Annotated in this window: 56 protein-coding genes and 1 pseudogene (1 of these 57 only partly in view); 28 read left to right on the top strand and 29 right to left on the bottom strand. The window is 62.3% G+C overall.

Annotation, left to right across the window (positions count from 1 at the left end; all coding sequences use genetic code 11):
• Positions 1-1,346: ParB/RepB/Spo0J family partition protein (locus Q9R30_RS15325; RefSeq protein ID WP_311218119.1), on the top strand; the 1,346-nt coding region annotated here is incomplete at its 5' end.
• A 412-nt stretch (positions 1,347-1,758) separates the two neighbouring features.
• Here the strand turns inward: Q9R30_RS15325 and Q9R30_RS15330 are convergent.
• Positions 1,759-2,067: a hypothetical protein gene (locus tag Q9R30_RS15330; RefSeq protein ID WP_311218120.1), complete on the bottom strand. Its 309-nt coding sequence runs from the start codon at positions 2,065-2,067 to the stop codon at positions 1,759-1,761.
• A gap of 9 nt (positions 2,068-2,076) precedes the next feature.
• A complete protein-coding gene (locus tag Q9R30_RS15335; RefSeq protein WP_311218121.1) occupies positions 2,077-2,337 on the bottom strand; it encodes a hypothetical protein in 261 nt (86 codons plus the stop codon).
• Positions 2,338-2,758: 421 nt separating this feature from the next.
• On the opposite strand from Q9R30_RS15335, the gene mobC reads away from it, so the two are divergent.
• The 3 genes from mobC to Q9R30_RS15350 are packed head-to-tail and all read left to right on the top strand — an operon-like array spanning position 2,759 to position 5,672.
• Positions 2,759-3,151 (top strand): plasmid mobilization relaxosome protein MobC, encoded by a 393-nt coding sequence (mobC, locus tag Q9R30_RS15340; RefSeq protein WP_311218122.1) that lies wholly within the window; start codon positions 2,759-2,761, stop codon positions 3,149-3,151.
• Entirely contained in the window at positions 3,151-4,710 is a 1,560-nt protein-coding gene (locus Q9R30_RS15345; RefSeq protein WP_311218123.1) for a relaxase/mobilization nuclease domain-containing protein, read from the top strand. Before mobC ends, Q9R30_RS15345 begins: the two co-directional genes overlap by 1 nt.
• A 17-nt stretch (positions 4,711-4,727) precedes the next feature.
• The gene (locus tag Q9R30_RS15350; protein ID WP_311218124.1) at positions 4,728-5,672 is read left to right on the top strand and encodes a hypothetical protein; all 945 of its coding nucleotides are present in this window, start codon (positions 4,728-4,730) and stop codon (positions 5,670-5,672) included.
• A gap of 97 nt (positions 5,673-5,769) precedes the next feature.
• Here the strand turns inward: Q9R30_RS15350 and Q9R30_RS15355 are convergent, their stop codons facing one another.
• The gene (locus tag Q9R30_RS15355; protein ID WP_311218125.1) at positions 5,770-6,441 is read right to left on the bottom strand and encodes a helicase associated domain-containing protein; all 672 of its coding nucleotides are present in this window, start codon (positions 6,439-6,441) and stop codon (positions 5,770-5,772) included.
• Positions 6,442-6,806: 365 nt separating this feature from the next.
• Here Q9R30_RS15355 and Q9R30_RS15360 point away from each other — a divergent pair, with 365 nt between their 5' ends.
• Entirely contained in the window at positions 6,807-7,403 is a 597-nt protein-coding gene (locus Q9R30_RS15360) for a DNA-binding protein (RefSeq protein ID WP_311218126.1), read from the top strand.
• A 97-nt stretch (positions 7,404-7,500) separates the two neighbouring features.
• On the opposite strand, the gene Q9R30_RS15365 is transcribed toward Q9R30_RS15360, so the two are convergent.
• The 10 genes and pseudogenes from Q9R30_RS15365 to Q9R30_RS15410 all read right to left on the bottom strand — a co-directional run bounded on the left by Q9R30_RS15365 (position 7,501) and on the right by Q9R30_RS15410 (position 18,060).
• Entirely contained in the window at positions 7,501-8,310 is an 810-nt protein-coding gene (locus Q9R30_RS15365; RefSeq protein WP_311218127.1) for a hypothetical protein, read from the bottom strand.
• Positions 8,307-8,687 (bottom strand): hypothetical protein, encoded by a 381-nt coding sequence (locus tag Q9R30_RS15370; RefSeq protein ID WP_311218128.1) that lies wholly within the window; start codon positions 8,685-8,687, stop codon positions 8,307-8,309. The genes Q9R30_RS15365 and Q9R30_RS15370 overlap by 4 nt, the downstream gene beginning before the upstream one ends.
• Positions 8,688-9,092: 405 nt before the next feature.
• Entirely contained in the window at positions 9,093-10,109 is a 1,017-nt protein-coding gene (locus Q9R30_RS15375) for a tagatose 1,6-diphosphate aldolase (RefSeq protein WP_311218129.1), read from the bottom strand.
• Between the two features lie 33 nt (positions 10,110-10,142).
• Entirely contained in the window at positions 10,143-11,381 is a 1,239-nt protein-coding gene (locus tag Q9R30_RS15380) for an ADP-dependent glucokinase/phosphofructokinase (RefSeq protein WP_311218130.1), read from the bottom strand.
• A 4-nt stretch (positions 11,382-11,385) separates the two neighbouring features.
• A complete protein-coding gene (locus Q9R30_RS15385; protein ID WP_311218131.1) occupies positions 11,386-12,288 on the bottom strand; it encodes a carbohydrate ABC transporter permease in 903 nt (300 codons plus the stop codon).
• Positions 12,285-13,232, bottom strand: a complete 948-nt coding sequence (locus Q9R30_RS15390; protein WP_311218132.1) for a sugar ABC transporter permease — start codon at positions 13,230-13,232, stop codon at positions 12,285-12,287. The genes Q9R30_RS15385 and Q9R30_RS15390 overlap by 4 nt, the downstream gene beginning before the upstream one ends.
• Complete coding sequence (locus Q9R30_RS15395; protein ID WP_311218133.1) at positions 13,229-14,551, bottom strand: ABC transporter substrate-binding protein; 1,323 nt, start codon at positions 14,549-14,551, stop codon at positions 13,229-13,231. Before Q9R30_RS15395 ends, Q9R30_RS15390 begins: the two co-directional genes overlap by 4 nt.
• A gap of 541 nt (positions 14,552-15,092) precedes the next feature.
• Positions 15,093-16,269 (bottom strand): annotated as a pseudogene (locus tag Q9R30_RS15400) (mandelate racemase/muconate lactonizing enzyme family protein).
• Between the two features lie 47 nt (positions 16,270-16,316).
• Positions 16,317-17,180 (bottom strand): fumarylacetoacetate hydrolase family protein, encoded by an 864-nt coding sequence (locus Q9R30_RS15405; protein WP_311218134.1) that lies wholly within the window; start codon positions 17,178-17,180, stop codon positions 16,317-16,319.
• Position 17,181: 1 nt separating this feature from the next.
• A complete protein-coding gene (locus Q9R30_RS15410; protein ID WP_311218135.1) occupies positions 17,182-18,060 on the bottom strand; it encodes an IclR family transcriptional regulator in 879 nt (292 codons plus the stop codon).
• A 132-nt stretch (positions 18,061-18,192) separates the two neighbouring features.
• Here Q9R30_RS15410 and Q9R30_RS15415 point away from each other — a divergent pair, with 132 nt between their 5' ends.
• The 11 genes from Q9R30_RS15415 to Q9R30_RS15465 all read left to right on the top strand — a co-directional run bounded on the left by Q9R30_RS15415 (position 18,193) and on the right by Q9R30_RS15465 (position 28,517).
• On the top strand, positions 18,193-18,921 hold the full coding sequence (locus tag Q9R30_RS15415) for a ribonuclease activity regulator RraA (RefSeq protein ID WP_311218136.1): 729 nt from the start codon (positions 18,193-18,195) through the stop codon (positions 18,919-18,921).
• Positions 18,918-19,412: a nuclear transport factor 2 family protein gene (locus Q9R30_RS15420; RefSeq protein ID WP_311218137.1), complete on the top strand. Its 495-nt coding sequence runs from the start codon at positions 18,918-18,920 to the stop codon at positions 19,410-19,412. The genes Q9R30_RS15415 and Q9R30_RS15420 overlap by 4 nt, the downstream gene beginning before the upstream one ends.
• 49 nt (positions 19,413-19,461) lie before the next feature.
• Complete coding sequence (locus Q9R30_RS15425) at positions 19,462-20,673, top strand: extracellular solute-binding protein (protein ID WP_311218138.1); 1,212 nt, start codon at positions 19,462-19,464, stop codon at positions 20,671-20,673.
• A gap of 34 nt (positions 20,674-20,707) precedes the next feature.
• Complete coding sequence (locus Q9R30_RS15430; protein ID WP_311218139.1) at positions 20,708-21,844, top strand: ABC transporter ATP-binding protein; 1,137 nt, start codon at positions 20,708-20,710, stop codon at positions 21,842-21,844.
• Positions 21,841-22,752, top strand: a complete 912-nt coding sequence (locus tag Q9R30_RS15435; protein WP_311218140.1) for a sugar ABC transporter permease — start codon at positions 21,841-21,843, stop codon at positions 22,750-22,752. The genes Q9R30_RS15430 and Q9R30_RS15435 overlap by 4 nt, the downstream gene beginning before the upstream one ends.
• 2 nt (positions 22,753-22,754) lie before the next feature.
• The gene (locus Q9R30_RS15440; protein WP_311218141.1) at positions 22,755-23,651 is read left to right on the top strand and encodes an ABC transporter permease subunit; all 897 of its coding nucleotides are present in this window, start codon (positions 22,755-22,757) and stop codon (positions 23,649-23,651) included.
• Positions 23,641-24,813 carry a mandelate racemase/muconate lactonizing enzyme family protein gene (locus tag Q9R30_RS15445; RefSeq protein WP_311218142.1) on the top strand — a complete coding sequence of 391 codons (1,173 nt, stop codon included), beginning with the start codon at positions 23,641-23,643 and terminating at the stop codon, positions 24,811-24,813. Before Q9R30_RS15440 ends, Q9R30_RS15445 begins: the two co-directional genes overlap by 11 nt.
• A gap of 10 nt (positions 24,814-24,823) precedes the next feature.
• Positions 24,824-25,717 (top strand): SDR family oxidoreductase, encoded by an 894-nt coding sequence (locus tag Q9R30_RS15450; protein ID WP_311218143.1) that lies wholly within the window; start codon positions 24,824-24,826, stop codon positions 25,715-25,717.
• 34 nt (positions 25,718-25,751) lie between these two features.
• Positions 25,752-27,275 (top strand): aldehyde dehydrogenase (NADP(+)), encoded by a 1,524-nt coding sequence (locus Q9R30_RS15455; RefSeq protein ID WP_311218144.1) that lies wholly within the window; start codon positions 25,752-25,754, stop codon positions 27,273-27,275.
• A 109-nt stretch (positions 27,276-27,384) separates the two neighbouring features.
• Positions 27,385-28,236 carry an aldose 1-epimerase family protein gene (locus tag Q9R30_RS15460; protein ID WP_311218145.1) on the top strand — a complete coding sequence of 284 codons (852 nt, stop codon included), beginning with the start codon at positions 27,385-27,387 and terminating at the stop codon, positions 28,234-28,236.
• An 83-nt stretch (positions 28,237-28,319) separates the two neighbouring features.
• Entirely contained in the window at positions 28,320-28,517 is a 198-nt protein-coding gene (locus tag Q9R30_RS15465) for a hypothetical protein (RefSeq protein WP_311218146.1), read from the top strand.
• A 594-nt stretch (positions 28,518-29,111) separates the two neighbouring features.
• On the opposite strand, the gene Q9R30_RS15470 is transcribed toward Q9R30_RS15465, so the two are convergent.
• Genes Q9R30_RS15470 through Q9R30_RS15495 form a run of 6 tightly spaced genes read right to left on the bottom strand, consistent with a single transcriptional unit; the run spans position 29,112 to position 34,318 of the window.
• Positions 29,112-29,723 carry a bifunctional 4-hydroxy-2-oxoglutarate aldolase/2-dehydro-3-deoxy-phosphogluconate aldolase gene (locus Q9R30_RS15470; RefSeq protein WP_311218147.1) on the bottom strand — a complete coding sequence of 204 codons (612 nt, stop codon included), beginning with the start codon at positions 29,721-29,723 and terminating at the stop codon, positions 29,112-29,114.
• Positions 29,690-30,469 carry an IclR family transcriptional regulator gene (locus Q9R30_RS15475; RefSeq protein WP_311218148.1) on the bottom strand — a complete coding sequence of 260 codons (780 nt, stop codon included), beginning with the start codon at positions 30,467-30,469 and terminating at the stop codon, positions 29,690-29,692. Before Q9R30_RS15475 ends, Q9R30_RS15470 begins: the two co-directional genes overlap by 34 nt.
• 14 nt (positions 30,470-30,483) lie before the next feature.
• Positions 30,484-31,443, bottom strand: a complete 960-nt coding sequence (locus Q9R30_RS15480) for a sugar kinase (protein WP_311218149.1) — start codon at positions 31,441-31,443, stop codon at positions 30,484-30,486.
• Positions 31,436-32,425: a 2-hydroxyacid dehydrogenase gene (locus Q9R30_RS15485; RefSeq protein WP_311218150.1), complete on the bottom strand. Its 990-nt coding sequence runs from the start codon at positions 32,423-32,425 to the stop codon at positions 31,436-31,438. The genes Q9R30_RS15480 and Q9R30_RS15485 overlap by 8 nt, the downstream gene beginning before the upstream one ends.
• Positions 32,422-33,228, bottom strand: a complete 807-nt coding sequence (locus Q9R30_RS15490) for an SDR family oxidoreductase (RefSeq protein WP_311218151.1) — start codon at positions 33,226-33,228, stop codon at positions 32,422-32,424. The genes Q9R30_RS15485 and Q9R30_RS15490 overlap by 4 nt, the downstream gene beginning before the upstream one ends.
• The gene (locus tag Q9R30_RS15495) at positions 33,221-34,318 is read right to left on the bottom strand and encodes a zinc-binding dehydrogenase (protein ID WP_311218179.1); all 1,098 of its coding nucleotides are present in this window, start codon (positions 34,316-34,318) and stop codon (positions 33,221-33,223) included. Before Q9R30_RS15495 ends, Q9R30_RS15490 begins: the two co-directional genes overlap by 8 nt.
• A gap of 125 nt (positions 34,319-34,443) precedes the next feature.
• Between Q9R30_RS15495 and Q9R30_RS15500 the strand changes: the two genes are divergently transcribed.
• From Q9R30_RS15500 to Q9R30_RS15520, 5 genes are all read left to right on the top strand, one after another.
• Complete coding sequence (locus Q9R30_RS15500; protein ID WP_311218152.1) at positions 34,444-35,631, top strand: enolase C-terminal domain-like protein; 1,188 nt, start codon at positions 34,444-34,446, stop codon at positions 35,629-35,631.
• An 11-nt stretch (positions 35,632-35,642) separates the two neighbouring features.
• Positions 35,643-36,680 (top strand): DUF4862 family protein, encoded by a 1,038-nt coding sequence (locus Q9R30_RS15505; RefSeq protein ID WP_311218153.1) that lies wholly within the window; start codon positions 35,643-35,645, stop codon positions 36,678-36,680.
• Between the two features lie 156 nt (positions 36,681-36,836).
• The gene (locus tag Q9R30_RS15510) at positions 36,837-37,871 is read left to right on the top strand and encodes a TRAP transporter substrate-binding protein (RefSeq protein ID WP_311218154.1); all 1,035 of its coding nucleotides are present in this window, start codon (positions 36,837-36,839) and stop codon (positions 37,869-37,871) included.
• Positions 37,872-37,901: 30 nt separating this feature from the next.
• Entirely contained in the window at positions 37,902-38,423 is a 522-nt protein-coding gene (locus Q9R30_RS15515) for a TRAP transporter small permease (protein WP_311218155.1), read from the top strand.
• Positions 38,424-38,489: 66 nt separating this feature from the next.
• Positions 38,490-39,782: a TRAP transporter large permease gene (locus Q9R30_RS15520; RefSeq protein WP_311218156.1), complete on the top strand. Its 1,293-nt coding sequence runs from the start codon at positions 38,490-38,492 to the stop codon at positions 39,780-39,782.
• A 561-nt stretch (positions 39,783-40,343) separates the two neighbouring features.
• On the opposite strand, the gene Q9R30_RS15525 is transcribed toward Q9R30_RS15520, so the two are convergent.
• A complete protein-coding gene (locus Q9R30_RS15525) occupies positions 40,344-41,432 on the bottom strand; it encodes a HigA family addiction module antitoxin (RefSeq protein ID WP_311218157.1) in 1,089 nt (362 codons plus the stop codon).
• 13 nt (positions 41,433-41,445) lie between these two features.
• On the bottom strand, positions 41,446-41,745 hold the full coding sequence (locus Q9R30_RS15530) for a type II toxin-antitoxin system RelE/ParE family toxin (protein ID WP_009358115.1): 300 nt from the start codon (positions 41,743-41,745) through the stop codon (positions 41,446-41,448).
• Positions 41,746-42,329: 584 nt separating this feature from the next.
• Here Q9R30_RS15530 and Q9R30_RS15535 point away from each other — a divergent pair.
• Positions 42,330-42,611 carry a DUF3892 domain-containing protein gene (locus Q9R30_RS15535; protein WP_015062092.1) on the top strand — a complete coding sequence of 94 codons (282 nt, stop codon included), beginning with the start codon at positions 42,330-42,332 and terminating at the stop codon, positions 42,609-42,611.
• 230 nt (positions 42,612-42,841) lie between these two features.
• Here the strand turns inward: Q9R30_RS15535 and Q9R30_RS15540 are convergent, their stop codons facing one another.
• From Q9R30_RS15540 to Q9R30_RS15575, 8 genes are all read right to left on the bottom strand, one after another.
• Positions 42,842-43,264 carry a DUF4913 domain-containing protein gene (locus Q9R30_RS15540; RefSeq protein ID WP_311218158.1) on the bottom strand — a complete coding sequence of 141 codons (423 nt, stop codon included), beginning with the start codon at positions 43,262-43,264 and terminating at the stop codon, positions 42,842-42,844.
• Positions 43,257-45,026 (bottom strand): TraM recognition domain-containing protein, encoded by a 1,770-nt coding sequence (locus Q9R30_RS15545; RefSeq protein WP_311218159.1) that lies wholly within the window; start codon positions 45,024-45,026, stop codon positions 43,257-43,259. Before Q9R30_RS15545 ends, Q9R30_RS15540 begins: the two co-directional genes overlap by 8 nt.
• Complete coding sequence (locus Q9R30_RS15550; protein ID WP_311218160.1) at positions 45,026-46,645, bottom strand: ATP/GTP-binding protein; 1,620 nt, start codon at positions 46,643-46,645, stop codon at positions 45,026-45,028. The genes Q9R30_RS15545 and Q9R30_RS15550 overlap by 1 nt, the downstream gene beginning before the upstream one ends.
• The gene (locus Q9R30_RS15555) at positions 46,645-48,156 is read right to left on the bottom strand and encodes an SCO6880 family protein (protein ID WP_311218161.1); all 1,512 of its coding nucleotides are present in this window, start codon (positions 48,154-48,156) and stop codon (positions 46,645-46,647) included. The genes Q9R30_RS15550 and Q9R30_RS15555 overlap by 1 nt, the downstream gene beginning before the upstream one ends.
• Before the next feature lies 1 nt (position 48,157).
• Positions 48,158-49,201: a hypothetical protein gene (locus Q9R30_RS15560; protein WP_311218162.1), complete on the bottom strand. Its 1,044-nt coding sequence runs from the start codon at positions 49,199-49,201 to the stop codon at positions 48,158-48,160.
• A gap of 260 nt (positions 49,202-49,461) precedes the next feature.
• Positions 49,462-50,187: a hypothetical protein gene (locus Q9R30_RS15565; RefSeq protein WP_311218163.1), complete on the bottom strand. Its 726-nt coding sequence runs from the start codon at positions 50,185-50,187 to the stop codon at positions 49,462-49,464.
• A gap of 11 nt (positions 50,188-50,198) precedes the next feature.
• The gene (locus tag Q9R30_RS15570) at positions 50,199-50,486 is read right to left on the bottom strand and encodes a hypothetical protein (protein WP_311218164.1); all 288 of its coding nucleotides are present in this window, start codon (positions 50,484-50,486) and stop codon (positions 50,199-50,201) included.
• A gap of 13 nt (positions 50,487-50,499) precedes the next feature.
• Positions 50,500-51,093, bottom strand: coding sequence for a DUF6668 family protein (locus Q9R30_RS15575; RefSeq protein ID WP_311218165.1), 594 nt, complete (start codon positions 51,091-51,093; stop codon positions 50,500-50,502).
• A gap of 167 nt (positions 51,094-51,260) precedes the next feature.
• On the opposite strand from Q9R30_RS15575, the gene Q9R30_RS15580 reads away from it, so the two are divergent.
• The 6 genes from Q9R30_RS15580 to Q9R30_RS15605 all read left to right on the top strand — a co-directional run.
• A complete protein-coding gene (locus Q9R30_RS15580; RefSeq protein WP_011689726.1) occupies positions 51,261-51,533 on the top strand; it encodes a helix-turn-helix domain-containing protein in 273 nt (90 codons plus the stop codon).
• A gap of 33 nt (positions 51,534-51,566) precedes the next feature.
• A complete protein-coding gene (locus Q9R30_RS15585) occupies positions 51,567-52,649 on the top strand; it encodes a CHAP domain-containing protein (protein WP_311218166.1) in 1,083 nt (360 codons plus the stop codon).
• The gene (locus Q9R30_RS15590; RefSeq protein WP_311218167.1) at positions 52,646-53,161 is read left to right on the top strand and encodes a hypothetical protein; all 516 of its coding nucleotides are present in this window, start codon (positions 52,646-52,648) and stop codon (positions 53,159-53,161) included. The genes Q9R30_RS15585 and Q9R30_RS15590 overlap by 4 nt, the downstream gene beginning before the upstream one ends.
• A 6-nt stretch (positions 53,162-53,167) precedes the next feature.
• Positions 53,168-54,631, top strand: a complete 1,464-nt coding sequence (locus Q9R30_RS15595; protein ID WP_311218168.1) for a chromosome partitioning protein ParA — start codon at positions 53,168-53,170, stop codon at positions 54,629-54,631.
• Between the two features lie 68 nt (positions 54,632-54,699).
• The gene (locus Q9R30_RS15600; RefSeq protein WP_015062388.1) at positions 54,700-54,930 is read left to right on the top strand and encodes a hypothetical protein; all 231 of its coding nucleotides are present in this window, start codon (positions 54,700-54,702) and stop codon (positions 54,928-54,930) included.
• A gap of 139 nt (positions 54,931-55,069) precedes the next feature.
• Positions 55,070-56,346 carry the 5' portion of a hypothetical protein gene (locus tag Q9R30_RS15605; RefSeq protein ID WP_311218169.1) on the top strand. Its footprint extends 568 nt past the window's final position, so 1,277 of the gene's 1,845 nt are visible here — the first part of the coding sequence; its start codon is at positions 55,070-55,072; its stop codon lies off the right edge, out of view.

Genomic DNA, 56,346 nt, shown 5'->3' on the forward strand with positions numbered 1-56,346 from the left:
CACCCACGCTTGAAATGCTCGACCCGGCAATCCTGACCGTCGACGTCAATGTCCGTAAGGACGCCGCCCTGACCGCCGATTTCATTGCCAGCATCGAGGAACACGGCGTGATGGAACCGGTCATCGCCCACCGCAAAGAGGACGGGACCGTGCACGTGCTGATGGGCCAACGCCGCACCCGCGCCGCCGTCGAAGCGCAGCGGCCCCTGATCCCGGTGATGATCATCGACAGCCCCGAGGAAGCAGAACGCATCGTGACGCAAGTGGTGGAGAACATCCAGCGCGCTGAACTGACCGAAGCGGACGAAGCCGACGCCTACCACCAACTGTCCCTGATCGGCGTCTCGGCGGCCGCGATCGCCAAGAAGACCGGGCGTACCAAGACCGCCGTCGAGTCCGCATTGAAGGCCAAGTCCTCCGACGCGGGAGCCGCCGCCCTGGGCAAAGGATGGACCATCGAAGAAGCGCTAATCATGGCGGAGTTTGAGGCAGATGAAGAGGCCTCGGCCGAGCTCGAGTCGGTCATCATGGACGAACCTGACCAGCTCCTGCACGTCGCGCAGCGGCTGCGAGACCGGCGCGAAAGCGCCGCCGCCCTCGCCGAGCTGATCGCCGAACTGGAAGCCCAGGGAAAGACCATCGTGGAGGACGCCGGACACTACGCCGACGACGACAACCTCTATGTCACCGCCGCCAAAAGAGCTGACGGGGAACCGGCCACCGAGGATGACGCCAACGCCGTTCTGATCAGCACGGACTACCGGGGCCAGCACCGGACCCACTCCGTGATCGCGGGGTGGAAGGAGACGGGCTTCGCGCCGAAGTACGAACGCTACGACGGCGGCCGCCCAGCGCAGAAAGGCCCCATGACTGAGGAACAAAAGGCGGAACGCAAAACCCTAATTGAGAACAACAAGGCGATGCTGTCCGCGCAGGTGGTACGCCGTGAATTCGTGACCGGCCTGCTGGCGAAGAAGCAGCCACCCAAGGGCTGGCAGTACTTCACGGTCCACGCCATCACCCACCACCCCGAAACGGCCGGCGGCTACGACGGCGAAGTAGCCGCCGAAATGGTCGGGGCAAAGGTTGATGAGGCGAAGACCTGGGCATGGAACCCGCTCCGCACGCATGTAGCGAAGTCCACGTCACGGCCCGAATTTTCGCTCATCGCGCTGGTCTGTGCCGGGTATGAGAATACGATCGCGAAGGACTCGTGGCGTTCCCCCTCCCAGACCCACAGGGACTACCTGAACCAACTGGTCCTTTGGGGGTACAAGGCATCCACCGTTGAACAGCTGATCATCGACAGCGGCACGCCAACCGAGGAAGAAACCCAAGCGGCCTAAAACAACCCTTGCCGGGCGGAACACCACCGCCCGGCAAGGGCTCCCCGCCAATCACCACGGCCGTGCCGGGAACCTCGCAAAAGCCGGGCGGTCCGCCGCCCGGGGCGAACCACGGCAGCCACTCACCAGCGGCGAACCGCCATTAAGCGCGGCCTGGGCAAAAGCCCACCAAAGGTGCCGCGCATACCAACGTGACGGGTACCTGGCGTCGTCCGGATCGCGGTGTTAAAAGCCGCCGGCACGCGGGTGCCTAAACCAACGCCCCTTCACTGATGCGCTAAAGTGAACCACAGATTTCCTTTTGCCGAAGGACAAAAAAGGACCGGAATGATCCGGTCCTTTTTTGTGTGCAGCGGCGTTTCAGGGGTGTCAGCGCTGTCGCTTGGGTTTCACCACTTTGTGGGTTTTAGGGTCACTGTTCGCTGAAGGATGTGCCGGGTTCCTGGGCGGCATCCTGTTCGGATCCGGTGGAGCGCTTTGTCGTCCGCCGGCGCTTTACCGCGGAGGGTTCGAGGCCAAGTTTCTTCAGTTCCTCCGCGCTCCATCCGTCCCGGGTGGCCTGCACGTAGGCGCGCTTGTCATCGCGTTCGGCGGCAACGAGCTGGTCTCGCAGATCGTTGATTCGCTGGCGGCTCTTTACCAGGGCAGTGACGGATTCAATGCGGGAGTCCAGCAGCGCGCGGGCTTGGTTTCGTGTCTGTTCAATGTCGAGGGTTGGCATGGATCCAGCCTAACGATCATACCGATGCCGGCTCCGCCGGACTCGCCCATCCTGGCATGACATGTCCGAGGCAGCCGGAGGATCTTGCGCCAGGAGGTGGGCATTGCTGGGGTCGTTGAACCAGTCCCGCAGATAGTCGTCGGAGTAGCTGACGGTTCGTGCTGTGAACTGGAAGTATTCGGGGCCGATGCCGCGCCGCCGCCATTGCCGCAGCTGCGTCGGGGAGACTCCGTATTCCTTGGCCACTTTCGTAGGTGAGATGAGAGCCAAAATTGTACCTTTCGCTTGCCCTATGCCGCGTTCCTTTCGGCACGCTTGCCGAAACTTGACCGGTGAAGGAATTGGCCAGTTGGAGCGGCCGGACCGTGGAATACCGGAGCGAAGCGAGGATATGCCGCGAAAGCCGGCTGCGGAGACTTGCCAAGGAAGGACCGGGCAGTAGCCTCAACCAGCCGAAACGGAACGACGCAGTCGTTTTGAAGAAGTCAGACGCGCAGCGTCCTGCAGGGCAGTGCCCAGGAACCACCGAAAGCGCCAAACAGAGGCGCGGGTGATTTTCCGGAGCAAGCTATGTGGTTATGTGCCATAACCGCGTGTTGATCCACGGCCTGCGGCCCTGGATGGGGCACACTCGTGGGTGTGGCCCGGAGATTCCGGGGCGCTGCGCTGGGCATTGGGGGAGGGGACCGGGATGACTGAAGAGGCGAAGTCGCCGCGCCGGTTCTCCCGCCGCCGACGCGCGAACATTGACGGTGACACCCAGTACGTACGGGTGTCGATGTCGGAGTTCGAACGTGCGCAGTTGAAGGTGCTGGAGGAACGGACCGGGCGCAGCCCGTCGGAGATTTTGGTCAGCGCTGCCCTGTACGCGGAGAACTCCGAGTCACTGGCTGAGCGTCGGGCGATGGCCGTGGAATTCATTGCGGCCCGCCGCTACCTTGCTGCCCTGTCGAACAACGTCAACCAGCTCGCCCGTCACGCGAACGCCACGGACGAATTCCCGGAAGCAGCGCGCACGGTGTTGACCCGGGTCCGTGCCGTCGCTGACCGGATCAATTTAATGCTGGATTCGATGGTGCGCTGATGATTCCTAACATCACCAAGGGCACCCGCATGCACGGGCTCATCGCGTACCTTGCCGGCCCAGGCCGGGCGAACGAACACACCGACCCGCACCTGGTTGCGGGCTCACCGTCGATCATGGCCTGGCACAACGATGACGAACTGAACGCCGATGCCGCTCAGGCCATTGCCAAGGAATTGGACCGGGCCCGAAGCGTCCTGGGTGTCGAGATTCCCGGCGGTCATGTCTGGCACTGTTCACTTTCACTGCGCGCGGAAGAAGGCGACCTGACCGACCAGAAGTGGGCTGACATTGCACAGGACTTCATGGACGAAATGGGGTTCACCGAAGCCAGCGGACGGGCGCCGGCCCAATGGGTTGCGATCCGTCACGGCCACAGCAAAGCCGGAAACGACCACATCCACATCGCTGCCTCCATGGTCCGCGAGGACGGCACGAAGTGGAGCAGCTGGCGGGACTTCCCCCGGGCACAACAAGCCGCCCGCGAGCTGGAGAAAAAGTACGGCCTGGAAGAACTTTCACCCACGCATTCCACCCGTGGCCTCCGGCCGGGAGAACGTGAAGCCTCCGAGCGGCGGGGAGCCCCTGAACCGGAACGCCGGTCCCTGGAACGCAAAGTCCGTGCCTGCGCGACTTCGGCTCAGGATGAGGCCGAATTCATTCGACGACTGCGCCGTACCGGCGCCTTGGTCAGGCCGCGTTACGCGTCCGGACGTGACGACGTCGTGGTCGGCTACAGCGTGGCCGAACGGCCCCCCAAAGGGGGCCGACCTGTTTGGTTCGGCGGCGGTCACCTCGCCAAAGACCTTGCCCTGCCCAAGCTCCGTGCCGAGTGGCCTGACACCCCGGAAGCGGCGGCCGGCGCGGTCGCCGAATGGCAGGCAGCTGCACGTGGACTCCGCCCGGTCACGATCGGCCGCGAAGCCCACGAACCGGACCCGCAAATGTGGGAGCAATACAGCGACGAAGTTGCCCGCCTCCGCGAAACGCTGCGCTCCGTCCCGCTGGACGATCACGCGACCTGGGCGCACGTTGCACGCGAGACATCCGGCGCCTTCGCAGCCTGGTCCACGGCGACCGAGGCAACACCCGGACCACTTGCAGCAGCAGCCGACGAGCTGTCCAAGACAGCACAACTGCGGCGCTACCCGGTCCGCCCCGTCCGCAGCGCAGGCCCATCTGCCCGCGGAGCCTCGCTCATGCTCATGGCAGCTTCGATGGGCGGCACCGGAACCGCCGCACAGGCAATCATGCTGCGCCAGCTACTCAACGTCGCCAAGGCCGTCCACGACATGCACAAGGCATCAAATGATCTGCGCAGAGCACGCCAGATCAGCCACATGGTCAAGCACCACCTGAGCCAGGTCGCGGCCGGACTACCCAAGGTCCCTGCGATCACGCCCACAAAGGATAGCGAAGCGGCGGCCGCGGTGCGCGCGAGTACAGCAGGCCAGGTTGCCGGTCGGTCCGCGGGTTCCGTGCTGCCGCCGAAATACGTGCAGGCACGCACCCACGCGAGCACCCGAAGCGGGAGTACCCGCACAGACATTGAGAGATAACACCAAGGAGGGGAACCATGAGCGAATCTGACGGCATTGATGAGGCTCTTGAGGGAATATCGCGTGTAGGGCTGACTATTGCCGGCCGGCTCGGTGAGCAGCTTGCCAGGGCACGCGAGCAAGAGCTGCGCCGCGCCCAAGCCGCCGAGGAACAACAGGCCCGCGAACTGCAGGCCCGGTTCGATGCGGAGCGGGCGGCTGCCCGTGCACAGCTCGCCCCGGTCATGGACGACCGGTGGTGGGACACAGCCACCGGCCGCGACGTCGAAAGGGCACATGAGGCGGCTACGGCGTGGAAGGACCACGACCCGGCGGCGCGCGACGCGGTTGAGGTGATCCGTGACCAGGTGCAGCGCCGCTACGGCTTGGACGTGGACAACCTCGGTGCCGATGAAGCAACGGTGGCGGAGGCCCTGGGTAAAGCCGAGCGGGATCGCGAACAGGCAGAACAGGAACGCCGTGCCGGCCGTGATGAAAACGTCCAGGCTGTGCAACTGCTGGCCGAGGCCGACCGGGAAGACAGGAAACGCGCGGAGGCTGTTGATCGGCCCTCAAAGGAGGACTTGGACGAAGCGCTGGCCCGGCTCCGGGAGACCAAACCCATCGAGGCGCACAACTGGGAACAGCGGCACAAATTTGCAGACAGCGTAGCCGTGGAGGACGACATGGAAAGGCGCCTGGTTGAAGACTGGACAGCCGCCCGTGCCAATCACCGTCCCGAGCAGTTGCGTGACGAAGCAGGAGCCACATACGACTCAGCCGAGCGCCGACAGGAACTGGCGGCCAGCCTCGAAGGGGTTGCTGACCGCGAGGCCGTACAAGCACGGCTCAGTGCCGACCAGGATCAGGGCACCCCGCCCAGCGCGGCAGTCGCCAAAGCCCCAGGTTCCACAGCAAAGGCCAGTAAAAAGCGCGGACTCATCGGTCAAATGAAGTTCATGCAAAAAGGCCTTGGTCGCTAGGTTGAATGGAATAACGAAAGACCTCGATAGCGACCTGAAGTACTGATTGCTGACGTAGCCGGGTGGCGGCCCCGCGGTGGTTAACCGATACGTCGGTTCATGAATCCCGGCGGCCGCCGCTGCGCTTCCTGCCTTGCCGCCAGCCTGGCAGGACATCGTCCAGAAGCGACGCCTTTTCCGGTGCCATCTTTCCCTGGTTGTAGTTGATCCGCTGACCGTGCAGCCACACACCGAGTGTGCGCTCCTGCGGGTCGTCGGTTTTCTGGTGCCGGGGCCATTCACCGCCGGCTTTCCGGAGCGCTTCGACTTCCTTCAGGCGCTGCTGCCACCGGGCCTCGTCAGCAGCTTTGCCTCTCGACGGCTGTTCCCAACCGGGAATAACGCTCAGGCCATCACGGACAATGGGGGAGAGGGTTCCCCGCGCTGATTCCCGGCGCTGACGGTAAAGCCAGCTGACCAGGGCCTGCTCGTGGGACGACTCCGCATGGGCTGCAGGCAGCCGTCCCTCCGCCTGGTAAAACGCCACGAGGTCCTGCATTTTTTGCAGCGAAGCTTCGGACGGGTCCGGCACCGTCACGGGCGTGGCCGCGGCATGCTGGCCGCGGATTCCAGGGTCCCTCTTAGCCGCAATCTGCAGGTGGTAACGGACCGTGGTCACCCCAGCGCCGCACACCGCCGCGATCTTCGCCGGCGCGATGCCCCGCCGGTACATTTCCACCCACTCCCAGTACGGAGCAGAGCGCCGTGAATGCACTGCATCCCGAGCCACGGTCACCCCCCCAAGCGGTTTTACCCCCTCACGGTAGCCTACGGACGAATCACCCCCGGGCACAGTCGGACCCGGCGGTCCCATTGCACCAGTAGTAGTAGGAGACCTTTTACTACTCCTACTACTTTGGGACGTCAATGGGGGGTCGAGTGAACAACCTCTGGCTTACTTCCCCCCGGGCACCCTCCAGGAATTGTGGGCGGCCCCCCAACTGCTCCGCTAGCGGCGGCCTTGGCCCCGGGCCCCACGCTAACTCCGGGGGGGTCCACCGCCTGTGCCGACATGGCCGGCCTTGGCGGTGTTGCGAAAAAGTAGTAGTAGGAGTAGTTTTGTTACTACTCCTACTACTATTCAAAGGATGTCGAATGAGTTCGACTGCTAAGGACCGGGTTTTTGCTGCTGCGGAGCAGATCAGCGCCGAGCGGCGCCCGACCGTGTCCACTGTTCGATCTGCTGCGGGCGTTAGTAACGCCGACGCCACCCGCTATTTAAAGGAGTGGACCGAGGAGAAGCAGTCCGCCGGGGGGCAGGTGGCGGCGACCCCGCCGGCCATCCTCGAGCAGGCGGCGCGTCTGGCCGGGGCTGTCTGGGCAGAAGCGTCCTCCCTTGCGAATGAGCGCCATGCCGCCACCGGCGAGCTCTGGGCCCGGGAGAAAAGGGAGCTGAATGAAGAGGTCGCCGAGCTTGTTGCCGACCTCGACAAAGTGACGGCCGAAAAGGAGTCCACTGTCTCCGAGCTGGTGGCCAAAATAGAGGTGCTGGAACGCCAGCTAAGCACCAACGTTGAGCAGCTCGAGCAGGTACGCTTAGCCGGCCAGGAAGCGAGGGCCGAAGCTGCGGCGGCAGCAACCCGGGCGGCCGCCGCCCAGGCCCGCGCAGATGCGCTCCAGGAAGCCCACGACGCACTGCTGCAGCGCATTACCCCCGAGCAACCTCAAAGTGCCGAAGAACCAGATGCCTGATCCCTTAACCGGGGCACTCCTTTACCAAAGGCCGTGGTCCTAGCCGCCCAGAGGAAGTGGCACCTGTCGGCCGGTGCCCGGGAGGAGTTCCTTGATTTCATGGGCGGGCTCCCAGGACCGGTAGGCCGTACAGTTCGGCCACGCGGTGGAATTCAGGGTCCGGTCCGACATTCTCAGAGGTCAGCTGCAGCAGGCCGTTGCGGCTAGGGGAGAGGCCTTCGTCAGCCCGCCGGTCCCAGTAGGCCCAGCACCTTCCGGTCAATGTCTTTGATGGGTAGCTGATACCCAGTGGTTCTGAGCCATCGTCCAACACGGTGCCGCGGATGACGTGGGCGAGCAGCGTTGTCAGATCACGGTCGTCACCGGTGAGGGAACCGGCCGTGAGGAGCTGGAGGCGTTCGGTCAGCCCCGCCGTTGTTGGTGTGAGGGATTCAAGGGCGCGGAGGGTGGCCGCGTCGTCGATCTGAACCCACCACCCCTGACCAGGGAGCCTAATTTCGTAAATCGAACGGTCCATTTGCCAGTCCACGGATATGGCCCAGGGGACGTCTATCCCGTTCTCCTCGGCCTGAGCCCGGACACTGGTGATGTAGTCCTCAACGGTCCACCCGATGGATTCAGCGGCCTTGGCCACGGACGCACGTTGCTGCCGGAAGCCGAGCAATACCTCGGCATAGGCGCACTGACGCGAGTCAGCGAGATAGACCGTCGAGCCTATGCTGTCGTATCGGCCCCGGGAGTCGCTGCCTGCGGCTTTTCCGATAGGCATGGGGCCAACAGTGGAATTCTTCCTGACCGACAACGCGCCGTAGCGGTCCTTCGCCACCCTGAACGAAATCTCGGCGGCAGCCCTGACAAGAGTCAGCCCCGTCAAGTCGCACTGGCGCACCTTGGCGGTCGTGATCATGCGGCGAAAGTGTCATTCACGAACGCTTCGGCAGCTCCCAAAACCTCACGGGAACGTTGCTGCTGGATATAAAGGACGGGAAGTTCCTCGTTCAGGCGCGGGTTGGCGCCCATCAGCCAGGCCAACGCCACATGCTTGCCTTCGGCAAGCTCAAGCGTCTTCCAGACTCGATGACCCAGGCGCAGGCGGGATTCGACCTCCGGGCGGGGCTCCGGACCGTCAGGCTTCGCCCAGCGGAACGGAGACGTGCGGTCCTTCACGCCGGCCATAGTCTGCACCACCGTCGTACCCAGGTTGTCATTGAGTTCGCGCACCAGGTCGTGAATATTCATCCGGGTCGTACCCAAATGAATGTCATGTCGGGTCGTTGCTTCCATGTCTCAATACTCGCAGGCCCACAAACGGAAAGCAACCAAAATGCAACGCAGAAACCATAGAGGTGCCGCGCTCAAGAGCGGCGACTCCAGCCTTTGGAGCTCTTATCCTGGGTCGCCGTTGCGCCGGAAGACGGGGGTTCGGATACTCTAGAAAGAGGCGGCTACTTGAAGATTAAAGCAAGCGACTTTACATAATATCCATTATCGGCGTTCCGGTCAGTTGTCCAGTAGGGGCTGTTTGTCGACCTCTGACGACGCCATTCTGCCGCGTATCTCGGCTTTCGGCTGGCCTTCTGCGGCATGGCGAGCGGCATACAGCGATGTGGGAAGGGTGCCTGACAGTCCGCTGATCGCGGACAGTTGTCGGCGATCAGCGGACTCGCGTCGAGCTATGCGACCAGGACGTTATGAGATGTCGTTGTCGGGGTGCCAGGACTCGTACCAGAACTCCGGCAGACGCCCCAGCACTTCGTCGAGCTTCTCGTGGGTTGCAACGGACTTGCCGTGGGTGCGGGTGATCTCGTTGAGCTTGCTCAGCCGACCGCGTATTGCAGCGAACTTCTCGGCCCGGTCTGCCTCGTCGTGGGTCGTGACTGCGTCCATCCAGACAGAGCGGCCCGCCATGTATCCTGACGAGCCAGCCTTGGCTGCGATTTCCATCTGCTGGGCGAATTCTTCGAAGCCGACGCCGGCGGACAGAATAAGCCATGGTGCGGTGACGGCAGCGTCGATAGCCTGGCACGCCTCGACAGCACGGCGGTCGCCTTCCGGAGACCCCAGGTAGCCGGGGAACTCAAGCTTGAGCAGGTCTGCACCGAGTTTGTCCGCTTCGATCGCGGATTCAACGATGCCGTCAATCCGACGGTCCTTCCACTCCTGTGAAGATGCGTCTTCGCCGGGCAGGGGGTACCAGATCGGCTCGACGATCAGGGGCAGGCTGTACTTCTCGCTTTCCTTGACCAGCTCCCGCAGAACAGTCCTTTGGTGTTCGGCGACTTCGGGGTTGACGTCCGGGCGGAAGAACCAGAGGAACTTGGCAACGTCCGCGCCGAGGAGTTTGATCTGTTTCATCGACCATTTTGACCGAAGGCGGCTCTTGCGGGGGCCAGGCGGGATGTCGTAACCCTCGTCGCCGACTTCGACGACGGATCCAACGTTGCGCGGCAGGGCACCGGTTGCGACGACGAAGGCCGCACCATAGCGTGCATCCGTGAGTACCCCGGAGACTTCGGGGGCAACGGCGCGCACGACGGTGTCCTTGAGCTGGACGATATCGCTGAACTCTACAGAGTCCGGGTCATTGGAGAGCATCGACTTGAGTACGCGCTGGTGGTCCATTGCGCAAATGTTGAAGAACCCGTCTTCGCTGGTGACGCGTTGGATGCTGCGCTGCTTGCCGGGATCGGTGGTGATGGATGCCATGGGGCTTCTCCTTCTGGGTTGGGCTTTTTTGGGTCAGGACAGTGAAGATTGGACGAAGAGGTCGCCGCTGACGAACGTGTCGCCAAGGCCGATGGTCGAGGAGGGTTTCTCCAGGTAGGGGCTAACGGCCGCGGAAAGCCGCCAGCCGTGGGGTTGTTGGAGCTGGTCGGCTTCGGCGGAAGCAAAGACCGCGCCCGGGGGCACCGTTAGGTCGGCCTGAGGGACCCCGGTAGAGGCTTTGTTGGCTGCGGCCAAACAGCCAGCCATCATGGCGGTTTGCTGCAGGACCGGGTCCAGTCGGTGGATGCTGAAGGCCAGTTTGTCGCCGTGCACGACGACACGTTTCAGGTTCATGGCTTCGGCAATTGTTGCTGCATTTTCGGTTGGGCTTGCGCCGGTGCGGGTGAGGAAGTTCAGCTCGTCGGCACTCATGCCGATGGAATCGACCTCCGGGGTGATGGCGTCCAGGATGCGCCGGGCTTGCTCGCGGTTCTCGAACTCGGCCAGTTCGCAGTGGACGAATGAGAATCCCGATTCTTTCCACCCGCTCACGAGTTTGGTTACCCAGGCTAGGCCCTGTGTGTCTTCGTTGGGTAGTCCGTTGAGGCCTGAGACGAGGCCGACGGCACCGTGTGCGCCAAGGAGGATGGATTCGGCGGCGAAGTCCGGGTCCTGCTGCAGACCTTTGGGTCCGAGTCTGACGCTGATACGGCTTGAGCGTGGGAGCTCAGTTTCGCCGTAGCGCATTCCCTTAGTGAATTCCAGAATGTGGTTCCTTGTCGCCGAAGCGGCCCCGGCTGTGACCTCTTTCGGGGTTCGGAGCTGTCCCTGCTCGGCGATTCTTGCGGCAGGATGGAGCACGTGCAGCTGGTCGGTGTTCCGCTCGGAGAGCGCCAGCAGGGGCTGGCGTCCGAGTTGCGCCCAGCTGGCGCAGGCGTGGACAGCCGTTCCGCCTCCCCGCAGGTGCGCAGGCGCGCCGAAAATGCTCTCGAGGACGGCTCCGGCATTCGGGTCGTCGATGACGATTTCGCCATCGCGTCCTTCCCTGAGCCGTTTCTGTATTTCCTGAATTCCCGTTGCTGCCGCTGGCGCGAGCAAGCTCGTATCAGTCGTCCTGAGCCGTTCCAGAGAGGCGTCACCGAGCTTGTACAGAGCGTCGACGAAGGCTGTAAACCCCGCGGCCAGCGGCCGGGATTCCCGGCCCTTCGTTGCAAGTTCCGCACCGAGAGCGGTGTATCTTTCGAGCCATTCGTTCTGGCTGTGCTCGCTCATTCCCCTACCCTTTGACGCCGCCGGATGTGAGTCCGGAAACGATCCGTCGCTGGAAGAAGATCACGATGATGATCAGCGGTATGGTGGCAACAATCGATGCCGCGGCCATGTCGCCCAGGGGGGCGTAGTCGGCGTCCGCGAAATTGGCGATGCCCACCGATGAAGTCTGGTGTTCGGGCGTGCTGGTAAAGGCCAGCGCCAGCATGAACTCGTTCCAGTTTGCGATGAACGCCAGGATTGCGGAGGTGACCAGGCCGGGCATGGCCAGAGGAAGGATCAGGCTCCACAGGGTCCTCATTTTTCCTGCTCCGTCGATCATGGCTGCTTCGTCAATTTCACGAGGGATTGATCGCAGGTGCGTGGTGAGAATGAATACCGACAGGGGTACGGACAACCCGATGTACGGGCCGACGAGGGCCATGTGCGTGTCGAGCCACGCCCACTGGTTGAAGAGCACGTACAGCGGACCGACGATAGCGATGTGCGGGAACATTGAGATGCCCAGAAGGACCGCCAGGACGACGCCCTTTCCGATCATGGGCAGCCGCGCCAGGGAGTAAGCCGCGAGAAGCGCGATGACCTGGCTTATGACGGTGGCTGCGACGGCGACGATGGCGCTGTTCACGACGTATTGCCCAAAGCCCCTGTCCACGAAGGTGTTCTCGTAGTGCTCGAACGTGAACGGTATGGGGAGGAAACTGGGCTGCTTGTTCAGCAGATTCACGTCCGGTTGCAGGGATGCGATGACCTGCCAGAGGAACGGGGCCACGGACCAGAATCCGATGGCTATCCCTGTCAACCAGAACAATCCTCGGCGGATGTAGGCAGAGGGGCGGGTACCCCGTTTGATGGGCAGTCCCGAATGGAGCGCCTCATCGTTTGCCTCGTGCATAGTTTGCGTGCTCATCCTTCGACCTTCCTGAACTGGCGCGCCATGAAGACAACAAAGACCAGCGCGATAAGCGCTTCGCTGACAAGGATGGCTATGTTAATGGCCGAGCCGTACCCGACCTCCAGCGCTGAGAACATGCTTTTGTAAGCCAGAGTTGAGACGGTTTCGGTACTGCCTGCCGGGCCGCCCCCGGTGAGGACGTAGGGCAGATCGAAGATGCGGAAGGCATCAAGGCATCGGACAAGAGCGGCGACCAGGATTGCCGGCATCAGCAGAGGTAAGCGAACGTAGAGGAACGTGCGGATCGGTCCGGCGCCATCCATCCGCGCGGATTCGACCAGCGAATCCGGGATCGTTTGGAGAGCGGCCAGCGTCAGGACGGCCATGAACGGGGTCGTTTTCCACACATCAGCTGCGATGAGCGTCCACATTGCGATGGCGGGCTCACCCAAGAAGTTGATGTAGGACGAGGTGAACCCGAACTTCTCGAGAAAGAAGTTGACGATACCGACCTGGCCATCAAACATCCGTTGAAAAATTTTGGATGTCACAACGGTCGGAATAGCCCAGGGGATCAGCACCATGGCTCGCAGGACTGCGCGGCCTTTGAATTTTTCGTGGAGGAAGATGGCAAAGCCGACCCCCAGGATGGTTTCCAGAACAGTGGAGGTCGACATGAACCAGATGGTCTGCAGCCACGCTCCTTGGAACTGGCCGTCGGTGATGAGTCGGACGAAGTTCTGGCCCCCGACAAAGGCATCGGAGAAGCCTGCCAGGGAGGTGTCCCTGAAGGACAGATACAGCGATTGGATCAGGGGGAACAGCGAGACGGCCAGAGTTGCGGCAAGGGCTGGAACGAGCAGCAGAACAGCCAGCAGGCTCCCCTGCGGTCCCTTCGACCGGCTGCGTTTCGTGACCGGCAGGGGCTGGACGCTCTGATCCCTGACAAGGGTGGTCATGAACCGAGGATCCGATCGATGTTGTCCTTGGCCACCTGCAGCTCAGCCTTGACGTTTCCGGAGGTGAGGGCCTTTGACAGTGCGCTCTGCAGGGCCAGGGATACCTGCGGGTACTTCGGCGTTACAGGTCGGGCGACGCCACCGGAGTGGATTTGCGCGTTCAGGGCTGCTGCCATCGGGTTGTCCTTCATGGCGGGCAGGTCAAAGAAGGCCTTGGTCCCGGGGGCGTATCCGAAGGAGTTGTAGTAGCTCAGAGAGGTTTCCGGCTTCATGACCCACTTCAGGAAGTCAACAGCGCCTTCCTTGTTCCGGGAGGATTCGGAAATTCCAACCTGGTAGCCGGCGAGGCATGATGCGCTGGACCCTCCGGCAAAGTGAGGGAGGTTCGCCAAGGCCACCTTGCCGGCCACCTTGGAGGTGGCGGGATCCTGGGTCGCTTTCCAGGAATGGGACCACATGCGCAGGAACGGCGCGTTGCCGGCCCAGAAGGCCTGTCGGCTGGGCGACTCGTCCCAGGACAATGTGTCTCGTGGTGAGATCTTCGTGGTGTTGATGCTGTCGTAGAGGAACTGGACCGCCTCGACGGCCGGGTCCTCGGTAATCGTGGCTTTCTTGCCGTCTTCGCTCAGGATGCTTCCGCCAGCGGATGCAATGACTTCAACCAGATCGCAGATTGAGGCTTCGGCCTGCTTGCCCTGCCACAGGTAGCCCTGGGGTGCGGCGCCACTGGCAATGATGGAGCTTGACGTCCGGGTGAGGTCCTCCCACGTTTGTGGGACACTGGCGCCTGCGCCTTGGAGGAGGTCCGTACGGTGGTACAGCAGACCCGCGGACGTGTTGAACGGGAGAGCGGTGTATTTTCCGTTATAGGTTCCGCCGGCGACCGTGGAAGGGAAGAAAGCGTCCCGGTCAGCCTGGTTCCAGTCTTTGCCCAGATCCATTGTCCAGCCCGCGGCAGCGAACTCGGCGACCCAGATGATGTCCATCATGAGAACGTCGATGCTGCCGTCCTTGCGGCTGAGTTGCTGGACCAGCTGCTGGTGGACTTCGGTGCTGGAGGACTGGGACGGGAGGGAGCGGACACTCACCTCGTACTTGTCCTGGGACTCGTTGTAAGCCTTGACGTAGTCCTCCATGGACGACGTTCCGGAGACTGCTGTCGTGACGAAGGTGATGTTCTTACGACCCGTCGATGTCGTTGAAGTGCCGGCGCCGGTGCCACATGCTGCTAGGAGCGGTGCGGCCGCGGCCGCCGCGCCCCATAGCTTCAGGTGCTGGCGCCGGGACATCGGGGCGGAGAATGCATTTCCAGAATTCATAGTCTTTCCTCCTTGAAAGAGTCCTAACAAAGCCCAACCGTCAAAATCAGGTCAACATGGCTTTGAGGAAACCGCTGTTGGCAACAATGTGACTGGTAGCAGAAAGCCACCAGAAAATCCGGCAGGAGTCTCGCTAAGCGAGGAGCCCTCACGAATGCTAGGACAGTTTGGGGACCAAGAAGAGGTGGTCTTTTGAATTCAGAGAAAGTTATTACTGGGTGGGACGGGACAACCAAGGAGGTCCCAAAGAGTGAGCCTGATCACGTAACAACTGCGGGTTATTCTCATCGCCAGCTGGGATCTCGCCCGCTTTCTCACGAGCGCGCGGGAGTCTGCCCGCCTCGCAACCTCCAGGGTCACGGGTGACGGGAGAATCGGACTGAGCAGGTCGGTTAGTTCGTTGCCGGTTCCTGGCTCGCGGCTGATCGCGGCGCCGCTGTCAGATGACGACCTGGAGTCGACGCGGAATCCCATGTGCCGGGTTTTCTGTCCCGGCTGGTTTTGGAGAGAGGCGGGTGAGGATCGCAGGCGAGGAGTCGTGTCAGCAGGTTCCGGTACCGCCAAAGCTGACGCGGTCCGCAGTCCATGCCCGGGCTTGTTCGCTGAGTGAGATGCCAAGTCCGGGTCGGGCGGGAACGATCATTCGGCCTCCTACTATTTGCAGCCGCTCGTTGAAGAGCGGTTCCAGCCATTCGAAGTGTTCTACCCATGGATCTATTTCGTAGGCTGCGGCGAGGTGGAGGTGGATTTCCATGGCGAAGTGAGGTGCCATGCCTGATTCCTGCCTCTTCGCCCAGGGCCATGATTTTCAGGAAGGGTGTGATGCCGCCGACCCGGGGAGCGTCCGGCTGCATGAAGTCTACTGAGCCGGCGCGGATCAGGGTTTTATGCTCGGCTGTGCTGGTGAGCATTTCCCCTGTAGCTATCGGGGTGACCAGTTCCCTGGCGAGGGCGGCGTGGCCCTCGGCGTCGTAGGCGTCGAGGGGCTCTTCGATCCAGGTGAGATCGAATTCTTCGAGCCTTAGGCCAGCGCGAAGGGCTGTGGTGCGGTTCCATTGTTGGTTTGCGTCCACCATCAGGGGAAAGTTGTCCCCGAGAAGACCACGCATCGCACGCACTCGTCGGATGTCCAGGGATGTGTCGGGCTGGCCTACTTTGATTTTGATGCCGCCGATGCCTCGTTCGACTGATGCCTGGGCGTTGGCTTGGATTTCGTCGATGGACATTGAGAGGTATCCGCCGGAGGTGTTGTAGCACTGGACGGTGTCCCGGTGGGCGCCCAGTAGCTTGGCCAGGGGAAGGCTGGCGCGTTTCGCTTTCAGATCCCAGAGGGCTATGTCCATGGCGGCGATGGCTTGTGTGGCGAGGCCGCTGCGGCCCACGGACGCGCCGGCCCAGATCAGTTTTGTCCACAGGCGCTGGATGTCGCTGGGGTCTTCGCCCAGCAGTTTGGGTGCGATCTCCTTGGCGTGCGCGAAGAGGCCTTGGCCGCCTGCGCGTTTGGAGTAGCTGTAGCCGATGCCGGAGAGTCCGGTTTCGGTCTGAATTTCGGCGAAGAGGAAGGCGATTTCGGTCAGGGGCTCCTGTCGGCCGGTCAGGACTTTGGCGTCGCTGATGGGAGCCGCAAGCGGAAGGATGACCAGCGACAGGTCGATTCCTGTTATCCGGTCTACAGATGCTTCCCCGGGAAGAAGCCCGGCGAAATGTCGGTCGTTTATCCGACTGTCTTCTGTGGCAGGTGTTTCGTGCAGGGGAGTTCTGGCAGTCATGGCGTCGATTCGGTTGCTGTGGATGGTGCCAGGTGCCATGGCATAGGAACCGGCGCTGCCGCTACCGGATTGATGAGGCTGCCTATTCCTTGAACTTCGACTTTGGTTTCGTCGCCCGGCGAGAGGAACCTGGGTGGAGTCATGAATCCGCCGCATCCTGATGGGGTGCCGCTGAGTATCACGTCCCCGGGGCGCAGGGTGAAGTGCCTACTGAGGTAAGAGATGAGTGCTTTCACCCCGAAAAGCATGTCCGCAGTATTTCCGTCCTGAACGATTTCTCCGTTGACCCAGGTCCTGATGCGGAGATCCTGGGGATCGGGAATTTCGTCCGCCGTGACGATGACAGGGCCAATGGGACAAAAGGTGTCCAGGCCCTTACCGCGTACCCATTGGGGATCGGCGCGCTGGACGTCCCGGGCGGAGATGTCGTTTGCTGCGGTGTATCCGAAAACAAAATCGAGCGCACTTTCTTCAGGGACGTTTCGGGCCGTTTTGCCGATGATGACTGCTAGCTCACCCTCCCAGTCCGGCTCCACCGTTACGTCTGGGTCAATGACAATGGGCTCGCCTGGGCCTACGACGCTGGATGAAAGTTTCGGGAAGAGGTAGGGCGTCGCCGGCGTGGGGAATCCCATGTCGGTGATGGTGTCTTTGTAGTTGAGGCCGATCCCGAAGATGGTTCCTCCCGGATACGGTGCTAGCAGGTTGGGGTGGGTCTGAGGCTCTACCGTCGAATCGATCTGTTGCTCTCCTCCTGCTACAACACCAGCCAGGTCAGTCTGGATCAGAATGTTCCAGACACCGTGATCTTCTACTGCGAGACGGCTGTGGCCCTGATGTGCGATTCGTGCAATTTTCAAGCTATCCTCGTTTTCCCGTTGTGGCGGCGGTGTAGTTGATTGCCGGGTCGTATCCGAGGCGGCGGGAGATGGCTTCGGCGGTGCTGGCGACCACGGCGCCGATCCTGGATAGTTCAGGGCTGATTCGGTCGGTGACGCCGGCGACGCTGATGGCGGCAACCGGGCGGCCCATGTTGTCGCGGATAGCAGCGCCGCAGCAGGTGCTTGAGGGGTCGATTTCGCCGTGGTCCTCGGACCAGCCGCGGTCGATGGTGCGCTGGATTTCTTCCTCCAAAGCCGCCCTCGTGGTGATCGTCTTCGGGGTGAAGGCGTGATAGACCATTTTCGACAGGATTTGGTCCCGTTCCCCCTGTGGCAGCGCTGCGAGGTATGCCTTTCCGACCGAGGTGCAGTGCATGGGGCGCCGTGCGCCCACGTCGCCGTGGACGGCTACCGTTTGTGGGCCTTTGTCCCGATAGATGAACACCATCTCCGTGCCGCGGGGGACGCCGAGATTTACTGACTCCCGTGTCTGCTGGACGAGCATCCGCAGGTACTCGGGCGCTACCTGAGCGACATCGCTGGACTGCACGGCAGCCAGGGCCAGCCGTGCGGCGGCCGGGCCCAAGTGCCATACCCCTGTGTGGCCGATGTCGTCCACGTAGCCGCGCTGCCTCAGCCGTTCCACCAGCCTGTAGGTGGTACTCCGGCTCACCCGGACAGCTGCCGCAATCTCGCCGGTGGTCGCCCCGCGGGTGGTAGCGAGGAAATCAAGAATTGACAGGCTGCGGTCAAGGGCTGAAGCCGCAACCTGTTCTTTTGGCACCTCAACCCCCTCCCCTGTCCCACTCATTGAGACGCCATCCGTGGTCTTGTCCCGCTCACCGATAACTTCAGTCATTTCAGTGCTTCACCTCACATTCCGCTAGGTATTTCCCGATCATCTGACCTAGCATCGAGTGTATCAGGAGTCCCAATCAGCGAGACGCCTTCCTAGAGAATGAAACTTGCACAAGCGAATGAGGAGCAGGAATTGGGTACTAATTCCCAGCAGGTCGAGGTGGACCCGCAGGTCCTGGAGACTTTGAAAAAGGTAAGCACCGCAACACTGGCAACACAGTTGTTCAAGCACGGGCTGCGGCAGCAGTTCCTGGTCGGCGTGGCACCCGTGGGCCAGGTCAAGGAACCGTTCGCCGGAGAGGCGTTCACAATGCGGTTCATCCCGGCCCGGGAGGATCTGGACACCCTTGAGGGACTGGCCGACGATGACAACCTTCAGTGGGCGGGCGTGGAACGGCTTCAGGCAGGCCACGTCATGATCATTGACAGCCGCAGTGATATCAGCGCCGCGTCTGCTGGTGACATGCTGGTGACCCGTGCGATGCACCGCGGGGCAAAGGCGTTTATCACGGACGGCGCGTTCCGGGACGGATCAGTGCTTGAGACCCTTGATATCCCGACCTACGCCAGGGCTATAACAGCCACGACGCGCCTGACCAGCTTCCATGTCGCGGACCTGCAGGTCCCCGTCGGTTGTGCAGGGGTAGCCGTCTATCCCGGCGATATCGTTGTAGGCGATGCCGACGGCGTGATCATCGTTCCGCGTTCACTCGCTCCAGTCATCGCCGATGACGCCTTGGAGCAGGAAAACCGAGAGGCTTACCTTCATACCCGCGTCCATAACGGAGAGTCACTTCTGGGTGTGTATCCCCCCAATGAGAAGACCATGGCCGAGTATCAGGAATGGAAGGCCTCACGGTGACTGCAAACGAATCCCAGACAGCTGCCGGATATGAAGCCCTGATCCGGACCTACTTCGACGGCTGCAATGAGGCTGACGTGGAAAAGATGGCCGCATGCTTCACAGAGGATGCCGTTCATTACTTTCCTCCCAGCATGTACGGCGGGGCATGGCACGGCGGCCGCCTCATCGCCGAACGGTGGGCCCACTTTGTGGCCACGAAAGGCTCAGCCTGGACCATTGACCGCCTCGTCGTAGCGCCGGACTCCCATCAGGCAGTGATCGAGTGGACCCACTACAAGACCCAGGAGGGAACCATCCTCCGCGGGGACGAATGGTACGTCTTCGACGAGGAAACGGGCCTGATCAAAGAAATCCGCGCATATTATGCCGCGGCCCAGCACCCCGGGGTGACCGTCACCGAGCTCGAAGGGTTCGACTACGCCGGCCGCGGATATCACCTCGAATGCCCCATCCCCCGCCCCACAGCCAGCGAAACCGCTGACGCCTGAACTCACTTCAGCCCGCCACAACGGCGGGCACGAGACAACGGAGACTCCATTGAAGTATTTGAAGACCCTGGCAGCCATTTCCATGGCAGGCGCCATGCTGGTGACCGGCTGCAGTGCCCCCAAAGCCCCGGGCGCCGCGGATACCCCTGCCGGTGAAGTTGTCCTGCCCAGCGAGCCGCTGACGATCAACGTCGTCGACGTCGCCGGAAACCTCCAACTCAGCCAGAAGATCTTTGACAATTACCAGAAAGAACATCCGGAGCTTGTCAAGGAGTTCACCTTCCAGAAGGTCAACGCCCCCGAACTGGTCGGAAAGCTTCAGGCGCAGCAGAAGGCCGGCCGGCTGGACATCGACCTCGTCCTGACTGGTTCTGATGGGATGGCCTCGGGCCTGAAGCAGGACGTCTGGTACGACCTTCTCGGCCAGCAGAAAGACAACCTTCCGGACCCCAGCGAGATTTACGACGAAAACGTCAGCAAGTTCCAGGAGCTCGCCCAGGGCAAGGGCCTGTCCTTTGTCTTCTACCCGGGCGGCCCGCTGCTGGAGTTCGACCCGGCCAAGGTGCCCAACCCGCCCAAGACACCACAGGAACTTCTCGACTGGGCAAAAGCCAACCCCAACAAGTTCTTCTACGCCCGTCCGGCCAACTCCGGCATCGGACGCGCGTTCCTGATGGGCCTGCCATACATGCTCGGCGACAAGGACCCCAAGGACCCGGTCAACGGTTGGGAAAAGACGTGGGCCTACCTGGCGGAACTGAATCAGTACATCGACTACTACCCCACCGGCACGGCGCAGACCATGACGGAGCTGGCGCAGGGGAACCGCTGGATGATTCCGACCACTACCGGCTGGGACATCAACCCGCGCGCCATCGGTCAGGTCCCGGCGGAAATGGAAGTCAGCGCGTTCGAGGACTTCACCTGGGTCGGTGACGGACACTTCATGACCGCCCCCAAAGGCATTGAGGGACAACGGCTCGCCGTGGTCATGGACTTCATGAAGTACGCACTGGAACCGGAGCAGCAGGCCTACACCTACGACTCCGGATACCTTTACCCCGGACCTGCCGTGAAGGATGTTCCCTTGAGCATGGCCCCGCAGGAGAGCCAGGACCTGATCAAGGAATTCGGCCGCCCGATCTACGACGAGCTCATCAAGAGCCAGCCGCTGGAGATCCCCCTCGAAGCTGATGCCATGGTTTCCGCGTTTGATCTGTGGGACCGCAACATCGGCGGCGCCAAAGTACAGCAAAAGTAGCCGGCTCAAGCATTAGTCAAAGGAGACAACGAACGTGAACAGCACTAACGCAAAACCCGAATTGGGCCAGCTCCGGCTCCAAGGGGTCACCAGAAAATTCGGCCCCATAACAGCCCTGGATCACCTTGACCTGACCATCGAAGGCGGTGAGTTCATCGCCCTCCTGGGACCCTCAGGCTGCGGAAAATCCACAGCACTGAGCTGCCTGGCCGGCCTGCTTCCGCTCAGCGAAGGCGCCATCTGGGCCGATGACGTCAGGATCGACACCCTGCCTTCCGAAAAGCGCGAGTTCGGCATGGTATTCCAGAACTACGCCCTCTTCCCCCACCTGAGCATCCGCGACAACGTCGGCTTCGGCCTCAAGGTCCGGGGCGTGAACAAGCAGGAAATGCGTGCCCGGGTCGATGAGGCGCTGGCCATGGTAGACCTGCAGGAGCACGCCTCCAAACTCCCCGGCCAGCTCTCCGGCGGCCAGCAGCAGCGCGTGGCCATCGCACGCGCCGTGGTCCTCCGCCCCCGTCTGGTCCTGATGGATGAACCGCTATCGAATCTGGACGCAAAGCTTCGGCTGCAGATGCGCACGGAAATCCGCAGGCTGCACCAGAGCCTGAAGCTCACCACCATCTACGTGACACATGATCAGGAAGAAGCGCTGGCCCTGGCAGACCGCGTTGTTGTCCTGCGCCGATCAAAAGTGGACCAGGTTGGACCCCCCGAAGAGGTTTACAACAGGCCCATCAACACCTATGTCGCATCCTTCATGGGCTTCCGGAACCTGTTCTCTGTAGAGACCACGTCCTCGGCTGGTGAACAGGGAATCGTCGGAGTCCGCTCGCACGGCAATTCCTTCCAGGTCACCGCGCAGCGTCCCATCCAGAACGGAAGGGCCATCATGGCCGTCCGGCCGGAGGATTTCCAGCTCGGCTCCGTGGACGGCAATTCACTGCGGGTCCGTGCGGTCGTCGTTGAATTCTCGGGACACACGTTCGTGGTGGAGGGCGTCACCGAAGCCGGGGAAGTAATCCACTTGCGGCTCAAAGACCGCGTCCGTGCCGGCGATACCTTCGAGGTGGGCTTCTCCCATTACAGCGCCCTGCTGTTCACCGGGGACGAATGCTCCGATGACGTCGTCCAGGCCGCTGCCGCGGTGCAAGAAGAGGTCTTCTCGTGACCACCCTGACCAACCGCAACGATGCTCCCAAGCTGAACTTCCGGCACAAACTGGCAGACCGCGGCATCGACCCGTTGCTGGCCCTGCTGCTGCCGGCCGTCCTGATCCTCGGAGCCCTGTTCGTCTACCCCATGTTCTACGGCGTCAGCATCTCGATGGACCCCTTGGAAGGCGGCGGACCGTTCGCGAACTACGTGAACTTCTTCACGGACCCGTTCCAGTCCTCCACCATATGGAAGACGCTGGCCCTGGCACTGCCGGCCGCGCTGATCAACGTCGGAGCCTCCGTTCCGATCGCGATGCAGATGCGCCGCAAGTTCAAGGGAAAGCGGCTCCTGACGGCCATCCTCGTGCTGCCGGTGAGTCTGGGTACGGTCCTCGTGGCCGACGGTCTGCTGCGCTACTTCTCCCCCACAGGCTGGTTCAACCAGGTGCTCCTGGGCATCGGGCTTGTCGATGAACCCGTCCGGCTTATCTACAACTACGCCGGGGTTCTGTTCTCCCTGATCATCACCGGATTCCCGTTCGCATTCCTGCTGACGCTGTCCTACCTTTCCGGCATCGACCCGACACTGGAACGGGCGGCCGCAACCCTGGGCGCTACGAAGTGGCAGCGGACAAAGTACATCGTGATGCCCCTGCTCGCACCCGGTCTGGCAATGACGTTCTGCCTGACCTTCGTCCTGGCATTCGGCGTCTTCCCCTCGGCAAACCTCGTGGGCGAACCAACCGGGTCCACCCGCGTCCTGTCCATCGCCGCGTACCAGGCAGCGTTCGAACAATATGACTTTTCCCTCGCTTCCACGATCGCGGTCATCATGGGCGTAGTGGAAATGGTCATCATCGGCGCGGTCCTGGTCCTGCGCAGCCGCTTCTACGAAGGATCCACAGCAGGAGGTAAGGGCTGATCATGACAACCACAACCGCTCCCCCATCAACGTCCCGGCGGTCAACCGACAACCCGGCCGCCCCGACAAAGAACAAACGCTCACTTCTCCAGGTCGCAGTCTGGGTAGCTGTCGGATTCTTCCTCCTCAATCTGGCCGGAATCATCCTCTCGGTCATCGTCAATGCTTTCGGAACCACCTGGTTCAGGGGGCCGCTGCCTGAAGGCTTCACGGTCGAGTGGTTCGGTCAGGCCTGGCAGGAATTCAACCTCGCCGACGTCCTCATCACCACCCTCCAGGTGACCTTCAGTGTCCTGGCGCTGTCGCTCGCCCTCGGCGTTCCCGCGGCCTACGCCCTGGCCCGGCGGGACTTCCCCGGCAAAAAGCTGGTCATGCTCCTCATGCTGTTGCCCGTGATGCTCCCTCCGATCACGTACGGCGTGCCGCTGGCAACACTGATGTACCAGCTCCAGCTCGCCGGATCCCTCACCGGCGTCATCCTGGTGAACCTGGTGCCTGCCCTGCCGTTCGTCATCCTGGTGATGACCCCGTTCATCGGCCAGCTGGACCGGAACCTCGAGTCGGCGGCCCGCATGTGCGGTGCGAACACCTGGAAAATGTTCCGCATGGTCCTGGTGCCGCTGCTCACCCCCGGAATACTGGCCGCCGGCGTGCTGATCCTGGTCCGCACCGTCGCCATGTTCGAACTGACGTTCCTCGTGGCAGGACCCAAGAGCGAAACCCTCATCGTCGCCCTGTACTCCGCCGCGTTCTCCACCGGAATCCGCAGCGCCCAAACCATTGACGCCATGGCCGTGATCTACACGGTAATGACCTCGGTACTGCTGATGATCGCCCTGCGCTTCGTCAACCCCACCCAGATCGTCGGACAAGTGAAGGGCGCCGCAGATGACGACTAGCCCGGCCACCATCCGCCGGATCGAAACCTTCCCCCTGGAGCACAAGCTGCAGGACGGAGGCTTTGGCCCCTCCAAGGTCCGGGTGACCGCCAGAACAGCGACCCTGGTGAAGGTGACAACCTCCGACGGCATCATCGGATGGGGTGAGTCCTTCGGGCCGCCGCGGATCGTCGCGGCGTACCTGGAAGATCTGGCCCGTGCGGTGATTGGGCAGCCCCTGGAGCTTCGGGAAGGCACCTGGCTGAACCGGCTCAGCACCGGCTACCACCTGACCACGGGCGGCCTGCACGTCGCCGCGATCAGCGGCCTGGACACCGCCATGTGGGACGCCGCCGCCAGAACCTACGGGGTCCCGGTCTCAGCCCTGCTGGGCGGGCGGGTGCGTGAGGAAGTTACCGCCTACGCCTCCACGGGCTACTACCACGGGAAAGGTGACAGCGGTCCCCTCCGTGCTTACATCGAAGAAGCTGTCGAAGAAGGCTTCACAGCAGCGAAAATCAAAATCGGCTCCGGCGTCAGCGACGATGTGGAACGCACCGGCATCACCCGGGACCTCCTGGGCCCTGGAGGCCTCGTGATGGTGGACTACAACGCCAATGCAACCGTCGATACGGCACTTTCGTCGATGCGTGAAATTGCCAGCTTCAACCCGTACTGGATCGAGGAACCACTTCCCCCGGACGAAATACGGGGCTGGGCGATGCTCCGGGCCACCGGGCTCCCGCTGGCCGCCGGCGAGGCTCTCTACACCCGGTTCGGTTTCCGTGACTATATCGCCGAAAAGCGCATCGACATTGTCCAGCCCAACCTGTCGGTCTGCGGCGGATTCACCGAAGCCAAAGTCATCGCCCAGATGGCCACCGCATGGAACCTCCGCGTCGCACCCCATGTCTGGGGAACCGGCGTCCTCATTGCCGCGACTTTGCAACTGCTGTCCACCCTCCCGACCTCGCCTTTTGGTGACCGGAACGCCTACCAGCCCTTGCTTGAATACGACCGGGGCGAAAACCCTTTCCGGGAAGGGGTCCTGAAAGAACCGATAGTGGCCCGGAACGGCCGCGTCCGGATTCCGACAGGAAACGGTCTCGGCGTCGAAATCAACGAAGATGCAGTACGGATGTGGGCATTGCCCACGCACACACTGGACATCACCTCCCCGTGAAAGAGAAGGCATGAACTACCAGCCAGCCAACACCACCTGGACATCCCCCGACATCACTTCCGGCCACGGCGCCCTCACGGGCCGGACAGCGTTCGTCACCGGTGCCGGGCGGAACATCGGCCGTGCCATCGCCATCCGCTGCGGGTCTGAAGGGGCGCGCGTTGCCGTCAACGACGTTGACGCCGCGGCCGCCAAGACCGTCGTCGAGGAGCTGCTGGACGCCGGCGTGGAAGCATATGCCGCTGTCGGGGACATGTCCGACTTCACCCAGGTTGACCGGGTATTCGCTGAGACCGAGGAAGCCCTAGGCACCGTCGACATCCTGGTCAACAACGCCTACGTCCGGTGCGGCGAGACCGCCTGGGGGAACTTCCTGGCGGTCGAGCCCTCCGACTGGGAACTGTTCGTCACCAAGAACATGAACATGCTCTACGGCTGCACCCAGCGAACAGCGCGCGCCCTGGCCGCCCAGGACAAAAAGGGATCGATCATCAACATCAGCTCCCACGGGGCCGAACGCGCCCACCGCAACCACATCCCCTACGACTCCGTCAAAGGCGCGATGGAATCCTTCACCCGCGCCGTCGCCGTCGACCTCGCCCCCTGGGGCATCCGGGTCAACGCCCTGCGCCCGGGCGCAATCGCGGTCGAGGGAGAACCGCCAATGTGGGACGGCAAAAAAGACCTGCGCGCCGCACAGATCCCGCTCGGCCGCGCAGGAACACCCGAAGACATCGCAGCCGGCGTCATCTTCCTGGCCTCCGCTGAATCAGCGTTCGTCACCGGACAGACCTTCAACATCGACGGCGGCATGCTTGCCCAGGGCCGCGCACCCCAGGTCGAAGGCGTGCCGGTAATGCACCCGGGAAACGCCGCACCAGTTCCCGCCACACTCTTTCACTGACCTCCTCCCCCAAGAGCCAAGGACCCCAAGCATCATGACCACCATTGCAGGCACCAACCCCTACACCGGAGCCCGCCTGGACCCGGTAGCAGAAGAAAGCACTCCCGCAGACGTTGACCGCATCGTCGAAAACGCAGGCAAGGCCTTCGCCTACCTGGAGAACATCGGCAGAACCGGCCGTGCCGGGCTGCTCCAGGTAATCGCGGACAGCCTGGACCTGAACGCGGAAGAGCTCATTAAGGCCGCCGACGAAGAAACCGGAATCGGCCCGGCCCGCCTGACCGGCGAACTCAAAAGGGCGAGCTACCAAATGCGGTTCTTTGCCGAAGTCCTCCTGGAGGGCAGCTACCTCGAAGCGGCCATCGACACCGCCGGCGAGACTCCCATGGGGCCGCGCCCGGACCTGCGCAGGATGCTCCAGCCCATCGGCCCCGTGGCCGTCTTCGGATCCAGCAACTTTCCCTTCGCCTTCTCCGTCATCGGCGGCGACACCGCGTCAGCACTGGCCACAGGCTGCCCTGTCGTGCTCAAAGCGCACAGCTCACACCCCCGCACCTCCAAAATCTCCTACGACATCATGGCCGCCGCGGCCACCAACTACGGGGCACCCGAAGGAATACTGGGAATAGTCTTCGGCCAGAAAGCCGGAACCGCCCTGGTCAGCCACCCCCTCATTCAGGCAGTCGGCTTCACAGGCTCCCTTGGCGGCGGCGCCGCGCTCATGGAAGCGATCAGCCGCCGGGCACAACCCATCCCCTTCTACGGCGAGCTCAGCAGCCTCAACCCCCTCGTTGTCACCGCCAATGCCGCCTCCGAGCGGGGCTCCGACATCGGTGCCGGCCTTGCAGCCTCCATCACGACCTCCGCCGGGCAGCTGTGCACCAAACCCGGCGTCGTCTTCGTGCCCCAAGGACCCGAAGGCGACAGCCTCGTTGCAAAGCTCAGCCACGAACTGTCCTCCAGCAGCGTTTCACCCCTGCTGAACCGCCGAATTTTCGAGAGCTACGCTGCCATCACCGGCGCCCTGGATGATCAGGAGGACGTTGAGCGGGTCGCCACCGGGAAGGCCCCGGACGAGGGGGGATTCCGCGTTACCCCCGCCGTTTACAGCATCGACGCTTCCCGGCTGCGGCGGGAGACCGTTGAGGAATGCTTCGGCCCCTCCGCCATCATCGTCCGCTACGGGGCGCTGCCCGAACTCGAACAGGCACTGTCGATGATCGAGGACTCCCTGACCCTGACCATCCACCTCGGTGAAGACGATGACGACCTGGCACACCGGCTCACGGAACTCGGAAAGGCTCGAGCCGGCCGGATCATCTACAACGGCTACCCCACCGGCGTGAGTGTTAGCTGGGCCCAGACACACGGTGGGCCCTGGCCATCGACCAACTCCCTGCACACCTCCGTCGGAGCAACCGCCGTCCGCCGGTTTCTGCGCCCGGTCACCTACCAGGATGCCCCGGCCACCGTCCTCCCGGACGAGCTCAAGGACGGAAACCTCACCGTTCCCACCCGGATCAACGGGCAGCTGAACCTTCCACAACCATCGGCATGACCATGACCACAGAACTCCTGCTCATCCGGCAAGAAGACAGCGCCTACCAAACACCGCAATGGCAATGCCCGGACAACTGCGACTTCTGCACCAGCCCGGAAACGGACTGATGAAAGTCCACCTCCAGACCGACCAGCTCCGCGCCGTACTGGACTCCCACGGCGCGGAGCTGGTCTCCCTCCAAAACAGCACCGGCAAGGAACTGCTCTGGTCAGCAGGAACGCAATGGCCGCGACACGCCCCCGTACTGTTCCCGATCATCGGACGGCTCGCCAATGACGTCCTGCACCACGACGGCCGGAACTACCCGATGACGCAGCACGGATTCGCACGGGACAACCAATTCGGCGTCCTGGAAACCACTGCCCGCACGGCCCGCTTCCTGCTCCGCAGCAGCCCGGCAACAGAAGCAATGTTCCCGTTTCCCTTTTCGTTGGAAACCAGCTGGTCGGCCAACGGGCCCGCACTAGACCTCACCTTCACACTCACCAATACGGGCCCCGCACCCATGCCTGCAGCCCTCGGATGGCACCCGGCCTTCCAGTGGGACCCGTCCCCGGGATGGCAGCTCCTGTTTGCCGAGGAGGAAACCGCCACCATCCGGCGCGTCAATGCCCAGATGCAGCTCACCGCCGCCCGCCACCCCACACCGGTGCATCAAAAGGTCCTTACTCTGACTGAAGACCTTTTCGCTGACGGAGCGATCATTTTTGAGTCAGTGAAAAGCCGTACCGTCCGCTACGTCTCGCCGGACGGGCCGCTACTGGACCTGGCCTTCGGCGACTTTATGCAGTTCACAGTGTGGAAGCAGCCAGGGGCGGACTTCGTGTGCCTTGAGCCGTGGGCAGGCCTGCCCGTACCCGCGACACATCGCGGGGAAGTACTGACAAGCCCCGGACAAATGCTTGTCCAACCGGGTGACGAACGAAATTTCAGCTGCCGGATTACCGCCCATCCCTAACATCGCCCTGGAAGCACGCCCACCACCGCTGCAGCAAGAGAGAAGAAAACCATGGAAGGCCCGCCACAACAATGACTCTCGATATGTCCCATTGGAGAGGCCTCAGCCGCGGCGAGGAAATTGAAGTCCTCGACAACGACCTCGTCATCGCACGCGGCGTCGTCGACGACTACACACACGATCGACGCGTCCTCTGGCTTCACCTGACCTACGGAGGCGGCAGACGAATGTTCCACCACGAGGACGGCTGGCACGTCCGTGCTGTACGCCGAAATCAATAGCATCCGTTGGTCTCTCTATAAAGGGCCCTCTTTAGAGTGCGCTATGGTTTTTCGACCCGCGCCAGGCACCAAGACCATATTGACCCCGTCCTCACAGACCAGTCCCTGGTACCGCCGACCCTCCTTGGGGCGGGGACGCCACCAGGCTGAGGAAGGCGATAACAGCGTTGCGCTCGGCGGAACCAACCAGGTCACTTTAAACATAACCGCCAGCACAGTGGGCCGGTTGCCTCGGCCTACGGGCACCGAACTCCTGCCGGCCCTGAAATGGACCCCACTTCGATGGACCAACACCACCCCACGAAAGTTAAACAGCGCGCGCCTAGGCCGTGGTATTTCGCGGTTCATATCCCAGCTGGCGGGAAATGGCGGCCGCAGTTGCCGAGACCAGGGGAACGGCCGGGAACACGGCAGTGGTCCAGTTTCCGTTGGCGGGCGTTAGGTACACCCCAATCTGACGACGTACAACCCGGGTCTGGGCTGCGTCAAGGAGAACTATGCTTCATCATGGCGCCATAGTGCGCACGGCCATGCACCTCGGGACCGGGGTACGCACCCCTTAGTGGCAGTCCCACCAAAGGATCTGCACAGGAATTAGCGATGACTACTGATGGCGGTACGCAGTGCGGAGATGCTTTCGGCGCTGGAGAAAGCCGATCCGACGGCAACCGCTTTGCAGCCAGCATTAAGAAACTCTGGCGCATTTGAGGTTCCGATTCCGCCGGTGGCCACGAAGTTTACTTGTGGGAAAGGCGCGAGTTGGGCGCGAATCCAGCTAGCGCCCAACTCTGAAGCTGGGAATGCTTTAAGCCATGTGAGTCCAAGCCGCAAAGCTGTTGCAATTTCTGTAGATGTCGCCACGCCGGGCAGATACGGCACGCCGCGGCGGATGCATTCCTCGGCTACGTCCGTGTGCAGGCCTGGAGAGACGATGAAGGCTGCTCCAAGCGCGAGGACGGATTCGAGCTGTTCAACTGATGTAACCGTTCCTGCACCGACGATGCCCTGGTGTTCTTCCGCTGCTGCAAGAGCCATGCGAAGAGATGGCAGGGCGTCGGGGTGCTGGACGGGGACTTCGACGAGCCTGACGTCTTCTGCCCACGCCCGGCGGCACAGTTCAACGGTTTCGGATGGTTCGAAACCGCGGAATATCCCCAGTAGAGGGAGGGCTGTCAGCTGGTTTTCAAAAAATTCTGTGCTGTCCATTGTTGGCCTTTCCAGCCGAGGTTTTGGGATATTTTTTCGGCTACCTTCCTATAGAGGGGAAGGTCTTTCCGTAGTTGTTCAAGTGTTGAGACGGCCCGCAGGGCTGTGACGGATATGCCGTATGTAACTTTGCCTCTGGCGTCATGGACCGGCAACGCGACGCAGTTGATGTAGTCCTCGTGTTCACCGTCGTCCTCGGCCCAGCCACGTGAGCGGATGGCTTTGAGGTCGTCAAGGAATTGCTGCTTGCTGGTCAGAGTTGTGGCCGTGTATCGCTCAAATGCCGAATCGCCGATAAGCCTTTCCACGTCTTCAGGGCTTTGGAAGGCGGCGATGACTTTGGCGACGGCCGCGGTGTGGATTTTGGCGGTGAGTCCAATTCGGGAGCCCATCGCCACGGTTCCGCGTCCGTCGATTTTGTCCACGTAAATAATTTGGTTGCCGACGAGTTGGCCCAAGTGGATGGTGTGACCGACCTTATCGGACAGTTCCTGCAGTTCCGCGTGGGCGATACTGCGTGCTTCCACCTGGTCAAGGGCTATTTGTCCGAGGGCGATAAGTTCAAAGCCCATGCCGTACCGTCCGTCTGCGAGACGGCGGACAAATCCGCCCTCCTCCAGGGTTTGAAGGAGGCGGAGAGCTGTGGACTTGTGTACGCCCAGGTGTAGGGCGACCTCGCTGAGTGACCTGCTGTTGAGTGAGACGTAGCTGACCACGTCGATAGCTCGGGCGACTGTTTGCGACACGATTTGGTTCCTTCTCAGCGGTGCGGCGGTGCAGTAAGTGTACTGCCGGGCTGGTTGGTGTCCCCTGCCAGCTCCTGGGCTGACGGGAGATCAGCGGCGTCCGATGTGGAAAGTATGACCCGTGATGCGACGCTGTGGCCCATCCGGAGACGGACGTCCTGAGGGACGTTTTGAAGCATGCCGCTGAGCCATCCGGCCGCGTAACCGTCCCCCGCCCCGACAACATCGACGACCTCTACCTTCAGGGCAGGCTCACGGAACGTACCTTCCGGAGTGAACCCCACTGCCTCATGTGCGCCGTCCTTGACTATCAGGTGGCCGGGCCGGCCGATCAGGCTACGCACCGACTCTGCGTTCGTGGTGCCCCAGATGCGTTCGGCTTCATCCCTTCCTACGAACACAATGTCGCTCGCCTGCGCCAGGTCCAGCAGCTCATCGCCTCCCTGCCCGCCCCATAGGCTGGCGCGGTGATTCACATCGAAGCTGATGAGAGCATCACCGAAAGGGCGGTCAAAGATAATGTGCCGGGTCAGTGCGCGGCACGATTCTGACAGTGCCGGGGTTATCCCTGAAAGGTGCACAATCCTGGGAGCACGGCGGAGCCAGGCCGGCACGTCTTGAACGGACATGCTGCTGGCGGCTGAGCCCTTGCGGTAGTAGTAGACCGTCGTCTCGGTACCGGTTGGGTCCTTGAAGTACACGGCGGTGGGCCGATCCGGGTGCCTCATTACCGACGCGGTGTCTACCCCGTCGGAGTTAAGAGTGTCGATGATGATGTCGCCCAGGGGATCGGAGCCCAGGACGCTGGCCCAACCGACGTGGTGTCCCATCTTTGCCAGATGGGAGGCGACGTTGGACTCGGCCCCTCCTGGGCGGAGTATGTATGTTCCATGGCCGGCAAGCCTGCCTCCCTGCTCAGGTGAGACCATGACCATGGTTTCCCCGATGGCCAGGAGTTCGAGATTTTCAGGCACGTCCTCCGCCTCCGGTGGTCGTGGTGACGCGGCGCGAAACCGGCAGCCCGTTGAGTGCCTCGAAGAGCGAGATACGGACATCCTGTCCGCGTTCCCGGTAGGTGTCGGTGGCCGTAGCTGAGTAGTGCGGGGTCATCACGATGTTGTCCAGTTCGGCAAATGGCAGTTCTGAGGGCGCGGAAGCCTGTGTGGAGACGGGCCGGTACCACACGTCGATAGCGGCTCCGGCGATGTTGTGGTCCTTTAATGCCTCATACAGCGCTACTTCATCGACGACAGGGCCCCGTGCGACATTGACGAGTACTCCGGCAGGGCCGAGGGTCCTCAGTTCTGTGGTGCCAATAAGACCCTTGGTGCTGTCCGTGAGGGGGCACGCAAGGACGAGGGTGTCCGCTTGTTCCAGCAGTTCGGGTAATGCGTCCATCGCTTTTACCCAGTCCGCGTCGGGGTCACCGGATGCGGGAGTCCTGTTAACGGCGATAACGCGCATTCCGACGGCGCGGCAAAGACGCGCGATGGCCCTTCCTGTGTGTCCAAAGCCAACGATGCCGACAACGGATCCTTCGAGAGTGGTAAATGCCGGAGCTGCGGCAGGGTTCACGATTTTGTTGGCCCACTGGCCCGCCCTGAGTCCTCTGTCGACATTCAGGAGTTGGCGTCTGACGGCGAGCGTCACCATGAGGACGTGTTCGGCAATCGATTTTCCGTGGCCTGCGGCGTTGGCGACGGTCACTCCCGCCGGCAGGAATCGGGACGCGATGTGCTCGGTTCCGGCGGCGCAGATCTGGGCGAGTTCGAAGTTGGGTCCGACGCTGCGGGCGTGCTGTTCGTCAAGGAACACCCCGACGTATGCCCAGGCGTCCGCCAGTTCCCGGTTAAGCTCTTCGGTATCGTCCAAGGGGATAAACACGAGCCGGAGCCGGTCGTCCATATCCTGAAGCCATGGCCAGACGTCGGGATCTGTGACGACTACCTTTTTCACTGCGGGCTCCGGTCGTCGGAGGCCGGCTCAGGGGTGCCGGCATACGCGGAGTTCTGTGCATAGATGCGGTTGTGCGTGGGAGAGATGACGAGCTCGTTGATGCAGACCTCCGCGGGCAGGGCGGTGATGTAGGCTACGGCGTCTGCTACCTGCTCGGGGGCGAGCATCCGGAAGAGTTCCTGCTCCGACGGTGGAACCGGGCGCGTCAGCAGTATCGGAGTCCGCACTTCGCCGGGGCAAAAGTGTGTGGCCCGGATGCCATAACGGCCTTGCTGATCGTTTAGGGACTCGACCAAGGAGGCGAGGGCCGTCTTGGAAGCCGCGTAAGCGGCGCCGGCGACGGACATGTAGCGCCATCCTGCCCAGGATGAGACGACGATAATCTGACCGTCGCCGCGTTCACGCATGTTGGGCAGGACTTTGAGGACGCATCTGGTCACCGATGTCAGGTTTGTCTCCACGACACGCGAAAAGTCGTCCGGATCCAGGCTGCTCCACCATCGCTGGGCAACATTGGTTCCTGCAGAGCAGACCAGTACCGTGACCGGGCCAAGTTTGTCCTCGATGCGGCTGTGTGCGGCGTCAACGGCCGTCTGGTCTGTGGCGTCCATGACGACAGCGAGGGCTGTGCCTCCGGCCTGTTCCACCAGCCTCACGGTTTCTTCAAGTTGTTCGGCCCGTCGCCCGGATAAGGCTACGGCGTACCCTTCGGCTGCTAGCCGCACTGCGGCGGCTTGGCCGATGCCGGAGCCTGCTCCGGTGATCCAGGCGACTTTTTCCGTTGTGGTCCGGTTTTCAGGCATGCGTTGAGTCCTCAAGTGTAGGGAGGGGTGTTTGGAGTCCTTCTGCCGTTGTTTCCGATGCTGAGGAACCGGGAGTAATGAAGACTTTCATCGCGTCATTTCCCCGTGCCGCAGCCTGAAACGCTTCGGTTGCTCCAAGCAGGGGAAATGACAGGGTCGGCAGTGCAGCAAGGCCCAGCGTGTCGTTGGCGAGCAGGTTCAGCGCTTCCTGAAAATCCGCTTTCCGGTAAACACGGGTCCCCACTATCTGCTGCTCTCCGAAGTTAACCGTCCGCAGGTCAATGGCCGCAGGTTCCTTGTAAACGCCCACGATCATGATCGTTCCCTGGATGCGGGTTGCACCGGTCAGCACGGCGGCAACGGAGGGATGGCCAGCGGAGTCGAAAACGATGTCTGCTCCGTCTCCCCCGGTTCTCCGAAGAACTTCTTCGACAGGATCGGCACCGGAATCTGCGACGTCGAGGCCGTAGGACTTCGCCACTTCCTGGCGCCACGTATTTGGTTCAATGACCACCACTTTGGCTGCTCCCTGCTGGCGGGCAACAAGGGCAACGAGCAGTCCAATGGGTCCCCCACCGAAGACCGCCACCGACGATCCTGGCCTCAGGCCAGAACGTGATACGGCGTGCACGGCGACAGCCAGGGGCTCCGCCAGTCCCTCCAGCCCTTCGGGCGTCTGCGCAGGGACAGGATGGATACTTTCAGACCTCACGAGCACGTAGGGCGCCAGGGCTCCGGGCTCGTCGACGCCATAGAGTCCGAGCTTGGCGCATACATGTTCGTTGTCCGTCCGGCAGGCCACACAAAGCTGTTCTTCCGCGCGGTCCCGGCAAGAAATAAGTGGCCTGATGGCTACCCGGGTTCCTGCGGCGTAGTGCTCACCGGGATCCTCTGCCACGGTCCCGCAGAACTCGTGTCCGAGGACAGTCCCGGGAAGTGCTCGTGCGTGGTGGCCCCTGAGGATGGCCAGGTCCGAACCGCAAATTCCGACCTTGGACACACGTACAAGGGCCTCACCCTTCGCGGGCTGTGGAACGGGAATGCTGGGGTAAATCAGCTGATCGGGGCCGTTCCAGACGACAGCGGTCATGGCAGGCACGGGCAACTCCTTTGTTATTGCAACATGTGCAACCTCTTTGCTTTATTTGCAAAATTTTCCCGGCTCTGGCGTACGATGTCAACTGAGCCCCATCAACGACGCTGAAAGGCAGACACATGGAAATCACAAAAGTAGAAGCGCGCCACGTCCCGCAGTCGATGTGGGGCAACTTCTGGCAGCAGCAGCGCAGCGTACGCGGGCCTGGCCCCATGAGCCAGTATCCGTACCGCGGGGAAGGCTGGTCCTGGTACACCTGGCCACAGGGAATTGTCGTGGTACGGGTGACGCTGTCCGATGGAACCACGGGCCTTGGGTACTCCGAAGACGGCATCGGGGCAGCGACGCTTATGGTCAATGAGCACCTTGGGCGTATAGCCGTCGGTCTGGATGCCCACGCCACAGAGCTCGTCTGGGAACAGCTTTACCGGTCCTCCATCGTCTACGGCCGCAAGGGCGCCGCGATTGAGGCCATCAGCGCTATCGACATAGCGTTGTGGGATGCACTCGGCAAGGTCGCCGAACTGCCCGTGTACAAGCTCCTCGGCGGCCACAACGGCAAGCGCATCAACGCTTACGCGAGCAAGGTTCAACCGGATGATGACCTGAAAATCGTGAAAAAAATGGCCAGGGACTACGTCGACCGCGGGTACATGGGCGTCAAAGCCAACTGGCCCTACGGGCCCGCCGACGGCAGAGCGGGCCTAATGAAGAACCTGCGATACATCGAGGCCGTGCGCGAGGAAATCGGCGACGACATCGAGCTTATGACCGATGCATACATGGGATGGGACCGACCTTTCGCCAAGGAGATGATCCGACACCTGGAACCCTACCGGCTGCGCTGGGTTGAGGAGCCGCTGATCCCGGACGACATCGCCGGCCATGCCGAACTCCGGAACATGGGGCTCGTCCAGATCGCGACAGGAGAACACGAATTCACACGATACGGCTTCCAGCAGCTCCTGGACGCCGGCGCCGCCGACGTCCTGCAACCGGATGTCCATCGCGTCGGAGGCATCACCGAGCTCCGCCGGGTAAGCCAAATGGCGTCCGGGTCAGGCATCGAGGTCATCCCCCACGTCTACTCCGCTGCCACCCTGCACGTTGTGCTGTCACAACCGAACTGCACCTGGATCGAGCACCTCACCAACCCGTCCTTCTGGGGACTGGACCAAAGGGTACAGCCCCTCTTCACCGGTGAGCCGGAAGTCATCAACGGCAGCCCCGAACTGCCCACAGAACCGGGCATCGGTCTGCGCGCTAATGTCGAAGCGGTGCCGGAGCTGGCCGACTGGGCCGAGTAAGCGCGCGGAAGATGAACAACCTCATCCTGGGCGCCTATGCGGCCGCCCCACCCGGGCTCGAATCAGATACCCAGGCCGAAAACCGCTGGTACAGCCTGCTCCGCGATAGCCAGAACATCGGCGGGCTGGAACTACCCTTCTACGCCACCCTACACAGCCGCGGCGTCAAGAGACTGGCCTCACTGCTCGATCAGCAGTGGAGCTGCGTCGTTACCACCATCCCCGGAACGGTCCAACGCATGAAGGAGAATCCCGCCTACGGCTTAGCCTCGGACAACAGCCCGGGCAGGGAAGCTGCTGTGGGTGACCTCCACCGGGCATACGAACAGATCCGGGAGCTGCGCGCTATTGCCGGACCGACATCCGTACAGGCCATCCAGATCCTCTCAGCCCCATCGCAACCAAAAGCTTCATCGTCAGTACTGTCCTTCACGCGATCACTGACTGAAATTGCTTCCTGGGATTGGGAAGGAGTCCGGCTGACCGTTGAACACTGCGACGCTGCACGCGAAGACACCGAGCCCCAGAAGGGATTCCTCTCCCTTGCAGGGGAGATCGAAGCCGCCCAGGAGGCGGGCCGGGAATCCGGCAGGCAGATCGGCCACACCATCAATTGGGCCCGCTCGGCAATTGAACTCAGGGACATCGAGGCACCTGCAGCACACCTCGCACTACTTAACGCACGGCAGGTGCTGACAGGGCTTATGTTCTCCGGCGTCTCAGCGATTGCCACAAATCACGGCGAAGCATGGGCCGACATGCACCTTCCCGTGGACACTGGCGGCCAACCAAGCTCCCTCCTGTCTGCAGAGCAGATCCGAACCTGCACCGGCCTAGCCGGCACGGCATCGTATGTCGGAGTCAAAGTCGCGGCAGATCCGCGAAAATGCGCAGTCCAGGAGCAGCGCCTGGCGCCGGCCCTCGCAACAGTGGCCGAAGTGGTTTCTGCCCTTCAACCGCCGGCCACCCCGGTGAAGATGACCGATGAAGAGAGCCCGGGCAACCGGCAGCGCCTGGAGCGCACTCCTTACAAGCAGACACACCCCTAGCGCGCAAGCAAGAATCCGTCAAGGCAATTCTGCAGGGTGACGCTTGACACGCAAATCAATACATCCCTACGATTGTAACTATCGCATCGCCATTGCATTATTTGCAACGGCTTGGCACCCTCAACCCCGTTCGCATGGAAACAAAGGAGTTTTATCATGTCCACAGTGACTAACCCCCGCGCGCGCCGCATGGTTCTCGCCGGAGCCGTGCTTTCCTCCGCAGCCCTCGCACTCACGGCCTGCTCTTCAGGCTCACAGGGCGGCTCTGAAGGCCCGGTCAAACTCAGCTTTGCCCACACCGTAGAGGTCAAACACCCCGTTAACAGGTGCGGCGCCGAAATTTTCAAGGAATCCGTGGAGAAGGCCTCTGACGGAAACATCACCATCGAAATTTTCCCCGCAGGCCAGCTGGGCACAGAAGCTGCCCAGTCTGACAGCGCCATCGCCGGCGACGTCGACATCACCCAGCCCAGCGCCGGTCACCTCTCGGAGTACTACGAGCCGCTGTCCGTTCTTAACGCAGCTTTCCTCTTCGACAGCTACAGCAGCATGCTGGAAGTAGCCCGGGGTGACGCAGGGCAGGAACTGTGGAAGGGACTTGAAGACAAGACGGGCCTGGTGGTCCTGGATATCTACCCCCAAGGCATCCGCCAGGTGACGACCAAGGGTGTCGAGGTGCGCAAGCCCGAAGACCTTTCAGGCGTCTCGATGAGGGCCGCCGACGCACCAATCTGGATCACAAACGTTAGCGCCCTTGGTGCCACCCCGACCCCCATGGCGCTGGGTGAGGTCTACACAGGTTTGCAGCAGGGCGTCATTGACGCGCAGGAAAACCCGGTGAACCTGGTCGCCTCGAACAGCTTTGACGAGGTTCAGGACCACGTCAGCCTCACCAACCACGTTGTCCAAGGCAATCCCCTCGTCATCAACGGCGACCGCTGGGCCGGACTCTCCGAAGAACAGCAAAACATTCTCAAGGATGCTGCCAAGGAATCTTCCGCTTCCTTGCAGAAGTGCCTCGAAGACGACTTCACGACCATCGTCCAGGAATGGAAAGACAAAGGGACCATGAAGGTCACCGAAGACGTCGACATCGACGCTTTCCGCAAGCACGCTGAACCCGTCCTGATGAAGGAGTTCGGAGATGTCTGGGGCGATCAGTACAAGAAGATCCGTGACGCCCAGGGCTAAGCCGCGAATGCAAAGAGAGTCTTGAAGCACATGAACGCAATTGACCAAGCCGAGCGCGCAGTCGCTTTGGCCGTCCGGGCAGCGGGCATTTTGCTGCTGCTGGCCATCATCGCCATCATCGCAATACAGATCCTGTCCCGATCGATGTTTCACAACCCCGTCATCTGGACCGAAGAACTCGCCAGGTTCTCCCTGATCTGGCTAACGCTCCTCGGCTGCGGATGGCTTGCCTTCACCGGAAACCACATGGGGTTGGGCCTAAAGAGCCTCGGTGCGAGCATCCGGGACAAGGTATGGGGAATTGCCGTCCGGATCTTCACGATCATTATCGTGATCTGGTTCGGGATCGCCGCGCTCAACGCACTGGGCTCCTTTCCCACCTCATCGGCCGCACTGCGGGTCCCCACCTGGGCGGTCTACCTCAGCGTTCCCGTGGGCATGGGCCTCTGGGCGATCCACGAAATCCTCAGCCTCATCAGGATCGGCATGGGGCGGAACCCGCAGAATCCGACCGGGGCCGCGGATGACCACATGATCCCCGATACTGAGTGACCCCCCAGTGCCCGACCGTGAAGACGTGTGCTGGCAACGGCACCCTAAAAGACTGAGAACGAACCCATGACCCTCGTCCTGCTCCTCGCGGGCCTCATCATCCTGATCACCTTCCGCGTCCCGGTGGCAATTTCACTGCTGGCCACGTCCCTGCTGTACATTCTCTTCACTGGCACGGGGTCGATGCGCGTCGCGCTGCAGCAGACAGTCGGTGGCATGGACAGTTTTCCACTTCTGGCCATCCCGCTGTTCATCCTTCTCGGAAACCTTGCAGTAGCGACCGACATCGCTTCACGACTGTTCGCCCTGGCTGACGCAGTCCTGGGACGGGTCCGCGGTGGGCTCGGCTACGTCAACGTCGTCAGCAGCCTCCTGTTCTCGACCCTGAGTCACTCGGCCATTGCCGACAGCGCTGTTCTGGGCCGCATGCAAGTCCCGGAAATGACACGCCGAGGATACGACAAGAACTGGAGCATCGGCCTCACAGCCGGCGCGGCGCTGATCGGGCCCATCCTGCCTCCGAGCGTTCCGGCGATCCTCTACGCCGTCACAGCCGGAGTCTCCATTGCAGGGTTGTTCGCCGCGAGCATTCTCCCCGTCGTCCTGGTATTCGTCACCCTGTGCGCAGTGGTGTTCGTTTACAGCCTTCGCAAGAAGAAGGAAAACGTCGACCTGCGCAGCGCCTGCACCTACACGCGTGCCGAAGTCGGGAAGATCGCGCTGGCCTCGGTTCCCGCCCTGCTCACACCAGTCCTGCTCATTGGAGGTATCCTCACCGGATACTTCACCCCCACGGAAGCGGCCTGCGTATCCGTCGCCTACCTCGCCGTCCTCGGCCTGGTCTACCGCAAGCTCAACTGGAAAACCAGCGTCAAGATACTCTCCGACTCGGCAGCCACATCCGGAAGCATCATGATCGTGCTCGGAGCTTCAGGACTATACGGTTGGATCCTCGCCCGTGAAGGAGCCGGCCGCATCATCTCCGACTGGGTAGGCGCGCTGGGAGACAACCCCATCCTCTTCCTCATCTTCGTGAACATCGTCCTGCTCCTGGTGGGTACATTTATGGAATCGGCACCGGCCATCCTGATCTTCGTACCTATACTTCAGCCCATCGCCACCGACCTCGGCATCGATCCGATGCACTTCGGCGTCATCGTCCTGCTGAACCTGGTCATCGGCCTACTGACGCCACCGGTGGGCATGGTTCTGTTCGTACTCGGAGATGTCACCAAGACCTCAGCCCGGGACGTATTCCGTGGCACCCTCCCCTTCCTCGGAATCCTCGTCGCAGCGCTCATGGTCATCACCTTCGTACCACCCATCACCGAGTTCCTGCCAGCAGTCCTCGGCTACTGAGGCAGGGACACGCCAGCCGCTACATCAAGGGAGCCTTCGAAACGCAACACTTGTGCTTCGAAGGCTCCCTAGCTTTTGCCAAGCAAGTTTCTGGGCTCCTCCACGGCGCAGAGGACACTTACGACCGAAGCCCGACTGCCGATATCGAGGGTATCCCTCCGACTCCGGCCGTCTTGAGAACGGGAGCAGCCCCGCGGATTCTCTGATCCAAGCTACTACCGCTCAGTTGTAATTGGTGCTTACTGACGTCGCCTATGTCGTTCCTGTCGAGGGCGGCCTTTAAGTGGCCAGGCCTGCTTGAAGTGAATCAAACTCGAAAGCAGCTTCTTGTGTAGCTGGCTCGATAAGTTCCGGACGAACTGCCTACGGATAGTGTCCGTCCGGTTGGGGCACACCCCAACCTGACGTCAGGCAGCAAGGAGAAGAGCGTCAGGTTAGGGTCCTGAAGTAAGTTCCTGCATGGGTCCCCTCCGGCAGTCTTAGATCCAAATCTGACAGCAGCCACAAATAAAAACTTGCTGGAGTGTCAGTTGCAGAGGTGCTCTTAATGTCACCTGGGAGTCAGTATGAGTGACTCCAGCGCTCTAAGTGAGAGCTTACGGTTGGCGCCCCTTTTGCCAATGCAGTCCGGTAATCGAGAGCCTTATCGCGTTGCAGTCTCCCAAGTACAACCACTGAATGCACTCCTATTCGCTGTGCAGTCGACTCAATCCACCCCCTACGAACGGCCGTCGGCGGGACTGGGAGGCCCCCCGGTATTTGCCATTCACCTGCCTTTTCGTCGGCAGCTAGCTCGGCCGGCTCGGTCGAAGAGTCTTCATCAATCACGAGACGCTCGGGCGTCACATGTCCTAGGAGGACATGCGCCACTTCGTGGAGAAGCGTGAATAGAACTACATCTAGTCGCTTACCTCTTCCCGACAATGCAATCACTGGCTTCTCAACGTCTTCGTCCAAAAGGAAGGACGCGCCGTTCAGCTTGCTTCCAGGGAACGCTTCGACATAGACAAGACGCACTCCTACAGCAGCAAATTCAGCAGGGAGCTTCGAAAAGTTTTCCGGATTTGCGACCAAGCGCGAGAGGCGCTCCGCTAGTTCCGTGAGCCCCACTGGGTCGTAGTTACCAACCTGAAGATCCTGCGCACGCTTGCGGGCGCACGCGAGCCATGCTTTTTGGGTTGGTGTTGGTTCTTCATCCTGATTGGAGCGTCGGGCTGCGGCCAGAAACCGCGGTGTGTCTTCAATGTGTTCGATTTGGAACAGCTTGATCAGCTCGTCTTTTTGCTCTGTCAACGACTGGCCGGTCAGGATTCCTCTTTTGAGAAGTAGCGATACTGGAGCCAATTCGTTCATCCTGGCCCGCAGCTTAACCTCGTCTAAGTCCTTGCGGGTCGCCTCATTCCGGGACTGGCTCCAGAGGAGATACGAATTCTGCAGGTTCAGCCAGTACTCCGGACCAGTACCAAGAGCTGCGCCGATCTGAGCTGCAGATTCACGAGTTATTTCCTTCTTCCCGGCGATTATTTCCGAGACGAACTGCGCCGGGCGCCCAAGGATCTGTGCAAAGTCGCTCTGGGACCAATGACGTGCTTCAAGCTCCTCCGTTAGAAAATCCCCGGGAGGGAAAGCTTCAGCGAGCTCGGGGGCCATGGAAATCAGTCCTTCAGTGGTAGTCAACGGCTTCAATGACGATGGCTATGCGCCCGCCATCCTGAGTTTGGAACCGCAGAATAAGCCTGTATTGGGTATCGATCCGGATCGACCACGTCCCAGCACGGTTACCTTTTAGCTTCTCAAGGTGGAGGGACTTCAGCGCTCTCAAATCCTGATCTGTGACCGCCGCGTGTAGCTGCTGGATTCGTCGTCGGTATGCCCGGGTGACGTTTGGAGCCCAACGTGATGTGCGATGGTCTGGCTCGTAGGCGAGTTTCCGGAGATCCTCATCCTCGTAGTCCACCTGCATTCTGTAAGCCGTCCTTCACCCCTGATGTGAACAACACGCTACAGGAAATGCTCAACTTCGTATGAAAACTATACCGCAGAACTCACAAGTTGTCTTCACCCTTGCACCGAAGGGCCGAGGCGATTAGAGTGAAAGCGTCGGAGGTCCGATACAAAAAAGGGCGGACCCGTTCCAGCGGGCCCGCCCAGCAACTCGAGGTCAGGACCGCAAGTTCCATGGTTAGTGGTACTAGCGATTCTAACGGAGCCACAGGCGCCCGCGAATGGGTGCCCTCCCCCCTCGGATGAGTGTTCTGAGGAGGACACTATGGCACGATCAGTTAGCCGCAGCGCGCGAACCGGACGTTTTGTAACCAAAGCGACTGCCGCCAGATCTCCACGGACGACAACCACTGAACGTGTTGGTTCCGGGACCGGAAATAGCCGAAGTGTCAATCGTTCGGCATCAACGGGACGGTTCGTCACAGATGCGACAGTTCGGCGTAACCCCGGCGGGACCATAACCCAGCAGGTCTGATCCCCTCAGCAAGGAGATCAGGGTAACGCGGGAACACGTAGAGGCAGTCAAATAACTAGGAGTAATCCATGGCGGTAAGAATTACCCACGTGCGGGTTGAAGGATTCCCAGAGGATCATCAACACATCACGAGCTACAAGTGGGTCAATGAAGCAGATAACGGCAGCGGAACCAGCACGAAGCCGGCAATGGTCGAATTTATCGATGTAAAGAAGGGCCGGGCGTACGTAGGATCTGGCTCCTCAAGAGTGGAGGTCGGCGTAGTTCGCCCCCAATCTGCAGCTCCGTATCTTCGGACCTATGCTGATCAGCAATGGACTAACAACCTTCTGTCATTGCCCAGATTCTAGAATCCATTGCCAGCGCCAAGACCCCCGGGGAAACTCCTCGGGGGAGTTGGCGTTGGAGTGACACGAGTTCGCTGACCACAGCCGGGGACAATCCTGATAGGTTATCCACCGCTACTGCGGCTGAGGGAGCTTTCCCGATGGCTCCCGATTCCAGCCGTGGATAACCCGGATTGACCCCAACTATGGACAGCCCGCGTCGTCACCTCGAGCGTTGGCTAACAACAGCCGGCTTAGAAGAGCCCGGCGGGCGGTTCCTCGCAGGGTAGTGGGGCGAGTTTGGCGCGGTGGCCGTCGTCCGGAGTGCAGCCCTTGAATGGCCCATCTGTTGAAAGCAGTACGGACATGTGGTGGTCTGCGTGGTCGCGCCACCAGACGCTCATGCCCGTGGTGCCGTCCAGGCGCAGGAACTCCCAGGCCCGCCAGAGCGCTTCGAGGCGGCTGATCGCTTCGGCGTGTTTCCACCATTGCGGGCACCAGGTCACGCCGCCCTGCACGTTGAGTTGCCGGCGGTAGGTGGTGGCCAGTTTGCCGCTGACGAATTCGGCCACGTTCGGGTAGAACAGTTCAGGGGCGTCCGAGTCCTCCTGGGTTAGCTCCGTGGGGGCTGCGGCCTCCTCCAGTTCGTCGTCCCACTCCCCCAGGCCCTCACTCATTAGAGGCACCCGCGGTGACCCACCGGTTCCCGACCGCGGCCGCGGGCTTGTTCGCAGGGTCGTGTGCGGCGATGGAGGCACGCACCGCTTCAGCCTGCGGTCCGCTCATCCAAGGCACCGTTTCCAGCAATGCCGCTGGGGCGCCGGAGGCGAACATGATGGCCCGGCCGCGAGGGAAGGCGGCCAAGTCCGAGACGTCCAGTGTGCGTTCTTTTCGGTCGTCGTCGTGGCTGTAGGAAGTGCCTTGTTTGGAGCGGCTTCTGGTCATGTTGGAGTACCGGTATTCGCCCACGAGCTGTGCGAGCTCGTTCAGGAACTCTGCTTCGGCTACGCCGCCGCCGTAGACCTTGATGTTGGAGGCGCTCCAGAGCTTGCGCATGCCGTCGCGGCCCCACACTTCAACGCCTTGTGACCAGGACTGGAGGATGGTCATCAGGACGATGCCGCGGGAGCCGTAGTGGCTGTAGAGGTTCGGCAGCTCGCGCCAGCGGCAGACGTTGGCTGCTTCGTCCAGGACACCGACCATGGGTGTGGCCAGGCGGCCTCCGGGCGAGTGGACGGCGAGTTCTTCGGCGGCCTCGACCGTGGCCACGGTCAGCGCCGTCACCAGCGGGCCGGCGGTGCCTTTGCCTTCCTTGGAGAGGCTGTACAGCGTGCCTTTGGAGCGGACGAAGGCTGCCGGGTCGAACTGTGGCCGCTCGTCCTTGTCACCCTGGGGTGTCACCCAGCGGGCGACCTGGCGGTTTGTGAGGCAGGAGGCCATTTGCAGCGCCGTGCCGTACACTCCGCCGCGTTGCTTCTCGGGGGCGTTGATGACGCCGCCGACGGCGTTGGAGGTCTGGGTGAAGCCGTGGGCCTTGAGGATGTCCACTGCTTCGTCGTCGGCGGGACGGGTCAGCCAGGTGTGAACTTGCGTGATCGGGCGGCCGTCGAGGGCTGCGGCGAGCAGGAGGCCGGCGAGTAGGTCCTGGCCGGCGGGGTCGAAGTAGGCGTCGGTTTTGGCATCCGGGCCGCGGGAGCCTGCTGCGAAGTGGTCGGCCAGGCGTGCCGCTTTCACTTCATCGGTGACGTAGGACAGGGGGTTCCACCACCAAGTGGGTTCCTCGAGGGCGACGGACTGCGGGTCGAAGACCCAGACAGGGCCCTCGCCGGCGCGCACGTCGCGGGTTCCGTCAACGATGTCCCGCTTGTTCGAGGTCACCAAAGCTGCTCCCGGGGCGGCGAGGATCGCCGGGATCGCCCGGGATGTCGTCTTGCCTGTCCGGGGTCCCCAGATGTCGATGTGCATGTCTTCCCAGGAGCCATAGACCATCTGCCCGCCGAGGACCGTCTTGCCGACCGGCACGCCGGGTGAGCCTTTCACTCCGAGACGTTCCGCGGTGGCCGTGGCGCCGCGCAGGCTCAGGGCGCGCAGGTCCTTAGCCTTGGCCATGTGCTGGGCGGCGGCGTCTACGCGGGAACGCTTGGACCGTTTCCGCAGCACCGTACGGACCGCCAGAACGGCCACAAGGATGATGAGGACGCCGAAGCCGATCAGTACCCAAGTGGCGGCCGCGGGCCACGTGACCTTCTGCGAGAGCAGGCTGAAGACCAGTTCAAACGGGTTCGCTGGCAGTGTCTGGCCGTCATTGGACAGCAGCGAGCCCAGGTGCACGGCTCCGGCCACCGAGCCGACCCCGAGCACCACGACGGTGATGAAGACCCAGAGCAGGATGGTTTCGCCATCCATCCTGGAGCGCTTGCCGCTGCTTGGTGCACCCATCAGTTCTCCCCTTCGCCGTTCCTGCTGATCGTCCAGCGCTTGTTCGTGTCGTGCAGTGATTCCTCGACGCTGGTCAGCTTGAGGGCGACCGGGATCCCGGGGCGGCCGCCGACTTTGAAGAGGAACTTGCCCAGACCCGGGCGTACCCGTTTGCGGGATCCACCGGCGTCGGTCCATGACCCCGGGTCAGCCCACGAGATGAGGCGGGCTTGTTCGGCCCGGGAGAGGGTAACGGCTTTGTTGAGTTTTTCCATTTCGGCTCCGGGGAGCGCGCCGCAGACGACCATGCCGGAGCGTTCGACGAATCCGCGCGCTTTCATCCGTTCGGATTCGGTTGGCAGAGCTTCGAGGTCACTCATGGTGTGCGTGATCATGGCCTGCCCGACGCCCTCGGTGCGGTTCAGGCGGGTCAGCGAGTCAACCCGGTCGACCATGCCCTCGCCGGAGCGCAGGGCCCGCCACAGTTCGTCCATGACGACGAAGTAGTTCCGGCGCGGCTCCAGGCCGGCGTCTGCCAGCGTGTGGGCGACCTGGACGGTGGCAAACCCTGTTGACCAGCAGGCCAGCAGGCAGGCCGCCTGGATGTCCCGCTGCGTGTCGGAGATCCCTGACAGGTCAAAGACCACGGGTTTGGTCAGGTCCATCGGCTGATCGGTCGGCTGGGAGAACATGTCCGAGAACCGGCCCGAGCCGTCGAGGGAGTACAGCGACTGGCGCAGCTGGTCGGTAGCGTCGAGGTAGCGGCTCATATCGCCGCGGTCCAAGGCTATCGCCCGCAGCTCGTCTGGGGCGTCTTTAATGACCTCGATAAGATCCCCTATCAGGGGAACGCGGTCCAAGCGCTCGTCCAGGATGTGCAGGGCCCGGTCAATCAGGGATTCCTCGTGCGCGCTGGGCTTGGCATTCCGCACGATGGTGATCAGCGCCGTGATCATGTTCAGGCGCCGGTTGTGCGAGTCGGCCATCAGCTGTTCGGCCAGCTTCTCCGCCTTCACCGCTGCACCGAGCAGCTGCGCGGCCGCGGCCTGGTCGCCATCTGGATCGTTTAGGGTCCGGTTCGCCTTGGCCCGGTGTTCCTCGGCCGAGGCGAGCAGCCTGACGGCGGCTCCCGTGGCTTCACCGGGGTCCAGGACGTTCAAATGGCCACGGCCAGGACCCAGACTGATGACCTGCCCGCCGAGGGCTTCGATCAGGTCAACGTAGTCCGGCTTCAGGTCACCGAGGATCAACGGGTTGATGCTCCGGCCCGCCAGGCCCAGGACAATGTGCCGGACCAGGGTGGACTTGCCGTAGTGCGGCAGACCGAGGACGAACATGGAGGGGTTGTTGATCATGCCGTGCATGAACCAGCTGATCGGATCCGCCCCGAAGGGCGCTCCGGTGTCGGTGTGAACGCCGATCGGCACTCCCAGGATCGGGGTCCCACTGCCACCCACGAACGGCCAGAGACCGCAGACCTGGACCGAGGTTCCGCGCCATTCGTCGGCTGCCGTGACATAGACGGCCTCGCCCTGTCCACGGCCGCGCCAGCCCCGCAGGCCGGGGCGGCGGGCGACCGCGGCCGCGAGCTTCGTGGCAGGGGCCTGTGTGCGCTGGTGCTTGGTCTTGCTGCCGAACATCACATGGCCTCGCGGATCTCTTCGGGAACCTTCAAGTGCTTGGGCAGGACCAGCCCCAGGGGCAGGGACGCGGCAAAGGCAGAATCCTGCGAGCCGTGAGCGCGCCGCAACAGCAGACGTGCCGACGGGCCGAGGTTGCCTTCCACGACGGCGGCGGCGTCCTCAAGGTCCCGGGAGGACAGCACCGTGGCCGTGACCACCATGCCGAAGTTGACCAACCCGGCCCCCTTGGCTTCCTCCGCTGCGGTGGCCTGCGCCGCACGCGCATCGACCAGGGCGCGGGCAGTGGGCCGGTTGGTCGAGGAGGCCCGGGTCAATGCGCTTGTTTGGTCCGACTCCACGATGGCGGCCGCGCGGCCGGCTTCGATCGGCCGGTACAGCAAGGTGACGCGCTTGCGGTCGATCTCCCCGTGCGGTGCGACGAGGCGGCCCAGCGCTGATGCCAGGATGTGTCCGCGCGGGGCGCCCGTCATCGTCCAGGACACCGAGTGCCCGGAATCGTGGCGGTAGCCGTCCCAGTTGGATTGATGGGCAGACGGTCCGACGTCGCCCCAGTCCAGGTCAACGGGTGTGCCCTGGTAGTGGGCTTCGTCAATGAGCCGGGCCGCTGCAGGGTCGTACGCCACCCGAACGACCTCACACAGTTCCTGCGCGTTCAACGGCGCGCATGCCCCGGCCCCGGTGGATTCCAGACGCTCGGTCAGGCTGGGAAGCCGCGACGCGAGATCCCTTGCGATCTCCTCTGCAGTGCGTCGCTTGCCGCCTGCCCGGGCAGCGGCACTGAACGTCAACGCGACCCACGCACGGATCGTGGCCGACCCCTGCGGATAGGTCTCCAACGCCTCCCGGAGCATGGCCTTGGCAATGTCAGGGGCATCGTCATGGATGTTCGATTCAACTTCCCGGCGCAGCCGTGCCCCGGAATCGGGAGCGGTTTCGACCGTGACGGATGCAGCCACGACGGCAGGTTCATTCGACAACGAAGCCAGCCAGCCGCCCCAGTTAGCCACCCAGGCATTAATCTGCTCGGGATCAACCAGGGACGCACCGTCAGGCTGGGTGCCGAAGACAACGGTGTAATGCGCGGTGGAGGGAAGGTGGATCAGTGCGAACGGGCGGCCATAGGAGTCGATGAACTCGTAAAGCTTGGAACCGGCGGAAATCCCCGGCAGCTGGAACTCACCCCAAGGCGTCAGCCCCAACGGACCAGAGCGGTAGATGTTGGCCTTCTTGCGCCGCGCCGAGCGGAACGCCAAACGAGCGAAAATCCGCTCCCCCACGGACTTGTTGTGCTTGTCGGTCACCGAGACGACCGCCAACGCCACCCCAAGGACGAGCAGGGCAACGAGCCCGGCGAACCAGCCGCCGACAAAGAGACAAATCACCGTGATGATGAGGCCAACAAACAAACCAGCTGTTGCCAGCCCACCAAGGGTGCCGATGCCTGCCTTACGCGGACGCCGCCAGTTGCCGTAGGTCGGTTCCCTATATGTGTTCTCAATCGCTGCCATCTCAGGCACCCCCCGTGGATTCTTCGCTCATGTCTTTGATGGCCCCGGAAGCGGCCTGGCCTGCTTCAACGCCCTTCTGCGCAGCCAGTACGGCGACTCCGCCGGCACCCGCGGCCACAGCGCCACCGCTAGCGGCCGCTCCGCCGCCTGAAGCAGCACTCCCGGCACCGGTAGATGCAGCGCCAGTGGCTCCGGCGCTCCGGGTACCTGTCTTCCCCGCCGTGCCGGACGTTCCTGCCGTTCCCTGGCTGCCGGTCCCCGACGGGCCTCCCGCTCCAGGGTTCTGGCTCGAGGTGCTGCTGGTTGTCGTCGAGCTGGTGGATGACCCGCCGCCTCGCCCGGCGCTGCCCATGCTGATCGCGCCGGAAGCCAGTGCGCCGACCGCTCCCGCAGCCAGACCGCCACCGCCGCCAGCAACAGCACCAACCATCGGGGTAACGAACCGCATGAGGGCCGGCATGGCGAACAAGGCAATGATCATCAGCGCCAGCCCGGTGACCGTGCTCAGGAGCGCGGAACCAAAGTCCTTGCCGTCACCAACGTTCCCGAAGATCTTGCTGCCACTGAGCTGGAAGGCCGTCGCGTAGACAATGGCGGACGCGGGCTTGTAGAGAATGAAAGCGATCAGCCAGGCTGTGCACTTCTGGAACCAACCCCTGCCGGCCTCGGTGTTGCTAAAAGCTGCAGCCGTAGGGAAGATCCCCGTCAGAACCACGAGCAGGCCACCGCGGACGATCATGAGCACGATCTGCATCACCGAGGCCAGAATCGCGATCAGCCCCAAGAGAATGATCATGATCGACCCGATCGGGCTGGTGGCCGAAAGCGCCAACAAGACCGTGATGTTCTCGTTGAACGAGGTCGCGTTCGTGGAGTTAGTGATGATCCAGGCAGAAAACTGATCAGCCGCGACGGTCAGCAGTCCCACTGCTGCGACACCAGCGCCGGAGACGACGATCAGGGTCGCCAGCGAACGCACCAGATCCCGCAAGGGTGCACCCCTGCGCTCGATCGTCATCTTGGCTGCACCCACGAGGACAGACATCACAGCCAGGGAAGCCGTCCAGAAGTAGAGACTGTTCTGTAGGAACAGCACCGGGTCACTCGCGGTGGACCCTCCCGGGGTTGCGGTTAAAGCGGGGGTTCCCACGTTCACCCAAAATGTCCCGAGTGTTTGGACTGTTTGTCCAACGGCATCGGCAATAGCTTTCGCCATGTTCTTGACCGCATCATTGGCGACATCTTCGATGGCCGCCCCTGCCTGGCAAAAGGGATTTATCGCATTCAAGCCGGAGCAGTCAGCCATTAGACACCGGCCCACTCAACGTAACCACTGAGGTCACTGAGCTGCCGCGCCCCAGTGTCCCCCGTAGCCGGCACAACGAACTTCCAGTCGCCCTCGTACCACTGGAGCGGAACCGGAATGGAGACGAAAGTTCCGTTTGCACCCTTAAAGGCGAGATCAATGACGGCTCGGTCAGCCTCATAAGAGCGGAACGTGAAGCCAGCCAATTGGGCGGTTACGGAGTTTGGGGCAGCTGTTGGCGATGACTTCAGCACCGCATCTCGCTCCGGGCTTGGTACCGCCAACTGCTGATAAACGAGGTCCGCTTTTCCAGCTGAGGACAACGCGGTCATGTTTGCCGCGGCGTACAGGGCTCCCATGGGTGAGTGTGCGAAGCAGGAGCGGAGTCCGTTGGCTTCGGTCTTGCCGGGGCCGAATTGCATGGGCGATGTTGGTGCAGCGATCTTGCCGACCAACTCCCATTTGGCATCGGTGGGTGTAGTGGCTGGTTTGGCCTGGTCGCCGGATGGCAGGCCGCACACGCTGTCTGCCGACGTCGCGGTAGGTTGGCCGCTGCTGGTGCTCGTGCTGGTGGTGCCCGCTTCAGGGGACGTCGTCCCGCCGCCTCTGGGAACCAGGGCCAGGATTATCCCAAGCGCGACAATGATCGCCACGACAACGGCCGAGATGATGAACTTAGGTTTGGTCAGCGGATTCTGGTCTTCGTTCACGGTCGGTTCAGTCATGGCTCGGCTCCTTAGACCAGGGCGCCTACGACGCCGCCAGCGGAGGCTGCCAGGATGCAGCCGCCGAGGACCCATGCCAGACGGCCGGCATGCTCGCCGCCCTCGCCGCGTCGGTTGTTGATCATCATTACCCCGGCGGTGATCAGGATGCCCGCGATGGCCAAGCCGAAGACGATCCATGCGAGCCACTTGAGGATCGTCAGTAAGCCCTCAGAGCCGGGAGGCGCTTCACCTGTGCCAGGGTTCGGAATCTCGGTGATGGCAAAGCTTGACCATTCCATGGCCTTGGAGAACAACATGAGTTTCTACTTTCTACTTGGCCGGGAGTCCGGCGATGGAAGTTACTGCGATATGCACCTGCTCAAGAGTGGTGCGGGCTTCTTTGGGAAGTTCCTCGGTGGCGACGTCATGGCCGTAACGCCACCCGTCTACCCACGGGAAATGCCACATGTGGGGCACTCCCCCACCGACGACGCGAGAGAAGTCGCGGATCTCTTTGGGGAGCCGTCCGGGGGCGTCAGCCATGACCACGAGGCCAGCGACGTGGATCCCGGGAAGAGAACCGGAAGCCCATTCAGTTGCCGCCAACCGTGCTGCACGAAGGCCTGGGATATTGGACCGGGCAACCAAGACGATCACTGATCCGGCGGCCGTCAAAGGCCACTGATGCTCGGCGGCCCTGGTTCTCTTGTCCAGGCGTGCAAGCGACGTTTCGCCGGCGCCGCCATGGACGCCAAGCCACCAAAAGCTCGGTTCCCTTCCCGCAGCGTTCCTTCGGGGAAGCCGGTCCGCTTGGTTCGGCTGCGGAACACTCAGCTGTGGCCTGGTCGCACCCGTAGGGATGAAAGGCGGCTCTTCCGGGATGGCTGGAACGGGTTCGTCGATAGTTTCTGCGCCGAGCGTCACCCAGCGATTCTTTGAGACCGGCATTTCACTTCCCCTAGTAATGTCCGCAAAGATCGTATCGGTACCATCCGACACGAAAGGCCAAAAGTGACCGCCAACAACAGCTTTAGTACCTTTCAGTCACGTCTAGTACATCACAGTACCAATTTGTGGTCTACGATGACTCTATGCGGTGGGACGGACTGAGCGTGGACCCCAAGTACCTGGAAGCACTCTTCGCCAAGTACCCGGAGCGTCTTACGCCGCAGGACCTCGAAGAGATCTTTGGGTTGTCCCGAAACACCGTCTACCGCTGGCTCCAAACCGGAGTGATTCCTGCTTACCAAGTCGAGAAGACATGGTTGATCGCCAGAGATCAAGTCAAGGACTGGGTCTGGGAGAACCGGAACACGCTCAGGAAGGGCCAGACACCAGAAGTGAACGACGAGGACCAGCCCTAGGGCGAAGCAGCCGAGCAGATGTGAGGGGGACACATGCAATCACGAACGAGCGCTCCTGCGCTGGCCGCCGGTGCCGTCCTTGCACCCGTCGGCTTGGTACTGTCCATCATCCTGTTCGGCGGGGGCTCTCAGGCCGCTGCCGATGTTTGCTCACCGACCGGGTCCAGCGTCAGCGTTGACGCAAGCCAGCTGCCCAAGGTGGCTGTGGCCGGCTACGAGGGCGAACAGCTGAAGAACGCGGCCCTGATCATCAACGCAGGCAAAACCCTTGGCCTGTCGGCCCGGGGGCAGACGATCGGTGTCATGACGGCCATGGGCGAATCCGGGCTCCGGGTCCTGGACTACGGCGACGGCCCGGGACCTGACTCCCGGGGACTGTTCCAGCAGCGCGACAACGGCGCGTGGGGGACCTACCCGGACCGTATGAACCCGACGGCCTCAGCCACAAACTTCTTCACCGCCCTGCAGAAGGTCAGCGGGTGGGAACAGCTCGAACCCACCACAGCCGCGCACAGGGTCCAGCGCAACGCCGACCCGTTCCACTACCAGTCCTACTGGGTGCCCGCCGTCGAGGTCGTCGCCGCCCTGGCCGACGTGCAGATCACCGATGCCGGCGGGGAAAGCTCCTGCGGGATCCCTGGCCGATCCGGCAAAGACGATGACTTGCCGTGGCGCACGGCCAAGATCTACGAGCCATCCCCGCTCGGCATGTACAACCGCGAATGCGTCGACTTCGCCCTCTGGCGTGTCAATCAGCAGCTTGGCAGCACCATGGCCCCCTACAAGGTCCTGAACGGCACCTTCCGGTCCGACGGTGCCGTGCTCGGCTCGGCCCTTACCTGGAAGGACGGCTGGGACGCCAAGGGCTGGCCCACCGGTGGAACGCCACGTGTCGGCGCTGTCGTCTGGTACTCCCCCGGCACCGGGGGCGCAGACGGCACCTTTGGCCACGTCGCCATCGTCAAAGCCGTCAACGGAGACGGAAGCTTCCTCGAAGAGGGCTACAACGGAAACCCCGCCCCGAATGACCACACCTACTACACCCGCACTGTAGAGAACGGCACTCCCAGCGCCTTTCTCTACCTGCCCGGCAGCAACTCACCGGAGGAACCATGAAACGCGCTCTAACAGCCCTTGCGGCCCTGCTCGTCTGCACGGCCTGCGCGCCGGTATCCAGCACAACACCCGCGGAACCATCGCCCAGTGTCTCCGCCGCCAGGTCAGCCACTCTCAGCGCAGGCGGTAAGCCCCAAGCTCCCGGCGGCACAGCACCGGCCACCCTGGGTATCCCCTGGGACGAGGCAAGCAAAACAGCCGCGCTGGAAACCGCGACCAAGGCCATGACGCTTTACGCCCGTCCCACGGTCACGGACAAGCAATGGATCCAGGAGCTCGGGCAGCTGCTGACCGCCCAAGCAACCGCTGATTACCAATACGTTGACCCGGCCAACATCCCGGTCACCCGGATCACCGGGCCGGGCCAGCTCAGGATCGATGAGAACAATGGTTTCGGCTGCCATGTCGTTTTTCCCACCGATGCCGGCGACTACGACGTGCAGTTGCTCCGCAGCGCAGCCAACAAGCCCTGGCAGGTCAACCGTTTCACGCCCCCGAACGGCACAAAGTAAGGACAGATGATGGAAACTCAAGCGCTCGACTTCCCCAAGATCAACGCCGTTCTGCGGACCAACGGAACCGGCGAAGTCACCATCAACGGGACCTCCCAAGCGATCGAGGCCGCCGACGAAGCCGCCGTCCTTAGCGAGGCACTACGAATCATCGCTGAAACCGCTGCTCAGCTCGGCCGACCCGTCCGCGTCAGCACCACTGACCCGGACGGGCAGGGCCTCATCATCGTCTCCCCCGAGGGCGTCGTCAGCGAGGCCGCTCCGATCAAGCCCACCTCCCGTCGGGAGCAGGACCCTCTGCCCGTTACGGCAGCCCCTTCGCTGGAAACGGCCAAGGCCACGACCACGGCCGCGCCTGCACCTACGCCTGTTTCGGTCCCTGCTTCCTCTCCGTCCGAGGAGGCGCCGGCACAAGCTGCCGACGCTGCGCCGGTGACCTTCAGTGCAGCCGTTACAGCCGCTCCCGCCGGGGCGCCCGCACGGGCTGCCAGAGCAGCCGCTTTGGAGCCTGCCACTCGGCGCAGCCTCAAAGACACTTCGTTCCTCATTAGCGCGCCAGTGCTCCAGCCGGCCACGCGCGGCTGGCGGGGCGTTCTCAGCCGCTTGGGCTTCCGCATGGACCCATCAGCCGAGGAACTGGCCGAACGGGAAGATATCCGCACAGTGAGCCAGCACTGGCCCGGCCCCCGCACCGTAGCAGTCGTCAACCGCAAGGGCGGAGCGAACAAGACCCCCACCGTCGTGATGCTCAGTGCGATCCTGGCCCGCTACAGCGGCGCAGCGACCGTCGCCTGGGACAACAACGAATCACAGGGCACGCTCGGCTGGCGCACCGAAAAGGGCGGCCACAACAACAGCGTCCTGGATCTCATCGACTCATCAAAGGCGCTGCTCTCCCCCAGCGCCCAAGCAGCAGAAATCGCCCAGTTCGTCCACCACCAGACCTCGGACAAGTTCGACGTCCTGCGCTCAGACGAGAACGAGGAGGGCGACCACGAAGTGACCGCAGAGGAGGTGGACATCGCCCACCAGGTACTCACCCGCTACTACCGTCTGATCGTCATGGACTCCGGAAACACGGCCCGCGCCGCAAATTGGCGGCGAATGATCCACCACACTAACCAGCTCGTGGTCCCCGTGACAGCCATCGAAGACCGCGCCGAGGCCGCGCGCCTGACTCTCCAAACCCTGGAATCCCGCGGCGGCCACGACGCCGAGCTGGCCCGCAACGCCGTCGTCATCGTGTCCGAATCCACCGACGCCAAGCGCAGCATGAGCGGCGACGCCCTCAAACGCGCCAAGGACGAGGCCCGACGGATCGCTGACGGCTTCGCCCCCCATGTACGAGCCGTGGTCCGAATCCCCTACGACCCCGCACTGGTCAATGGCCCCATCCGCTACGACGCCCTCCAACCAGCTACCCAGCGCGCGTGGCTTGCCGCAGCCGCCGCCGTCGCAAAAGGTTTCTAAGAGCGATGAAACCGACACGCCGTACTTTATGTCCAGTCCCCAGCGTTTCAGAAACTAACGTGAGGGGCATGGCAATTCAGAAACGCGCACGCGGAGGACGCCCTTCCAAAGGGGACCGTCATGTTCTGACTACCCGGCTCCCCGTTGCAGACGCAGAAAAGTTGTTCGCTGTAGCAGATCACCAAGGGCAGTCGGCTAGTGAGTTCATCGCACATGCCGTTGCTGAAAAGCTCGCCGCCATCGACATGACATTCGTTGCCGGCCAGGGGGAACTGCCTATCGGCCGTATCGCCTCTTAAAAGAGGAAGGCCCGCACTAGGCGGGCCTTCTCGAAGCATTAAGTCCAGATCCAGTTCTTGGCGGGACACGATCTGAACTTTTACAACACCCACGCTGTGGGTGCCATTTGTGTTACCTCGAAAGGAACTACTGCACACCATGGTACCGGAACCGGTATCGGCGTCAACGCATGCCCTTATGGGTGTCGCGCCGTACGTGAAGCCAGAAGATGCATGGAGCCTTGCTCCGATGATTGCTGGCGCCCCTTCTTACCGATTTGGTCGTTGGATTGGCTCGCGGTTTCAGTACCCCCGGCCGAGCAACGCACCGAAAATCACTCGGGTACTGCCGGAACGTCCTGCGGCGGTAATGGTGCATGGCCCGGATGGCAGTGTTGCCACGCTGTGCCTGGACTTTGACACGTCCAAGGCCCTCAAAGGTGTGGTTGACGCGGACGCTGCCCGGGTGGGGCGGTTGTTGTCGGCGTGCGGGTTGGTTTTTGTTGAGGACTTTTCCCCTAGTGGCGGCCGCCACCTGTACATCCCGCTGCGGGACCGTATCGGCGCAACTGAAGCCAGGGAACTGGTCGAAGCACTCGCACTGATGGCGAGGAGTCTGGATCCGAGTCCGCACCAAAACATCACGGATGGATGTATCCGCGTCCCTGGATCGGTGCACAAGGCTGGCGGGCACCAAACCCTAATCACTCCACTCTCCCAGGCCTACGACATCCTGCGGCGACGCAACCCAGCCTCTGCGCTGATGGAGCTTCGGTCCGCGCTGGCTCCGGAGCTAACCCGGAAGCGCGCACTCAAAGCCCGGGCAGCCAAGACTGTTGCCGGACAGCGAACCGGGATTCTGCCAGCACTACCGCTAAACGCTGGTAGTGAAGCGCCGCTGCGCAAGGTCGCCCGAACTGGCCTGTACGACACGGCCAGGTACAAGGGCCCATCCGAGGCTCGCATGGCCGTGCTGAACCACTTCAGCGCCTGCGGCTGGTCCCTGCAAGACGTCGAGAACGAACTCACCGGCCAGTTCCCGGGGCTGGCCGCCCTATACGGAACCCCGCAACGCCAGGCGCGACTCCTGCCCTACGAGTGGACCAAAGCCCAGTCCCTCACTTCCAACCAAACCCTTCAGAAACGACTCCCCCGTAAACACAGGAAAAAGAGTGCCCCTATTAACAACACAAGCCCAACTTTAACCACAGGGGGGGCAGGGAAACTTAGCAGCGCTGGTGTGCAGCAGCTCGTAAACGATCTGGAAAATGTCCTTTACGCAGTCCTCGATCACAGACTGCAAGCCAGAGGCCGGCAAGGCCTCAGCCTCCGCCTGCTCATTCGTGGGCTATTGGGCTACATGAGAGCCAAGGAAACTGATGTTCTTGATGTTGGATGTCGAACTCTTGCTGTGGCGATGGGAAAACACCACGTCAC

The sequence above is a fragment of the Arthrobacter sp. AB6 genome (genome assembly GCF_031844545.1).
Classification (GTDB): Bacteria; Actinomycetota; Actinomycetes; order Actinomycetales; family Micrococcaceae; genus Arthrobacter.

What these genes read in the sequence shown, in the direction of transcription:
- Q9R30_RS15530 (WP_009358115.1), bottom strand. Translation starts at nt 41,745, where the DNA reads ATGCAGGTGGACTACGAGGATGAGGATCTCCGGAAACTCGCCTACGAG.
- Q9R30_RS15565 (WP_311218163.1), bottom strand. Translation starts at nt 50,187, where the DNA reads ATGACTGAACCGACCGTGAACGAAGACCAGAATCCGCTGACCAAACCT.
- Q9R30_RS15520 (WP_311218156.1), top strand. Translation starts at nt 38,490, where the DNA reads ATGACCCTCGTCCTGCTCCTCGCGGGCCTCATCATCCTGATCACCTTC.
- Q9R30_RS15385 (WP_311218131.1), bottom strand. Translation starts at nt 12,288, where the DNA reads ATGAGCACGCAAACTATGCACGAGGCAAACGATGAGGCGCTCCATTCG.
- Q9R30_RS15580 (WP_011689726.1), top strand. Translation starts at nt 51,261, where the DNA reads ATGCGGTGGGACGGACTGAGCGTGGACCCCAAGTACCTGGAAGCACTC.
- Q9R30_RS15370 (WP_311218128.1), bottom strand. Translation starts at nt 8,687, where the DNA reads ATGGAAGCAACGACCCGACATGACATTCATTTGGGTACGACCCGGATG.
- Q9R30_RS15490 (WP_311218151.1), bottom strand. Translation starts at nt 33,228, where the DNA reads ATGCCTGAAAACCGGACCACAACGGAAAAAGTCGCCTGGATCACCGGA.
- Q9R30_RS15505 (WP_311218153.1), top strand. Translation starts at nt 35,643, where the DNA reads ATGAACAACCTCATCCTGGGCGCCTATGCGGCCGCCCCACCCGGGCTC.
- Q9R30_RS15600 (WP_015062388.1), top strand. Translation starts at nt 54,700, where the DNA reads ATGGCAATTCAGAAACGCGCACGCGGAGGACGCCCTTCCAAAGGGGAC.
- Q9R30_RS15560 (WP_311218162.1), bottom strand. Translation starts at nt 49,201, where the DNA reads ATGTCTGTCCTCGTGGGTGCAGCCAAGATGACGATCGAGCGCAGGGGT.
- Q9R30_RS15345 (WP_311218123.1), top strand. Translation starts at nt 3,151, where the DNA reads ATGATTCCTAACATCACCAAGGGCACCCGCATGCACGGGCTCATCGCG.
- Q9R30_RS15470 (WP_311218147.1), bottom strand. Translation starts at nt 29,723, where the DNA reads ATGGACAGCACAGAATTTTTTGAAAACCAGCTGACAGCCCTCCCTCTA.
- Q9R30_RS15455 (WP_311218144.1), top strand. Translation starts at nt 25,752, where the DNA reads ATGACCACCATTGCAGGCACCAACCCCTACACCGGAGCCCGCCTGGAC.
- Q9R30_RS15390 (WP_311218132.1), bottom strand. Translation starts at nt 13,232, where the DNA reads ATGACCACCCTTGTCAGGGATCAGAGCGTCCAGCCCCTGCCGGTCACG.
- Q9R30_RS15540 (WP_311218158.1), bottom strand. Translation starts at nt 43,264, where the DNA reads ATGAGTGAGGGCCTGGGGGAGTGGGACGACGAACTGGAGGAGGCCGCA.
- Q9R30_RS15360 (WP_311218126.1), top strand. Translation starts at nt 6,807, where the DNA reads ATGAGTTCGACTGCTAAGGACCGGGTTTTTGCTGCTGCGGAGCAGATC.
- Q9R30_RS15465 (WP_311218146.1), top strand. Translation starts at nt 28,320, where the DNA reads ATGTCCCATTGGAGAGGCCTCAGCCGCGGCGAGGAAATTGAAGTCCTC.
- Q9R30_RS15365 (WP_311218127.1), bottom strand. Translation starts at nt 8,310, where the DNA reads ATGATCACGACCGCCAAGGTGCGCCAGTGCGACTTGACGGGGCTGACT.
- Q9R30_RS15515 (WP_311218155.1), top strand. Translation starts at nt 37,902, where the DNA reads ATGAACGCAATTGACCAAGCCGAGCGCGCAGTCGCTTTGGCCGTCCGG.
- Q9R30_RS15395 (WP_311218133.1), bottom strand. Translation starts at nt 14,551, where the DNA reads ATGAATTCTGGAAATGCATTCTCCGCCCCGATGTCCCGGCGCCAGCAC.
- Q9R30_RS15460 (WP_311218145.1), top strand. Translation starts at nt 27,385, where the DNA reads ATGAAAGTCCACCTCCAGACCGACCAGCTCCGCGCCGTACTGGACTCC.
- Q9R30_RS15510 (WP_311218154.1), top strand. Translation starts at nt 36,837, where the DNA reads ATGTCCACAGTGACTAACCCCCGCGCGCGCCGCATGGTTCTCGCCGGA.
- Q9R30_RS15350 (WP_311218124.1), top strand. Translation starts at nt 4,728, where the DNA reads ATGAGCGAATCTGACGGCATTGATGAGGCTCTTGAGGGAATATCGCGT.
- Q9R30_RS15440 (WP_311218141.1), top strand. Translation starts at nt 22,755, where the DNA reads ATGACAACCACAACCGCTCCCCCATCAACGTCCCGGCGGTCAACCGAC.
- Q9R30_RS15535 (WP_015062092.1), top strand. Translation starts at nt 42,330, where the DNA reads ATGGCGGTAAGAATTACCCACGTGCGGGTTGAAGGATTCCCAGAGGAT.
- Q9R30_RS15495 (WP_311218179.1), bottom strand. Translation starts at nt 34,318, where the DNA reads ATGACCGCTGTCGTCTGGAACGGCCCCGATCAGCTGATTTACCCCAGC.
- Q9R30_RS15380 (WP_311218130.1), bottom strand. Translation starts at nt 11,381, where the DNA reads ATGAGCGAGCACAGCCAGAACGAATGGCTCGAAAGATACACCGCTCTC.
- Q9R30_RS15410 (WP_311218135.1), bottom strand. Translation starts at nt 18,060, where the DNA reads ATGACTGAAGTTATCGGTGAGCGGGACAAGACCACGGATGGCGTCTCA.
- Q9R30_RS15595 (WP_311218168.1), top strand. Translation starts at nt 53,168, where the DNA reads ATGATGGAAACTCAAGCGCTCGACTTCCCCAAGATCAACGCCGTTCTG.
- Q9R30_RS15445 (WP_311218142.1), top strand. Translation starts at nt 23,641, where the DNA reads ATGACGACTAGCCCGGCCACCATCCGCCGGATCGAAACCTTCCCCCTG.
- Q9R30_RS15550 (WP_311218160.1), bottom strand. Translation starts at nt 46,645, where the DNA reads ATGTTCGGCAGCAAGACCAAGCACCAGCGCACACAGGCCCCTGCCACG.
- Q9R30_RS15330 (WP_311218120.1), bottom strand. Translation starts at nt 2,067, where the DNA reads ATGCCAACCCTCGACATTGAACAGACACGAAACCAAGCCCGCGCGCTG.
- Q9R30_RS15500 (WP_311218152.1), top strand. Translation starts at nt 34,444, where the DNA reads ATGGAAATCACAAAAGTAGAAGCGCGCCACGTCCCGCAGTCGATGTGG.
- Q9R30_RS15570 (WP_311218164.1), bottom strand. Translation starts at nt 50,486, where the DNA reads ATGTTGTTCTCCAAGGCCATGGAATGGTCAAGCTTTGCCATCACCGAG.
- Q9R30_RS15585 (WP_311218166.1), top strand. Translation starts at nt 51,567, where the DNA reads ATGCAATCACGAACGAGCGCTCCTGCGCTGGCCGCCGGTGCCGTCCTT.
- Q9R30_RS15590 (WP_311218167.1), top strand. Translation starts at nt 52,646, where the DNA reads ATGAAACGCGCTCTAACAGCCCTTGCGGCCCTGCTCGTCTGCACGGCC.
- mobC (WP_311218122.1), top strand. Translation starts at nt 2,759, where the DNA reads ATGACTGAAGAGGCGAAGTCGCCGCGCCGGTTCTCCCGCCGCCGACGC.
- Q9R30_RS15375 (WP_311218129.1), bottom strand. Translation starts at nt 10,109, where the DNA reads ATGGCATCCATCACCACCGATCCCGGCAAGCAGCGCAGCATCCAACGC.
- Q9R30_RS15555 (WP_311218161.1), bottom strand. Translation starts at nt 48,156, where the DNA reads ATGGCAGCGATTGAGAACACATATAGGGAACCGACCTACGGCAACTGG.
- Q9R30_RS15545 (WP_311218159.1), bottom strand. Translation starts at nt 45,026, where the DNA reads ATGGGTGCACCAAGCAGCGGCAAGCGCTCCAGGATGGATGGCGAAACC.
- Q9R30_RS15525 (WP_311218157.1), bottom strand. Translation starts at nt 41,432, where the DNA reads ATGGCCCCCGAGCTCGCTGAAGCTTTCCCTCCCGGGGATTTTCTAACG.
- Q9R30_RS15450 (WP_311218143.1), top strand. Translation starts at nt 24,824, where the DNA reads ATGAACTACCAGCCAGCCAACACCACCTGGACATCCCCCGACATCACT.